Source organism: Flexithrix dorotheae DSM 6795 (genome assembly GCF_000379765.1).
Taxonomy (GTDB): domain Bacteria; phylum Bacteroidota; class Bacteroidia; order Cytophagales; family Flammeovirgaceae; genus Flexithrix; species Flexithrix dorotheae.
In genome coordinates, this window is the sequence record NZ_KB903457.1 from 1 (window position 1) to 57289 (window position 57289).

The 57289-nt window shown below is 35.1% G+C and carries 58 protein-coding genes, 1 pseudogene and 1 CRISPR repeat array; of the genes and pseudogenes, 23 read left to right on the forward strand and 36 right to left on the reverse strand.

The annotated features are described in order from the left end of the window. The first annotated feature begins 5 nt into the window (after window positions 1–5). Window positions 6–298: direct repeats of the CRISPR family, unit length 30 nt; unit sequence ATTTCAATTCCACTATGGTGCGATTAAGAG. Between the two features lie 205 nt (window positions 299–503). The 10 genes from cas2 to A3EM_RS0125045 form a co-directional block, all read right to left on the reverse strand. Next, window positions 504–767 (reverse strand): CRISPR-associated endonuclease Cas2, encoded by a 264-nt coding sequence (gene cas2 / locus A3EM_RS0125000; RefSeq protein ID WP_020530985.1) that lies wholly within the window; start codon window positions 765–767, stop codon window positions 504–506. A gap of 29 nt (window positions 768–796) precedes the next feature. Beyond that, window positions 797–1801, reverse strand: coding sequence for a type I-B CRISPR-associated endonuclease Cas1b (gene cas1b, locus A3EM_RS0125005; RefSeq protein WP_020530986.1), 1005 nt, complete (start codon window positions 1799–1801; stop codon window positions 797–799). 17 nt (window positions 1802–1818) lie between these two features. Continuing rightward, complete coding sequence (gene cas4 / locus A3EM_RS0125010) at window positions 1819–2319, reverse strand: CRISPR-associated protein Cas4 (protein ID WP_020530987.1); 501 nt, start codon at window positions 2317–2319, stop codon at window positions 1819–1821. A 21-nt stretch (window positions 2320–2340) separates the two neighbouring features. Next, on the reverse strand, window positions 2341–3054 hold the full coding sequence (locus tag A3EM_RS0125015; protein WP_020530988.1) for a hypothetical protein: 714 nt from the start codon (window positions 3052–3054) through the stop codon (window positions 2341–2343). Then, window positions 3029–4015, reverse strand: a complete 987-nt coding sequence (locus tag A3EM_RS0125020) for a DevR family CRISPR-associated autoregulator (RefSeq protein ID WP_020530989.1) — start codon at window positions 4013–4015, stop codon at window positions 3029–3031. Before A3EM_RS0125020 ends, A3EM_RS0125015 begins: the two co-directional genes overlap by 26 nt. A gap of 14 nt (window positions 4016–4029) precedes the next feature. Continuing rightward, the gene (locus tag A3EM_RS0125025; protein ID WP_020530990.1) at window positions 4030–5775 is read right to left on the reverse strand and encodes a hypothetical protein; all 1746 of its coding nucleotides are present in this window, start codon (window positions 5773–5775) and stop codon (window positions 4030–4032) included. Then, on the reverse strand, window positions 5768–8314 hold the full coding sequence (locus A3EM_RS0125030; RefSeq protein WP_020530991.1) for a CRISPR-associated helicase/endonuclease Cas3: 2547 nt from the start codon (window positions 8312–8314) through the stop codon (window positions 5768–5770). Before A3EM_RS0125030 ends, A3EM_RS0125025 begins: the two co-directional genes overlap by 8 nt. Continuing rightward, on the reverse strand, window positions 8314–9126 hold the full coding sequence (cas6, locus tag A3EM_RS0125035; RefSeq protein WP_020530992.1) for a CRISPR-associated endoribonuclease Cas6: 813 nt from the start codon (window positions 9124–9126) through the stop codon (window positions 8314–8316). Before cas6 ends, A3EM_RS0125030 begins: the two co-directional genes overlap by 1 nt. Window positions 9127–9356: 230 nt before the next feature. Beyond that, on the reverse strand, window positions 9357–9860 hold the full coding sequence (locus tag A3EM_RS0125040) for a hypothetical protein (protein ID WP_020530993.1): 504 nt from the start codon (window positions 9858–9860) through the stop codon (window positions 9357–9359). 172 nt (window positions 9861–10032) lie between these two features. Next, window positions 10033–10266, reverse strand: coding sequence for a hypothetical protein (locus A3EM_RS0125045; protein WP_020530994.1), 234 nt, complete (start codon window positions 10264–10266; stop codon window positions 10033–10035). A gap of 86 nt (window positions 10267–10352) precedes the next feature. On the opposite strand from A3EM_RS0125045, the gene A3EM_RS0125050 reads away from it, so the two are divergent. The 3 genes from A3EM_RS0125050 to A3EM_RS0125065 all read left to right on the forward strand — a co-directional run bounded on the left by A3EM_RS0125050 (window position 10353) and on the right by A3EM_RS0125065 (window position 12076). Further along, window positions 10353–11231, forward strand: a complete 879-nt coding sequence (locus A3EM_RS0125050) for an ArdC family protein (protein ID WP_020530995.1) — start codon at window positions 10353–10355, stop codon at window positions 11229–11231. Between the two features lie 123 nt (window positions 11232–11354). Next, the gene (locus A3EM_RS0125055) at window positions 11355–11555 is read left to right on the forward strand and encodes a hypothetical protein (protein ID WP_020530996.1); all 201 of its coding nucleotides are present in this window, start codon (window positions 11355–11357) and stop codon (window positions 11553–11555) included. 155 nt (window positions 11556–11710) lie between these two features. Continuing rightward, entirely contained in the window at window positions 11711–12076 is a 366-nt protein-coding gene (locus tag A3EM_RS0125065; protein ID WP_020530998.1) for a hypothetical protein, read from the forward strand. Window positions 12077–12336: 260 nt separating this feature from the next. Here A3EM_RS0125065 and A3EM_RS0125075 read toward each other — a convergent pair whose 3' ends face one another. Both A3EM_RS0125075 and A3EM_RS48380 read right to left on the reverse strand, forming a co-directional pair. Beyond that, on the reverse strand, window positions 12337–12564 hold the full coding sequence (locus A3EM_RS0125075; RefSeq protein WP_020531000.1) for a hypothetical protein: 228 nt from the start codon (window positions 12562–12564) through the stop codon (window positions 12337–12339). Between the two features lie 223 nt (window positions 12565–12787). After that, entirely contained in the window at window positions 12788–12910 is a 123-nt protein-coding gene (locus A3EM_RS48380; protein ID WP_281169837.1) for a hypothetical protein, read from the reverse strand. A 67-nt stretch (window positions 12911–12977) separates the two neighbouring features. Between A3EM_RS48380 and A3EM_RS0125080 the strand changes: the two genes are divergently transcribed. Continuing rightward, complete coding sequence (locus A3EM_RS0125080; protein ID WP_020531001.1) at window positions 12978–13430, forward strand: JAB domain-containing protein; 453 nt, start codon at window positions 12978–12980, stop codon at window positions 13428–13430. Between the two features lie 30 nt (window positions 13431–13460). Here A3EM_RS0125080 and A3EM_RS0125085 read toward each other — a convergent pair whose 3' ends face one another. The 16 genes from A3EM_RS0125085 to A3EM_RS0125165 all read right to left on the reverse strand — a co-directional run bounded on the left by A3EM_RS0125085 (window position 13461) and on the right by A3EM_RS0125165 (window position 32896). Beyond that, window positions 13461–14402, reverse strand: a complete 942-nt coding sequence (locus tag A3EM_RS0125085) for a toprim domain-containing protein (RefSeq protein ID WP_020531002.1) — start codon at window positions 14400–14402, stop codon at window positions 13461–13463. Then, window positions 14399–15298 (reverse strand): DUF4138 domain-containing protein, encoded by a 900-nt coding sequence (locus tag A3EM_RS0125090; RefSeq protein ID WP_020531003.1) that lies wholly within the window; start codon window positions 15296–15298, stop codon window positions 14399–14401. Before A3EM_RS0125090 ends, A3EM_RS0125085 begins: the two co-directional genes overlap by 4 nt. 11 nt (window positions 15299–15309) lie before the next feature. After that, entirely contained in the window at window positions 15310–16362 is a 1053-nt protein-coding gene (gene traM, locus A3EM_RS0125095; RefSeq protein WP_020531004.1) for a conjugative transposon protein TraM, read from the reverse strand. Then, window positions 16359–17006 (reverse strand): hypothetical protein, encoded by a 648-nt coding sequence (locus A3EM_RS0125100; protein ID WP_020531005.1) that lies wholly within the window; start codon window positions 17004–17006, stop codon window positions 16359–16361. The genes traM and A3EM_RS0125100 overlap by 4 nt, the downstream gene beginning before the upstream one ends. 27 nt (window positions 17007–17033) lie before the next feature. After that, entirely contained in the window at window positions 17034–18224 is a 1191-nt protein-coding gene (locus A3EM_RS0125105; RefSeq protein WP_020531006.1) for a hypothetical protein, read from the reverse strand. Next, entirely contained in the window at window positions 18217–20733 is a 2517-nt protein-coding gene (locus tag A3EM_RS0125110; protein ID WP_020531007.1) for a VirB4 family type IV secretion system protein, read from the reverse strand. Before A3EM_RS0125110 ends, A3EM_RS0125105 begins: the two co-directional genes overlap by 8 nt. Beyond that, entirely contained in the window at window positions 20711–21064 is a 354-nt protein-coding gene (locus tag A3EM_RS0125115) for a hypothetical protein (protein WP_020531008.1), read from the reverse strand. Before A3EM_RS0125115 ends, A3EM_RS0125110 begins: the two co-directional genes overlap by 23 nt. Before the next feature lie 9 nt (window positions 21065–21073). Further along, window positions 21074–22009, reverse strand: a complete 936-nt coding sequence (locus A3EM_RS0125120; protein ID WP_020531009.1) for a coiled-coil domain-containing protein — start codon at window positions 22007–22009, stop codon at window positions 21074–21076. A gap of 13 nt (window positions 22010–22022) precedes the next feature. Then, entirely contained in the window at window positions 22023–22364 is a 342-nt protein-coding gene (locus A3EM_RS0125125; RefSeq protein ID WP_157638074.1) for a hypothetical protein, read from the reverse strand. 52 nt (window positions 22365–22416) lie between these two features. Further along, complete coding sequence (locus A3EM_RS0125130; RefSeq protein WP_157638075.1) at window positions 22417–23016, reverse strand: hypothetical protein; 600 nt, start codon at window positions 23014–23016, stop codon at window positions 22417–22419. A gap of 16 nt (window positions 23017–23032) precedes the next feature. Beyond that, window positions 23033–23734, reverse strand: a complete 702-nt coding sequence (locus tag A3EM_RS0125135; protein ID WP_020531012.1) for a PKD domain-containing protein — start codon at window positions 23732–23734, stop codon at window positions 23033–23035. After that, entirely contained in the window at window positions 23731–28146 is a 4416-nt protein-coding gene (locus A3EM_RS0125140) for an Ig-like domain-containing protein (protein WP_020531013.1), read from the reverse strand. Before A3EM_RS0125140 ends, A3EM_RS0125135 begins: the two co-directional genes overlap by 4 nt. A gap of 83 nt (window positions 28147–28229) precedes the next feature. Further along, the gene (locus A3EM_RS0125145) at window positions 28230–29285 is read right to left on the reverse strand and encodes a hypothetical protein (RefSeq protein WP_157638076.1); all 1056 of its coding nucleotides are present in this window, start codon (window positions 29283–29285) and stop codon (window positions 28230–28232) included. Window positions 29286–29516: 231 nt separating this feature from the next. Further along, entirely contained in the window at window positions 29517–31682 is a 2166-nt protein-coding gene (locus A3EM_RS0125150) for an ATP-binding protein (protein WP_020531015.1), read from the reverse strand. A gap of 43 nt (window positions 31683–31725) precedes the next feature. Continuing rightward, window positions 31726–32352: a GNAT family N-acetyltransferase gene (locus tag A3EM_RS43630; RefSeq protein WP_020531016.1), complete on the reverse strand. Its 627-nt coding sequence runs from the start codon at window positions 32350–32352 to the stop codon at window positions 31726–31728. Window positions 32353–32692: 340 nt separating this feature from the next. Then, on the reverse strand, window positions 32693–32896 hold the full coding sequence (locus A3EM_RS0125165; RefSeq protein WP_157638079.1) for a hypothetical protein: 204 nt from the start codon (window positions 32894–32896) through the stop codon (window positions 32693–32695). A gap of 143 nt (window positions 32897–33039) precedes the next feature. On the opposite strand from A3EM_RS0125165, the gene A3EM_RS0125170 reads away from it, so the two are divergent. Then, the gene (locus A3EM_RS0125170; RefSeq protein ID WP_020531019.1) at window positions 33040–34035 is read left to right on the forward strand and encodes a virulence RhuM family protein; all 996 of its coding nucleotides are present in this window, start codon (window positions 33040–33042) and stop codon (window positions 34033–34035) included. A gap of 122 nt (window positions 34036–34157) precedes the next feature. Here A3EM_RS0125170 and A3EM_RS0125175 read toward each other — a convergent pair whose 3' ends face one another. The 6 genes from A3EM_RS0125175 to A3EM_RS0125215 all read right to left on the reverse strand — a co-directional run bounded on the left by A3EM_RS0125175 (window position 34158) and on the right by A3EM_RS0125215 (window position 38151). Then, complete coding sequence (locus A3EM_RS0125175; RefSeq protein WP_020531020.1) at window positions 34158–34796, reverse strand: antA/AntB antirepressor family protein; 639 nt, start codon at window positions 34794–34796, stop codon at window positions 34158–34160. Window positions 34797–34800: 4 nt separating this feature from the next. Beyond that, a complete protein-coding gene (locus A3EM_RS0125180) occupies window positions 34801–35694 on the reverse strand; it encodes a hypothetical protein (RefSeq protein WP_020531021.1) in 894 nt (297 codons plus the stop codon). A 26-nt stretch (window positions 35695–35720) separates the two neighbouring features. Beyond that, a complete protein-coding gene (locus tag A3EM_RS47705) occupies window positions 35721–35864 on the reverse strand; it encodes a hypothetical protein (RefSeq protein WP_020531022.1) in 144 nt (47 codons plus the stop codon). A gap of 829 nt (window positions 35865–36693) precedes the next feature. Then, the gene (locus A3EM_RS0125205; protein ID WP_020531026.1) at window positions 36694–36993 is read right to left on the reverse strand and encodes a hypothetical protein; all 300 of its coding nucleotides are present in this window, start codon (window positions 36991–36993) and stop codon (window positions 36694–36696) included. Then, window positions 36993–37421, reverse strand: a complete 429-nt coding sequence (locus tag A3EM_RS0125210; RefSeq protein WP_020531027.1) for a hypothetical protein — start codon at window positions 37419–37421, stop codon at window positions 36993–36995. Before A3EM_RS0125210 ends, A3EM_RS0125205 begins: the two co-directional genes overlap by 1 nt. Before the next feature lie 34 nt (window positions 37422–37455). Beyond that, entirely contained in the window at window positions 37456–38151 is a 696-nt protein-coding gene (locus A3EM_RS0125215; RefSeq protein WP_020531028.1) for a ParA family protein, read from the reverse strand. 763 nt (window positions 38152–38914) lie between these two features. Here A3EM_RS0125215 and mobC point away from each other — a divergent pair. Both mobC and A3EM_RS46240 read left to right on the forward strand, forming a co-directional pair. After that, window positions 38915–39310, forward strand: a complete 396-nt coding sequence (mobC, locus tag A3EM_RS0125220; RefSeq protein WP_020531029.1) for a plasmid mobilization relaxosome protein MobC — start codon at window positions 38915–38917, stop codon at window positions 39308–39310. Further along, on the forward strand, window positions 39291–41123 hold the full coding sequence (locus tag A3EM_RS46240) for a relaxase/mobilization nuclease domain-containing protein (RefSeq protein WP_020531030.1): 1833 nt from the start codon (window positions 39291–39293) through the stop codon (window positions 41121–41123). The genes mobC and A3EM_RS46240 overlap by 20 nt, the downstream gene beginning before the upstream one ends. 178 nt (window positions 41124–41301) lie before the next feature. Here A3EM_RS46240 and A3EM_RS0125235 read toward each other — a convergent pair whose 3' ends face one another. Then, a complete protein-coding gene (locus A3EM_RS0125235) occupies window positions 41302–41814 on the reverse strand; it encodes a hypothetical protein (RefSeq protein WP_157638077.1) in 513 nt (170 codons plus the stop codon). Window positions 41815–42157: 343 nt separating this feature from the next. Here A3EM_RS0125235 and A3EM_RS0125240 point away from each other — a divergent pair, with 343 nt between their 5' ends. Together A3EM_RS0125240 and A3EM_RS0125245 are read left to right on the forward strand one after the other, a co-directional pair. Beyond that, on the forward strand, window positions 42158–42505 hold the full coding sequence (locus tag A3EM_RS0125240; protein WP_020531032.1) for a VOC family protein: 348 nt from the start codon (window positions 42158–42160) through the stop codon (window positions 42503–42505). 138 nt (window positions 42506–42643) lie between these two features. Continuing rightward, complete coding sequence (locus tag A3EM_RS0125245; protein ID WP_157638078.1) at window positions 42644–44710, forward strand: type IV secretory system conjugative DNA transfer family protein; 2067 nt, start codon at window positions 42644–42646, stop codon at window positions 44708–44710. A gap of 182 nt (window positions 44711–44892) precedes the next feature. Here A3EM_RS0125245 and A3EM_RS0125250 read toward each other — a convergent pair whose 3' ends face one another. After that, entirely contained in the window at window positions 44893–45384 is a 492-nt protein-coding gene (locus tag A3EM_RS0125250; RefSeq protein ID WP_020531034.1) for a hypothetical protein, read from the reverse strand. A 571-nt stretch (window positions 45385–45955) separates the two neighbouring features. Between A3EM_RS0125250 and A3EM_RS0125255 the strand changes: the two genes are divergently transcribed. From A3EM_RS0125255 to A3EM_RS0125330, 14 genes and pseudogenes are all read left to right on the forward strand, one after another. Further along, window positions 45956–46420 carry a hypothetical protein gene (locus A3EM_RS0125255; protein ID WP_020531035.1) on the forward strand — a complete coding sequence of 155 codons (465 nt, stop codon included), beginning with the start codon at window positions 45956–45958 and terminating at the stop codon, window positions 46418–46420. 186 nt (window positions 46421–46606) lie between these two features. Further along, window positions 46607–46831 (forward strand): tyrosine-type recombinase/integrase, encoded by a 225-nt coding sequence (locus A3EM_RS43640; RefSeq protein WP_020531036.1) that lies wholly within the window; start codon window positions 46607–46609, stop codon window positions 46829–46831. Between the two features lie 107 nt (window positions 46832–46938). After that, window positions 46939–47946 (forward strand): hypothetical protein, encoded by a 1008-nt coding sequence (locus tag A3EM_RS0125265; RefSeq protein WP_020531037.1) that lies wholly within the window; start codon window positions 46939–46941, stop codon window positions 47944–47946. 62 nt (window positions 47947–48008) lie between these two features. Next, window positions 48009–48392 carry a hypothetical protein gene (locus A3EM_RS0125270; protein ID WP_020531038.1) on the forward strand — a complete coding sequence of 128 codons (384 nt, stop codon included), beginning with the start codon at window positions 48009–48011 and terminating at the stop codon, window positions 48390–48392. A 189-nt stretch (window positions 48393–48581) separates the two neighbouring features. Next, the gene (locus A3EM_RS48385; protein WP_020531039.1) at window positions 48582–48767 is read left to right on the forward strand and encodes a tyrosine-type recombinase/integrase; all 186 of its coding nucleotides are present in this window, start codon (window positions 48582–48584) and stop codon (window positions 48765–48767) included. Between the two features lie 94 nt (window positions 48768–48861). Then, window positions 48862–49788, forward strand: a complete 927-nt coding sequence (locus A3EM_RS0125285) for a toxin-antitoxin system YwqK family antitoxin (protein WP_020531040.1) — start codon at window positions 48862–48864, stop codon at window positions 49786–49788. Between the two features lie 164 nt (window positions 49789–49952). Next, a pseudogene (locus tag A3EM_RS48525) lies at window positions 49953–51080 on the forward strand (IS91 family transposase). A gap of 396 nt (window positions 51081–51476) precedes the next feature. After that, window positions 51477–52376: a hypothetical protein gene (locus A3EM_RS43650; RefSeq protein WP_020531042.1), complete on the forward strand. Its 900-nt coding sequence runs from the start codon at window positions 51477–51479 to the stop codon at window positions 52374–52376. A 529-nt stretch (window positions 52377–52905) separates the two neighbouring features. Continuing rightward, window positions 52906–53571 (forward strand): hypothetical protein, encoded by a 666-nt coding sequence (locus tag A3EM_RS0125300; RefSeq protein ID WP_020531043.1) that lies wholly within the window; start codon window positions 52906–52908, stop codon window positions 53569–53571. 202 nt (window positions 53572–53773) lie between these two features. Further along, window positions 53774–54007, forward strand: a complete 234-nt coding sequence (locus A3EM_RS0125310; protein ID WP_020531045.1) for a tyrosine-type recombinase/integrase — start codon at window positions 53774–53776, stop codon at window positions 54005–54007. Between the two features lie 81 nt (window positions 54008–54088). Continuing rightward, the gene (locus A3EM_RS0125315; RefSeq protein WP_020531046.1) at window positions 54089–55261 is read left to right on the forward strand and encodes a hypothetical protein; all 1173 of its coding nucleotides are present in this window, start codon (window positions 54089–54091) and stop codon (window positions 55259–55261) included. Between the two features lie 127 nt (window positions 55262–55388). Next, entirely contained in the window at window positions 55389–55877 is a 489-nt protein-coding gene (locus A3EM_RS0125320) for a hypothetical protein (protein ID WP_020531047.1), read from the forward strand. Window positions 55878–56055: 178 nt separating this feature from the next. Beyond that, window positions 56056–56280, forward strand: a complete 225-nt coding sequence (locus A3EM_RS43655) for a tyrosine-type recombinase/integrase (protein WP_020531048.1) — start codon at window positions 56056–56058, stop codon at window positions 56278–56280. A gap of 62 nt (window positions 56281–56342) precedes the next feature. Continuing rightward, on the forward strand, window positions 56343–56729 hold the full coding sequence (locus A3EM_RS0125330; RefSeq protein ID WP_020531049.1) for a hypothetical protein: 387 nt from the start codon (window positions 56343–56345) through the stop codon (window positions 56727–56729). The last annotated feature ends 560 nt before the right edge of the window (window positions 56730–57289 follow it).

The following is a 57289-nucleotide window of genomic DNA, read 5'->3' on the forward strand; positions in this document are numbered from 1 at the left end:
GGAGAATTTCAATTCCACTATGGTGCGATTAAGAGAATTTTTGTCTTGCTGCTTAAGCAGGTTCTTAAGTGATTTCAATTCCACTATGGTGCGATTAAGAGGGTAGCTACGACAGAAAATACACAGTTCAAATTAAATTTCAATTCCACTATGGTGCGATTAAGAGGGTTTTTTCAACCAAACAAGCAACAAGCAATTAAAAATTTCAATTCCACTATGGTGCGATTAAGAGAACAGCCATTTCAGCAACATACTTCACCTTTCTGGAATTTCAATTCCACTATGGTGCGATTAAGAGCCGTTTTTGGCTGCCTAAAAATCGGCTTTTATGGGCCATTATACAACTTTCTTTTTAAAAATTTCCAGCATTTAGTTGTCGATCCCTAATCATAAGATTTTACCCCAGTTACGACAACCTCTCTGGTGATTCAGAAATGGCTTTTTTTGCTTTTCCTTTCAAAATATCCAATTTTAAAAACCAGAATTTCCGGACATCGACAACTTTAAAGAAAATTATCCAGGCTATTACGCTCCTGACCCACAATTTCCTTATCCAGCCACCGCTTGTCTTTATTCTTAAAAATAATCAGACTGTCTTCCTCTTCGCTCATAATATCTTTTGCCCTGGATCGCATTTCTTTCCATTTTACTTCGGTAATTTCCCCTTCAAATACCGAATTTTGAATCCAGTTCAGATACTTCCGACAAAGCTTCAACATCTTCCCTACCCTTTTCTCGCCTATATCATATACCAATATTACATACATCTTTATAAAGTTAAAATTTCAATTAATCTTCACCACCACATTTTAAATGGTTGATATGCTTCAATTCCCAAAATATGCTTGGCTAATTTATAACATTCCAGTTTTACCAAATGCTTGTAGGATACACTTCTCCCCAGTGAACGATGCCTGATAGTTTCATTTAGCCTGGAGTCCCACTCTTTTAAAAAAGCTTTCTTTCCCTTCTCTTTTAAAATGACCTTATTGGTATTTTGCTCAAAATCAGTACTTTTAAGTATTTTTTTATTCAAAACTTTAAAAATGATCCGGTCAACCAGTAGGGGCTTGAAAATCTCTGCTAAATCCAATGCAAGGGAATATCTTCTGGTTCCTGGTTCATGCAAAAAACTGATCGTTGGATTTAGTTGTGTATGATAAATCTGATCCAGGCACAAGGTATAACACAGCATATTTCCAAAAGAAATCAGGGTATTAATTTCATTCTTAGGAGGTTGTTTGCTTCTTCCCCTCATCTCAAAATCCGGTACAATCTGATCAAAAGTTTCATAATAAACCTGCCGGATATTCCCTTCTATTCCCATTAATTCTGAAATATTGAAGGTGGTGGTAATCTTTTCAGTATATCCCTCAATAACTGCGATATGAGTGGTAATTTCCCGTCCTCTTTTTTCGTAATACCTGATATTTTTCACCATGTTATGCGCCCCTCCTTCCACAAATTTTTGTGCCAGTACTATTCTTTTTCGTCCATCCAGATAATGATTGGTTTGTCCAATTTGAGCCTTTCCGGCAAGCAAATAATCTTTGGCCATAAATGAACCCGTATAATGTTCATAGAAATCGAAAAAGTGAACATTTACCTGATTTTTGCCCAGAAAATTATACATGGCACTATTGGCATCCAGACTACCAAACACGAATAAATTATTTACTCCCTCGATAGGCAAATATTTAGGCTGCCCTTCATTGCCCTCTTCATCTACAGGAATAAATTTCAAAGTATTGTCCTTTCTGCTCAGGCGACCAGGATTAAAAAGATAGTAAGATTTCTTCATACAAATCTCTGTTGGGTTTAATCAGACCAGCAAAAATCAAAATAACTACAATTCCGGCAAAAAGTCTTTTTCTTTAATCTGGGTGGACATTCTTCTTTATTAAGCAGGTTTTTTGTGGCTTTGATTGCTGCTTCCAGGTCTTTGATATCATCCTCATTCAGAAATACCTGTTCTGTTTTCCTTAACTTAGGGTATTCCAGTACACCAGTAGCATCTTCAATTCCGGATTCCAATAAAAGGTACAAGTAATATTTCACCTGCCAGCGATGAGCCTCCTCCATTTTGTCAGATTTTTTCACCTCATGCACCACTTTGTTTTTAGCATCATAAAAATCAATTTTTGCTCCCGCCAGTTCCAGCTCCGTATATTTCCCCGGCCGTTGCGGATAGCTGGTCTCATGAATCAACTTCCCTTCATACACTGTATCGGAAGTATGTTCCATATTGATGCCGTTGGCAAACAACCAAAGTTTCCGGTGGCAAATGAAATAATAGGCTATATGGGTGGCGGTGAGCATTTTTTGGTCCTTTGGAGGTTATTAACTTCGGAAACAAGAAAATGATTTAGATGACCCGACTGATTGTAATGGAAGAACCAATACACTCTTCTTTCGTTTTGCAGATTTTGAAGAATAATTACTTACATTTTCAAAGGTGGCTTTATCATCAAAATCATCGTATTCTTGTAAAACCCCGAACAAACCACTTTCTGCCTTAAAGGGTTTTACATTTGCTTCTTTTGGTGTATCAGGATATTCTAAAAACTGAAAAAAACAACCTCGTTTCCCAAAGTAATTGATATTATGTAAGTACCTTTTTAAATATTCAACGGCATCTTCATTGTCTGCTTTAAAAATAATTTCAAGAGGTTTAGATAAAAAAAGGTATTCCCTAAAAGAAACAGTTCTTCCAAAACCAGTTCCACTACGTGAAGGCTTTAAAATTTTAACGAAAGAATTATTGACCACAAAAAAACTACCCTCCTCAATGTAAAAATTAATTTCAGCATCTCTAATCCATTGGAAAGCTTTGCTTTTTCTTTTTTGTAAATCTTCTAGTTCCCCCCCCATGGTAATCGCCTGATTTAAAACAGCCATTTTAATTGCATAAGGAGAGGGCAAAAACAGTGCTTTTGCCCCTGAATTTGTAGAGTTGCTGTCTTTTAATGAAAAAAGTGTTGTCGGTAAATACTTTACTGAAAAAATATCCATAGCATATTTAGTTTTCTTAGGTTTCACTAGTTGGGATTTCATAAGGGGTGTATTGTATTAGCTCTGCTAAAACCCCTGATAACTCTCCTAAACCATTAAATGGTTTAAGTGAAATTGCCCCATTTTCAATTTTGTTAATATTCTCCGTAATTTTTTTAATTTCTTCTGCAAAATTTTTATTAAGTGCACTAATGGTAGGTGCAGGAGTAGCCCTACTTGATACTGCAACGACTCCATTAAAATTTGTGATATGGGGTTTTTGAGTGCTAGTCATTGCTCCTTGGGGGTTTACAAATGCATTTAATAAGCTCTGTACCAATGCCTTATAACGATTTTCCCTTTCTATTTCTGACAAATTATACTTTCTTGAAATATCATTAAATCCTATTCGGTAAATATCAACGTTGCATACAAAAGCATAGATCCCATAATTAGCAGGGCGGTGGAAAATATTTTGCCCTTCATTACTCCCTTCTCCTCTCACTCCTGTAGAATCTGCTACAAGTTTAGTGTGTACATATGATTCAGTATTATTTTTATTTGGAATGCCTACTGTCCATCCAAATTCAACAACAGATTTGCGAGGTACATTTTTGTTTTTCCCTCCAATTTTAGTTACTAAAACACCATGCGTATCATCTACCACACATAACTCAATTAAAGCACCTACAACTTGGCTATCAGTATAATTTTCGTTATCTTGAAAATACGTTCCTAAATCTTCCCCACTAGATAACCTATTTGGGTTAAAAACCTTACAATTAGAACACAATGGCAATTCTTTTTCTTTTGCCAAGTTAATTAAATGTCCCACATGGATGTGTTTAAACATATCCCCAGAAATAGCATTAACAGTGTGGGTTTCACCATTTTCATCTACAATAGTTACCTGGCGGGTAATTACTTGGTTACCTTCTCCACCTTCATTGTTAAGGGAATGCAAATTCAAAGTAATCTCCCCACTAATCGAGAGGGAAGCAATTACATTATTATTAGTTGACATATAATTTTATTTTTTTAGTTATCAATTTCTTCAGCAGTTAATACTTCCTCTTTTTGACTTTCCTTTTTATTCAATGCAAATCCGTAGGAGGCCAATAATGCTCCAATTAAACGAGGTGAGGATTTATCTAATAGGGAAAAAAATTGCAACAATTCTTCGTCTTTAACATTTGTCCTAAAAGCTTTTCCGTTGTTCTTTTCAGCATTTCGACCTGTTTCAGCATTATATGTTCCAATAAATTCGCCTATAAATGTGGCTAAGCTTTCTTTCGATTTGGACTTGTTTTGAAGTTGTTGAGCCAATCCATACCTAATTTCAAACTTCCTGTTTTCCTTAGGGGTGTACTGTAAACTAACCGTGCTTTTCCGAATAGCCTGGGCTATTGCCTTAAAACCTTCATTCTGGATTATCTCACTCAGGTTTATTTCTTGTGTTGTCATGTTTTTATAAAAAATATTTAGGGTTTCTATATGAAATGGTTTTACATAAAATTTTTCATTATCTAAAGCCTGCATTAGATAGGAGGCATACCAAAAACTAAAATTTGAAAAATAATTTAGTGCATTTCTTCCTTTGGCTCCTAAGAAACTTCGGTATAACTGCAAACCTTTTATTGAATCACCAACTTCTTCAATTCCCGAAATTACATTCCTTTGCTCTTTTAGTAGCCTGATCCAATCTTTACTTTCTTTTTTATCAGTGTATTCAACAAAATCGGGAGTAGTCATAAAGGAAATATTAGCTACCGCCTTATTCTGCCCTAAATCCTTCTGATATACAGTGTGGAATCCCTGAATTGTATTTTTTACTTTTCCTTTATTGTACTCTGGGGTAAGTTCGATAAAATAGATAGTTATATCCAATAAGTTTAGGATATCTAATTTGATAGGGGCTGCACTTTTTAGATATTTTTTAAAAACAAATAAAAGCTCTTTCGCTTTATGATGAAGTATTTGTCTAAATTCAGGAACATATATTTTTAAATCATATCCTGAACCAACTTTTACATACTGTACGCTCATCATTGATAAAGCACCAGAAATCTTCATAGTTTCTGCTACCCAAAAGGATTTTTGGTTTCCCATTGAGGCATTGTTTGCCTTTGCCTTATTAAGCCCTTTACCTTGATTTGGGTTAAATAGCTGCTGAGATGTAGGTTTTTCATCAGCCAATTTATAGTCTCCATTAAGAATAATAGACTTACTATAATATGATAAAATTTCTTTGATTAATTCTGGAAAATATTGCTGGTTTTCATGAAAATTATCGAAAAGCTTTACGAAAGAAGAGTACGGGTTTTTAATTAGCTCTCTATAAACATCATATTCCTTATCAAGCTTTTTACCAAACTCAGATAGCTTTCTTTGAGCTAATTCCTGTTTTGCAGCTTTTTTTTGTTCACTGCTTTTTTTCTTGTCTTTATCAATATTCTCATACTCTTTTTTGTACAGGTCTTGTTCTGCCTTTTGTTCTGGGTAATTAAAACAATTTTCTATTGATATTCCTTCAGGCGGAAAAGTATCGGATTTATTGATAAGAAATTTTACTACGGGAAAATAGGTAAGTCCTTCCAGCATTTTATTTGTGATTTCTTTATCACTTGATACTATATAATATAAGCCCATATCTTCAAATGTAATTTTCCTTTCCCCAATATCAAGTCGAGTTAATACTTCATCTATTAAATTACCCAGTCCAAATACTTCTAGCATTTCGGAATAAGTACCTGATTTTTTTGGTATTAAAAATTCTTTATACATGAGTTTGGCTGTTTAAATATTTTTGAAAGTCCTCTGTTGCTTTTTGGTCACAAAGCCTTAAAACCCTTACTAAAAACAAATAAAGAATTTGTTCCTTTTCCCAATCACCGTATTGGAAACCTTCAAGTATTCCGTCATCTTCTTCTGTTTCTAAATCGAGGTCAAAGCTTAACTCTTTCATTAGTTGTTTAGCAGCATTAAAGTTTTTTGGAGATATAACAAACTCAGGAAACTTGGAATTTGAGGGTGAATGATGTCTGGCAATTGCTAATGAAATACTGCTTGTAACGCGTTCATCTTCATCTAACTCTAGCAAAAGTTCCTGAGCTAAATAAGCCCCTACCCCAGCATGAGGTGGACGTTTATTCAATTTAGCTTTTTGGGCAAATTGTTTATCCTCTTCACTTTCAGGGTCAAAGTCTGTATGTCCTAATATTTCTTTAAACTCGTTAGGTGGAACCCCTTCTTTTAAAGCCTGGTAGTACTGCATAGGGCTTTGCCAACTATCATTTAGTTTTCCATAATCGTGTAAAACAATCATTAACTTAATTAGTCGTATAAATTCAGGTTTAGTTACAGCTCCATTTCCTGAAAATTCTGCTAACTCATGGAAAACAAAATCTAATTTATCGCCATTTTCTCCCAAAAACTCTTTTTCAAAAGCCACTAACAAGGCTTTGTTATGTTGATAAAATGTATCTTTTTGAAAATCCCCAAAGCCTTTTTTACTTTCAACTTTTTCCCTAGTTGGAGATAGATTATTAAAAGACTCTTGGTATTGCCAGTTAAAACCAAATAGTTTGTCATAGCCAAAATATTTAGCATTGACATAAACTTTTGTGGGTAAATTGTTAAACCCGTCTGGTGCTATTTCTTTTAATTCATATTTTATCCCTTCATCATTTTCTAAAAAGACATCCTCTGCATCAACTAGCTTTTTGATTAGCCAATCATCCTCAAATGGAATTGGTGGTGGGTTACTTACATCTCCTTTCACAATTTTATTAAGCCACCCAACTAAGGAGTATTTGTACATACTCAAAGACTGATATTGAAACGGAAACATCTCTACTCTTTTGAGTTGGTCCTCACTAATAATCATAATTTCTACACTCTGTATATCCCGAATGGTATTTCTATAATGGTTTTTAGCCCCATTTTTATCGGTAGAAGCAGTAAACCATGCATCTTTTATTTTATCTTGGTTGAACCCTCCACTATGCCCCATTTTCATTTTACCAATTATGTCTTTTTCCCCTGCCCCTAAAATAGTTTCAATGAGCTTTTTGGGAACAGGGTTATCTAGTGTTGAATATTTTTTGAGTTCGGCTAATGTAGTTATACAAACATCTGGCTGATAAGGCAGGTATTTATTATTCAACCGTTGTATTTCTGCTTTATCTTCCTTGCTTTCAGGTTCGAAGCTTATTTTTTCCGCTTCTTGAATATCGAGTACATCATAAATAAATATTTTACCCGTTTCATTGGCAAACCTTGCACAACGCCCTGCCCTTTGCAAAAAAGAATTAATAGGGGAAATTTCAGTGTGCATTACCTTACACGAAATATCCATTCCTGCTTCAATTACTTGTGTAGCAATTAATATGGCATGTTCTTCTTTATTTGCATTCTTCCCAAAAAGCCTCTTTAGGTTTTTCTCTTTTACTTTTCTGTCTTCATCATAGAACCTAGAATGTAGACAAATTATATTCTCCGTTTCCAAACCTCGAAGGTTTTCAAAACTTTCGAGGTTTAATGCAATGAGGTCTTTGTAGATTTGTTGGGCAGTTTCCACCCGGTTACAAATTACAATGGTTTTATTTTCATGCTTCCTAGCAATTAGTTCCGCTGAAATTTTCTGGTTTAAAACAGATAATTTTTTCTTATTAGCTTTTGGTAATAAAGAAGTTATTTTACTTTGATCCTCTGGGAAATCATCTAAAGTAATAATTTCGTAATTAGGAAGGTTTTGGCGCAGTTCCTCCATAAACCCTTGGCTTAGGGTGGCTGTCATAATACAACACCTGCATAAATTGCCAAGCATTTTTAAGCTACCCAAAGTAGTTGCCATTGAAAGATTTTTATCAAGTAAATGAAATTCATCAAATACTAAATAGCTACCTACCAATGCCCCTGCATTAATATTTGCCAACCTTGGAGAAAGGGGAAGCGGAAAACAAAGGAAATTGCTTAGTGTTTGGTCAATAGTTGAGAAAATAATATCATTTTCAAAATAAATATCTTCCGAAAATTCACCTGTTTGTATGCTTGCATCTACAATATAAGTTACGTCTTCATATATAGAGTTTGCCAAAGCTCTTAGTGGTAAACTGTATATCATTTTTTTGGGGAAATGAATGTCGGAGTTTTCTCTGGCGTATAAAAAGGGGATAATAGAAGCCCATGTTTTACCCGCTCCAGTGGGAACGGACAAAATTACGTTTTTCCCCGATAAGAGTGCCTCTGCAACTTTAATTTGATAAGTGTAAGGCTGGAATGGGAATAAATTATTGTAGTATTCAAGAATATTAGATTTCATCACTTTCCATTTTTACTAAATCCCACCACCTCACAACAACCAAAGCCCTGAGAATTCCCTTTGCCAAAACCAGCCTGCAATCCGAACTCTATCAGCTCTATGGGTGCCGTTAATTCAAAATTGAAGAGGTAACCGATCACTTTGTTTTGGGCTTTCGTTTGGGCTTTTATCATCACTCCTTTCTTGCGTGGTGGCCTGCCTGTGAGCCTAATGGCATAATCCTGATATTGAATAATTTCCGAGGCCAACTCTTTTTCCTGACTTAGCATCGCAGCTGAATATTTCTCTGTCAGATTACTGAAAAAATAGGACTGATAGTCTGAAGTATCAGGAGATAAATATTCCGTACTCCCATCCACTCTTTTTTTGGAAATCACCAGCGGAGATTTAGTTGTTAATTGTACTGTGTTACTGGGTACAATAATTGGCTGGGCTTCTATCCTTTTCACACTCATCTTTGCCTGATTGAGCTGGTCACCTAAACTCAGGTACTGGTCTTTAAAAAGTCCCATGATGAACTTTTCTGCCCCTTCATCAACAAAAAAGGAGATGGTACAGGAAATTTCTCTACAATATAACTTTATCCTATCCCCTATCCGTTTCCAATGATTTTTAGGAAAATGAAAATTGGAAAAGGTAAATAGCCGGAAACTTTTGTTTTCTCCCAACTTATAGCCTTGAGAATGTAAAAAATCAGCAAAAGATTCATCTCCATGGTGGAGTATCCGATAAATCCAACTGGAAAGCTCATATTGGTAATTAATAGGCAATACTTGCCCCTTTTCCAGTTCAAATACTAACTGAAATCGCATTAATTATAGATTAAGGTAAAAGAAAGTATAATGTTACAGAATAAAATTCTGAATCAAAAATATTTTTTTGTGAATTTTTTATTTATTTCAGACCGTAAATCCTTTACGGTTTGATCGCTTTTTTTTGTACTTTTTTTCCCTTCAATATTGCAAGGAATGAAAGCAGAAACGTTTCAGAATTACCTCCAATATTAGATTTCAACCAGTTTTATGATAGGATCTTTCTCCTCTTAAAGATTTTCAAAACATTCAATAAAACTTTTGATGCCAATTAGAATAATAACTTTCGATTCCTTTTCCATTTTTAATAGCGCTTCCCGATCTTCAAACTTAAGAAGAACAGCAGTCCACAAACCCTTAGATTGGAGGTTCTCTAAATCATTGGAAAACACTTTTTTCCTTGCGCTTTCATTGGGTTCCCCCTCACTATATTTTAGCATATCAATATGCTTTTTTTCAGCTCTCTCAAAAAAGGCCTCCGTTATTTTTTTTGTTTTCACATAGGGTTTGGATTTAAAATATTCCCAAATCATAAAATAAACCCTCATCAATTCATCCAATTCTTCTGGCTTGGTATCTAACCGATATCCTAATAACACTGATAAAAAAAATGGCTGGTATTTATAAATTTCATCAGAAACTCTATTAGCATATTCAGCATCTATATTATCAACTGCTTTAATTAAGGCTGATAATTGAGGAATGTCTTTAAAATCATTTTTTGTCAATTTCATGGTTACCCACCTTTTGTTTATTTCCAGTTTTCTGGCTAAATATAATCACTTTCTCTAAACCGGGTACGATTCCTTACTTACTTCCCCCCTCCTATTTTCCTTAAAGAAAAATCTAAAATACTTCCAAGAGCAACTATTTCCCCACGATCAACCAATCAATAACAAGGCGTTTTCAGTGATCAATTTCCCGGTTATCACCAGCCAATTCGATCACTGAAAACATCATCATCAAATCTAGACATTTCGGATAAAGTTCCGTTTTTTTCCCGGAATGAGCCGCTACAGCTGTACTGCATACCTGCCCAATTCCACCCTGCAATCCTGCAAAAGACTGCCTGATTTTATCCAAACACCAGTGTGCCCACTGTCCCAGCACCTGAGTTGCACTCCCCCAAGATAAAATCACGCTTCCTGTTTGCTGAGAATCCGGGATAAAAAACGAGGGGTGATCCTACACACTAAATTTTTTGTTTCATTTAAACCCTTCTAATCATGAAAAATGATGTGTATCAAATCGTGACCGCTCAGTTAATCGAACAACTTGAAAAAGGTACTGTCCCCTGGAAACAACCCTGGAATCAGTTTGGCCCTGCTGCCAATTATCTTACCAGGAAGCCTTACAGGGGAATTAATGCCCTTATCCTCAACTCCCTTCATTTTACTTATCCATTTTTTCTCACTTTCAAACAAATCAAAAAGCTCGGTGGGAAAGTGCAAAAAGGAGCCAAATCCATTCCGGTGGTTTATTGGAATTTTGTGTTTAAAAATAAGGATACCGGAGAGCTTATTCCCGAAAACAAGCTGGCTAAATATCCCGCGGACCAAATCGATAAAAAGGCTTTTCTGAAATACTACAGGGTATTCAATATCTCCTGTGTAGAAGATGTACAATTCGATATCCCCGAACTGACTATCAAAGCTGATAACCACCTGATCTGGGAAGGTGAGCAGGTCCTGCGAAATATGCAGAATCCGCCTGCACTCAAACACGAAAAAGCTCAGGCCTTCTACAATCCCAAAGAGGATTTCATCAACATGCCAGCCATGGAATTATTTCCAGACTACACTTTATATTTAAGTATTTTATATCACGAACTCACCCACGCATCGGGCCATGCTTCCCGGCTGGATAGAAAAGCAATTTCGGGAGGTAATGTCACTTTTGCAAATACTGTTTATAGTAAAGAGGAACTTTTGGCGGAGATGGGAGCATGTTTCCTTTGTGGGCATGTTGGCATTCAAAATCAGCAGACTCTGGAAGATTCAGCAGCCTACATTCAGGGTTGGTTGGATGTGCTTAAAAGTGACCACAAGTTGCTCATTGAAGCAGCGGCTCAGGCACAAAAGGCTGTAGATTACATCCTGGCTTAAGTTTTTGGAAGGGGAAACCCTTCCTTTTTTTTATTTGAGGATTATAGCCTAATTTTGTTGTACCACTCACACAAAGGCTCCATAATCTACTACCTTTTTTTTTAAACTAAAAATTAAATGATTATGTCACAGCCGGAAAATTTTAATCAAGATGCTTTTTCATTTAGGGACGTGGAAAAACGATGGCAGAAGGACAGGAACCTGATTGCCACTGAGTATGATAATCGCCAGATTACTTATGATGAATTCATCGAAAAATTGCTGAATCTCAGGAAGGAATATATGCCTTACTTCCAGCAAAAACTGGATAGAGGTAAAAAGTAGCATCATTCAGATTTCAACCAGCAAGGCACATAATTGGCTTTTTGTTTAACCAATTATGGAGAATATCATTTTAGTGTGGAAAAAACCAGATGGTTTGTTGCTGATGAAGCAAATATCCTCTGACGTTTCTTCGTAATAACAAATAGTGGTTCACTATGAGAACATTAGCAAGCTTACTGAAAGCAGGATACTCGCCCAGAAATGGCTCCTATTTTTACCGAAAAAATGATGAGGATCCCTACATTTATTTTTGCAGATTTGATTACGGTTATAAAAGAAAACCCATCACCAAACCCTATGACAGAGTTTTTGATCCCAAAGTTTTGTACATCCACCCCTACTTTCCCGATCAGCCCATACAATTAGTAGAGATTATAAAATCCTTTCCTTATGGAAAGAGATACCATAAACACGCCTTAGTAGATGGAGTATTGAAACTGGCTGAAAATATATGGTTCACCGAAGAACAAATTTACCTTTACCCCACTTTTTTCAGACCGATTTATTGGGGGTATACTTAATATTAAATCTTGGGGAGAAAGCATCCATCATTTTTATCACACAGGTTTTTCTTTTCCCACAATAAAGTAAAAGCCCTAACCATGCAGGGCTTTACCATTCAAAAATACTTGTCATACCCATCATAAACTCCCCTCCTTCTACAAAGACCATGGTCTCTTCCAAATATTTTTTGATTGCTTCATTCATCTTACTCAATGATACAAAATATTTGCTTTTTGAGCAATGGGGCTGGTTTTCTTCCTTGGTCTTAAAAAAACTGCTAATCCTCCGGCTCAGCTAAAAAGAATTTCCCTTTTTTGGGACTGGCTCTGCCGGTTTCCCATTTGAAACCGTATTTTTCAGCCATCCTTTTCCAAAAGTTCACTAATATTCCATTGGGAATTTCTCCCTTATTGTTGCCTTCACTCAAATCACAGATTTCCTCATATTCCATGTCGCTCAATTCGTATTCTTTGTATATCAATGAAGTGTGATCTTTTTTTCCCATATTCTTTTCTTTACAGACTACAATGCAAATTTCTTTAAATAATTATTCTTCCGCAAAAGCAAACTGACATTAATTGTTTTCCATTTAGTGCTCAATCCATTGCCCAACCTTTTTTAAAGTGCCTTCTAATAACTTCCCTGCTTAACTGGACGGGGGAACTCACATTATAGTTTTGAATAAAGTTCGGTCGGTTTTTCGATACATCCCCTACAGCTGAACCTCATTATCTCCCCTTTTCTACCCGCATGGCTGCAAAAGACTGCCTGTTTGATTCCGACACAAGTGTGGCCACTTTCCCAGCTCCTGAGTTGCACTCCCCGAAGATAAAACACGCTTCCTTTGGCATTTAATCTCAAAATCAACCGGGGGGAAATCCAAAACTAAATTTTTTATTCACTTAAATTTTTGATGCTATGGATTATTCTCATCAGGTTGCCGAGGTTAAAGTTTCTTATTCTTCTAAAATTCCAGCGGCTAAAAGGCTGAAAATCGCTTGTTCAAAGGATGCCTACCATATCTTCAAACAACACTGGGATATGGATAGAATTGGCTTTGTAGAAGATTTTAAAATTCTATTGCTCAACCGGGCCAACAAGGTCCTGGGTATTTCTCATGCTTTTAGCGGAGGAATGTCAGGAGTGGTTGCCGATCCCAAAATCATTTTTGCTACTGCCCTGAAATGTGGCGCTGCAGGCCTTATCTGTTGTCATAACCACCCATCAATGAACCTAAATCCCAGCCAGCCAGATATTCAACTGACCAATAAGCTCAAAGAAGCGGGAAAGTTTTTAGACCTTCCATTACTCGATCACCTCATTTTAACGGAGGAGTCGTATTATTCATTTGCGGACGAAGGGCTACTTTAGGCCTTTTTCTTTTTAAAGCCTTGATTTAGTTCAGGGCTTTAATTTATTTTGAGATGAGTTAGTTATCATATTGGCCTTCTCATTTTCCAGTTTCCTGACTAAAAAGTCATTCAAATCTTTCGATTGTTCATACAAATGATTCCAGGTTTTAATGACTAATTTATCTTTTTTTTCTTCTTCTAATATCGCTTTTATGGATGCTGTTGCTTTCTTACCTGCAGCATCATTATCCAAAAACAGATGTACCTGCTGGTATGGTACTTTTTCTATTTTTTCTAGCAATTGCTGTTGACTGCTCAACGAATTCATTACAATATATTCATCTCCCTCATGGTAAGATTTTTTCATGGTCTGATAACTTAAAAAATCCATGAAGCCTTCAAAAACCAAAACCCTGTTTTTCTTGGCTAATTTGCCACAAATCGTGGTAATACTCTTTTTTCCAAAACAGCCTTTGTAAAAACTGTTTCTTACCTCAATTCCACCTTCATCATTTTCAAAACCAAGTCCGCTAAAAGCTTTTTCAGCATTACCAAAACTCACCTGTTTCAGATAGGATTTTCCCAGTTCCCTGGTGATTCCTCTTGTCCTTAAATATTTAAATAAAGTCGGCTTCCGTAAAGTACTGACTTCTATCAATTTAAAATAAATTTCCTTGTGGATTTTCACTTTCTTTAGGTTGGCTCTTTTTGGAGCAACCGGGCTTAAAGTATTACCTCCCAGCCACTCAAGGGCTGTTTTAAAGTCTTCAGTTCTCAGGTAGTATTTAGCAAAATCTATTGTTCCACCACCAGCTCCTTCTCCGAAATCATACCACATGTTAGTATGAATATCTAATTTAAAACTTGCTGTACGCTCCTGTCTGAAAGGTGATTTATACCAGTAGTTTTTTCCCCTGATCCGGTCGGGTTCATAGCCCATTCTGGACAATAGATCAGTTAATTGTATTTCATTGGCTTCCTGGTAGGTCATTGTAATGTAGAGATGTTTTTGAAAAATTCTTTTTCCGAAATAATGTGTTCAATTATCCTTCTTCCTTTTTCTCCCTCATCCATAATGACCTGTAAATAATTTCCTTTGGATAAGGAAAAACTCTCATTGAATTTAACGATAAACAGATTTATGCTACCTGGTTTTATTTCAGATGGAAATGCAAATCGTTCGAAGGTTAAAATCTCCTTTTCTGGAGCTACACTGGCCATTTGTTTTTTAGATTTTGCAATCAGAAAAAACTGTAAATATTCGCAATAATAAGTTAAGTTGGAGTAGTTTTTCATTTTAAAGGACAGGTAAATATCTTCTTCAATAGCTACAATATTATTGACATAAAAACCAATTTTTCCAGTCATCCCTCCCAGCACACACCGGTCCTTTTCAAACTCATTTTTAGCTACCGGTAAATTTAAGTTTGTTTTTTTATTATTGTTTTCGATATTGGGAGGCAAAACCACATTTGGTTGATTAGTTTCCATTTCTGAGGTTTTCTTGATGGGAGGATTCGGACTTCCGAAATAAATCGCTTCTTGTTCCTTAAATTCATAGAAATATTGAGTGGTACTATGCTCCACAATAATATTAGCCTGAAACAAAACATTCTCACAGATGATGCTAATATTTGAAGGAGGCAGTTCCTGATTAGTATTTGCCTGGACAGCAAATAAATTATCCTTTACAATTTTAGCCGAAAAATATTGTTCCTCCATTCCCAACTGTATATCTTCAATTTTATAAGTGGCAGGTATTTTCACATAAATCACTTTAAAGGCAGAAATCACAATGTTTTTATGTTGATTTTCATCTTTTAAAACTTGTCCATGACTGGCGCTGATTCCGGAAGTGAGCAAGAGTAATAAAACTATCCTTTTCATGTATAAAGATTTTAAAATTTAATGAGAAGCTTAATTTTAGTAGCACTGTCAAAAAATATTTCCTTTTTATGATCACTCCTGATTTTGCTGGGAAGTGATATACTTCCTACCATGGGTACACTGACATTGATATTATCAAGACTTCCTTCCACAATATCATCCAATTCTGATTGAACCTCTTTAAAGGTTTCATTCATATCAGAATAGGTGATTCCCTCTACCCCAAGATGATCGCAAACCATAATGTTGATGGCAATTGTTCTTCCTGCTATTTCTATGCTGCTTATGGTGATATATACTTTATCCGTTACCACAACTTTCCCTAGCATGATGGTACCTTTAGGAACCATCACACTTTCAGTTTTTAATTCAAAACTTTCCGTGTTTCTTAGGTAAATGAATTGATCTTTGCCCACTGTAAATCTTTTATTTCCCACAAACTGGCCGTTTACAACTTGCTTTTCTAAGGTCAATTTTGGTTTTGTAGCACTTGATTTTTCTTTATGCAGTAAACTTCCAGACCTTTCCAAATGAAAACCTGCATAGGGATCTGGCTTTTTAGTTAATGAAGAAGCATTCGTGTTTTGATTCTGCAGATGAAAAACCATTTCCTGTTTTAAATTTTGTTGTACTTGGAGATGTTCCTTTGGTTTTTGAATTTCGGGGGTGGATGCTTTTTGGGGTTTGGGAATTTTTAAGATACTATCTTTAGTGGGTGCTAATTCAACCTTTTCTTCTGGTTGATTGATATCATGAAATGCCATTACTTTTTCGCTAAGGCTGACCGCTTTTTTGTAATTTTCCTTTTGCTCAATAGTTTCTTGTACAAATTCCTTCCGGGTGTCCTCTTCCTCCCGAATGATATCTGCTCCAACAGGACTCTCCTCCGACTGGATATTGATCGGAGTCACCATTTTTGGTGGGAGATTTTTATCTGGGTGAATTGAAAAAATCTGAGGACCGGTAAGTATATACCCATGCAAATAAATAAAAATGGGAATAGCAGCTATTATTCCCAATATAACCGGATCGAAACTCCTTAACTTTTGAAGTATTAACCTCATGGCTCAACCGGTTTACTTTCCACCACAAAATTCCGGATGATTAATCCCATTTTATTTTTATCCGACCGGAAACTTAGAGGACTGACTACCGCAGCGGCATTAAAAATAGTTACAGTTTGCCTGCTATAATCAAATGATTTTTTAAAAATCTGCTTTCCGTAAAACTGAACTACAATTTCATTTTCCTCATTAAAATGACTTTTTATACTGTCCATTTCAACATCTACTAACACATTGTTTTCTACCCAGGTATAGTAAAGGGGGACATTGGTTTCTGGCTGTTTGTCCTGGTAATAAAAATTATAGTACTGCTCATAAATATGAGGTTCCGCCCAATTTTGGGCTTTATTCAAATTGCTTTCATAAGTAGCCGGTTCGAAGGTAAACATGGCTTTAATAAATGCTTCGGTGTGCATTTCTGCATTGTAGTCCAGATAGGGATTTGAAAATGATTTCTCTACCTCAATTACCTGCCCCGGAAGGGAAACCCATGAAGTAGCCTGGGAGAGGTATAAACTGCCAATGTTGGTGAGTACCAAAACAATTACCAGAATAACTAAAAGAGCATTTTGAGCTTTCAATATTTGAACAGCTCTGTAATAGCTATTCAATCCATGATTTTGGTTTGATTCTTTAACCTTCATAAGAAATTTTTTTAGTAAAAAAGTGGGTTATTCTGTCAATGTTTTCCTTAAAATGGCGATGTCATCAGCCATCCTTTCCATTGCTGTTGGTTTCTTTTGGGGTTTAAAAAAATCCACTGCATTTTTTGCCCCTTTAAATATTTTTGAGGTGGTTTGGGCTGTAGCAGGCATCCATTTCCCAAATTTATCCTTTAGTTTTCCACTGGCTTGTGAAGTAGTTAAAATCCCAAAAGCACCACCCACAAAAGCTCCAACAGCAGGTATGGCACTTAAAGCGGTTTTGCTGGCAGTCTGCAACATCCCTACTCCACTGGCTTCTCTTCCTATAATTTTCCCTGCAAATGAACCAATGGCGCCATACGTAATAATGGAAAGCAGCGGGATGACCCAATCCGCTACTGAAGCGTCAGCACTCAGACTGGCTCTGAAAGAAATATATCCTAAAATCCAATCCACTATAAGGAAAACAATGGCCCATAAGCAAAGCGAAATATTCTCTTGCACCCATCTTAAAATATTGCTGCGGAACATGGGTAGGATGGCAAACATGGCTACAAACTGCCCAATAATAATGTCCAGATAAAGTAACATTTTGAAAATCAACCCAAACAAATATTCTATCCCCTGACGGAGCATATTAATTAAAAATACCAGTCCGTGATGAATGAATTCTGAAAGGCTTAATCCTCCCATGAGGGAAAAAGTGCTGTTGTCCTTTTCTATACCTAAAGCAATATCCACCTCCTCATGGAGATTAGGAGATAATTTTTCGATAATCTCAGCTTCATTTTTAACTATTCTGATCACCGACATTTTTGTCTGGAAGGAAGCTTCATTCCAATGGGCTTCATTTTTTTCATTCAGGTAATTGTTGTCTTTCAAAAGCCTTTCCCATTGGTTCAATTCTCCTGTATACATTTGCTGGACTACATCCACTTCTCTGAGGCGTGTTTCAATTTCTGAAATGAAGAATATGGGAACAAGGCACAATGTATCGAAAGTGAAAAATACGAGTATGGGGAATACCAGCTTTCTTAGGATGCCAAAGAAAATATCACTACCGGAATAACTCATCTCCTGGTTTTCTTTTTCCACCAATTCATTGTAGGCATGCAAAGCCACCGCAATTAAAATAAAAATAAGGGCGTAAGGCATTAAATAGGATTTCAGAATCCCAGTAATTTCCGCAAATGCCATGATGTCATCAGGTTCAAACATTTTCTTCTTCTTTTATTTGTTCAATAGCATATTCCATATTTTCAGTTTCTTCGAAGTAAGCCATCAATTTTTGATTAATCCGAGCCATTTTATGGTCATAGTCTGTATTCAGTGCCAGAAAAAATTCTTTGGAAAGTTGTAAGCGAAAGTTGAATACAAAATCATTGATTTTAAGCACCCCTTCCCGCCATGCCCCTGAGTTATCAATGGCTTTTACTTTTCTGATGGTCTGGTTGGTGAATCCAAGGTAGCTTTTCAGATGTCGTGTAGTTTCTTCAGTAAATTGCTGTTCCAGTAAAATGAGGGTGTCTGTATTTCCGGCAATTCTATTAGCTACACCAGTAGCATGGAGTTTATCAAATGTCTGGTCGGCAAAGCATATCCCCGCATGGTGTTTCCGGGCTGTTTGAAATAATCCGGCTGTGACCTCCACCATGAAATCCTTCAAAATGAAAGTCCCTTCATCCACTATAAAATATTTGAGTACGCCTTTTAGTTTGGGAGATTTGAATTTGGCATTCACCAGTTTGGAAATACAAATGGCTACTATTCGGAATAAAAAAGGATCTTCCTGAATTTTATCCAATTCAAAAACAGTAAACCGCTCACCGGAAATATCAAAATTGTCCGCTGCATTAAATAAGCCTTCATAAATTCCTCCCTTGTAAAATTTCTTAAAAGCGATCATCACTTTCTCAAAGGGAAATTGCTGCCGGATGCCATCATAATTTTTGTTCTGCTGTTCATTTGCAAATACCTTTTCCTGAAATTCCTGAAGAAACTCATAGAAGGAATTGAAATTAACCTGTTGGATTTTACCTACATTGATTTGGGTATAATATTCCTTTAGGATTTCATCCACAAGAATATCTTTGATGGTATTAATTTCTTCCTTTCCGAATCGGTCATAGATGGCAGAAATAAGTAGCGGAACAAGGAAATCCAATTCTTCCTTGGAGTAGATAAATGCTCCCTTATCATCTTTGCTGAGTAAAAATGGATTAAAAGCAAGTGGCGCTTCCGGGGTATAGATATATAATTTCCCCTTGAGAAATTTTACCAGTTTCCCAAAGCTATTGCCTTTATCCAGCAAAACAATGTGCCCTTGAGTATTCCATACATGGCGAATAAAATAGCCCATGAAGTTGGATTTTCCAGAACCAGTTTTCCCAAAAATCAACATATTGAGATTGGTCTTTTTCACTTCTACTCCTCCAAACTCAGCTGTTTTATTGAGTAAATCCATGTAAGTGGGTTTACCGGTTTTAGTAGATACCAATAACCCTTTAGGACTGAAAATCCCATTGGTTTCAAATGGGAAAAGGCAGCAAACCTGCCCAAGTTTACCCAACAATTGCCTTGGTAATTCGTAACCATTTCCCGCCATGTTTCCGGTAAAAGTTTCCAGATTATTAAAATTCTCGGCAATCACTGAAAAATTCATTCGATCAAACCCCCTAATGGCTAAATCCTTATTTTTAACCAGTTCAGCTTCGGTATTCCCCATCACCATTACATTCAGGGCATAGGTTACATACCTTTCATTTGGATCATTTTCCACACTTTCCATGAAACCATTCAGGAAAAGGGCTTTTTCCCGATTGCGATCAAAATGTGCCCCAAGACTATTCAGACTATGACTGTGTTTTTTGAGTTTTTTCCCAAAGGCTGCCTGGTCATGGACAATAATGGAAAGATTGGTTATATGAGGGCAATTTAAACCAAGGGTAATGGGAGTAACAAATGAAGCTGGCAAATTGAATTGTTTCCCTGAATTTTGGGTAAAATCAATGGTAAAATTTGGATAAACCACTTCTTGTAAATCCACATCCGGATTTTGAAACAGGGATAAAAATGAAAAGTGTTTTTGTCCAACCCTCAGGCTTCCCCCAGTATCATGGATATTTCCCCATTTCGGTTTTCCAAAGAAATCTGTAGTAACATAGGCTCGGGTATAATCCAGCCAATCGTTTTCAGATAAGGACCTGGCTTTAACAGCTCCTCCCTCAGTCAATGATTTTCCAAATTGCTTTACTAATTTTTGGTATTCTTCAATGTTGGGCAAATTTATCCGGGTGCTTTTCTTTCGGTGCTCTAATCTCCTGAACCCTTCATCATGATAAAGCACAAAATCGCTAACGGAATAACTTTGGGGAAATGCAATAAAAAGGAAACTACGATGGGCTGTTTCTTCATTTTGTTCATGCATTTTTAGGGCTGATTGATCCAAATAGTCTTCTCCTTCTGCATTCAAGGTGGTTTTCTGAGGGATATAAATATTTTGGAATTGTACACAGGTACCTGGGGGCAATCCTTTTAAAAAAAACTTTATAGGATGGTGGATTTTGGAAAGTATTACCTCCTCTTCCAGATAGAAAATTCCTGGAAAAATCAATTCCATCCCTAAGGTGATGTAGCCACTTTTCAGCATACAAAAGCCATCACCAATGATGTCAATGGGTTGTACTTTTTCAAAATTGATGGTTTTATTTTTCTTCCAGAAAATCATAATTCAGTCGCTTTTGCTCAAAAAGTTGTGGCATAATTTCGTAGTTTCTACAATTCCCCTTTCCCTGAAAGATCTTCCTGTAAAAGGCTGCCAGTATCACCGGGTCTTGTTCATAAGCTTTTACTGCGAGAAAAAAGAGCAGAAAGGGAATTCCGGTGAGAAACAACACATGCCCTATGATGGAAAAAAAATCTGTCCAGTCAGTAAGTAAAATGGTGATGATGATCAAAATTCCTGAGGCATAAAAAAGTCCCCAGCATTTCCGAATAGGTACACCCTGAATGGTGCCATGTAGGCTCAAATAAGAAGTGGATCGATAAACATTTATCATATACTGAATCTAAATCATGCTTGCGATAATTACTTTTAATAAGGTATAGCCCACCAATAGCTCGAATACTGTTTTAATTAATCCAAATGTATTTCCCCACCCTTTTGATCTTTGGATGTAAACCGAAACAGAAGCCACAATCATGATGAAGAGGATATCAATGTAATTGATGATCAGTTTGAAAAAGGCTTTGTATGGAGAGTTGGAAATGGCTTTCTCTATTCCTTTTCCTATTGATGAAAAATATTGTTTTTTCTGTTTAGCAGTAAGTTGGGGTTGAGGGGAAAGAAAACTTTTAGCCGGGTTCGGATTAAAAGGAGGAAGACCCATATTCACCAATTCATAGCGGAAAGCAATCCCCTTTTTCAATGCGTTAATTTTCTCCTGCAATGCCTGTAATTCTTTGATTGCCTCCTCCATTTTCTGATCGCTTTCCTGTAATTTTTCCAATCGCAAAAGTCTGCTGATTTCATCTTCCGTATCCGTAGCAGCCCTAAAAATGTCATTTGAAGCATCAGTTAATTTTCTCACTTTGCTTAAGGAATAATTCAGGCTTGCTACAGTTTCTTTGGGTAATTTTTCCTCCTGAAATAATTCATCCATAGCCGATTTTGTACCTTCAAATAACTTTTTGGTCACCTTTAGTCGATTTTCCCATTCATGGTAAACCTTGCTTGCCTTAACAATATCACCAAGCGTACTTCTCAACTCTTTTGAATTTTTCAGAATTTCATTCTGAGCGTTAAGCGCTTCCAGGCTTCCGGTAATGTCTCCGGACATAGCAGTAAGCACGACCTTGGTAGCTACTGAGGTTTGTTTTTCAATGGCCTGCATTTTTACAGACATAGTACTCAGCTTATTACCCACCACATCCACCACCGCCATTTGGGAAAATGATTCGGTAAAGAAGGTCCACAAGAGCAATATAAAAATCAACCTTTTCATGAGGGAATATTTTCTAACTTACCAATTGTAAAGCCACTACCCGAATCAAAATGTAACCACCAATGGCACCAAGTTTTGTCATAGCGAAGGAGAGTAAATTGAAACTTTCTCCATCTTCAGAATCTGATCTTTTCGAAGCTCTCCAGGAAATTACGGCCCAGCCTCCTATCACCATGGCCAGGGCAATATCCATATAGCCAAAGAAAATTTCCAGACCTTCTTTTGTGGTGGATTTGGCCTCCTTTTGAGATTGGGAAAGTTTGTCCAAAATGTCCTGGGCCTGTAGGGTATTTGAAATTAATATAGCCATTAGTAGAAAGAACAAACGAGTGAGGTTTTCAATAATCTTTTTCATGAATCAATTAGTTTATAGTCAATATTTACCTTCAATTTTTTTATAAAAATGCTTAGAACATGATATAGCGCAATCCTAAACCCCAAAACCATCGGCCATATCCGAGGATGTATTTTTGCTCGAAGCTGGTCAGCAAAAGCAATCGCTCACTGACCATAAATTCCGCTTCGGCTCCCAGCGTGGCCCCATAATTCAATTTATTATTCAATTCTTCCAGACCGGGGTAATCATCATGCACCATGGAAAACCCTCCCATTAGATTGAGGAATAGCTTCTCCCGAAATTTTACCAGATTATAAATGGGTTGAACCTGGAAATAATATCCTTCATAAGGTATGGAATATGGAGCGCCATATTCGTATCCTAAACCCACCTTTAGTCCGATATTCTTTTTGAAAAAGTATTGGTAATCGGTGGTAAACATTTTTGTTTCTTCCCCAATCAGGAAATTCACATCAAACCCCTTTGTGCCTGTAGAATGTGCCAAATCAAGGTTAAATCCCGATTGGTGATCATATGATTTTACCCTTTTCTTAATTTTATTTTCCTTAAACCTCACCACCTTTCTTTTGGGCGGCTTGTATCCCTGAGCATAGCTCAGGCTATAACTTAGGGTCATTAAAGCGATTAATAAAAAGTAGATTTGTCTCATAATTTTAGCTTTTTGATCAAAATTCAATTGTCACTACCTCCTTAATCTCCTCACCCCATTCCCCGTCATTATCCTGTACCTTTAGTTTGATTTCATATGGACCTTCCTTTTGGAAAATATATTCCACTGAAGCATTAGGAGTGTTAATTACATTGCCATCAATTTCAAATTGGTATCTGGTGATTTGCCCTCCATATTTTTCGTCCTGATCAAAGGAATTTATGGCACTTACCTCAAAATGACCTGGCCTGATAATGCCTTTTTTAGCATAAGTGAAATTGGCTATGGGAGGCAGGTTTTCATAAGCCCATAATTTTAGAATAATGCTTGATTTTGCTACAAAATGATCCATGGCTGTAATCGTGACTTTATGCTGTCCGAGCTTTTTAGGATTATAAATCACCTGATAATTTCCCAAAGCATTTTCCTTTTCTGTAAAGGAGACCACTTCCCCGTCAGGAGTATCGAAATAGAAATTACTCAAGTTGTCATCTTCAGCTTTAAAATCAAAAGTGTAGGTTTTGATGTTTGATTTTACCCCGATCTTTACACTGTCCTCAAGCGATTCATATTTCTGATTCGTAATTGGATCAATGGTTTCCCCATTAATCAGAAAGGCTATTTTTGGGGAAGTATTCAGGTCAGCTGATTTTTCCCATCGGACTTCACAGCTGGAAAAGGACAAACCAATGATGAGGATATAAAGCGAGTTTTTCATGATTTGGTCAGTTTGAAAATTTTAGAATAAACCTTGATGAAATAGATTCCTGATGGAAATTTTTCTGTGTTTAGGTAAATGGATTTTTCTTCTCTCAGGAAATCGGAAGTCTTAGAATAACTTCGACCCATCAAATCAAATACCTGAATGTCTTTCATTTCAATTGGTCGGCTCTGGTGGAGAGAACTTCCTTCAATTCTTATCCAATTGGAAAAAGGGTTGGGGAATACCTTAATTTTTTCCAATTCCAAACCATCATCAAAACCTGTAATCAAATCGGTGCTATCTGTTCTTCCCTCTACCAGAATGCTGTAAGACAGCGTATCACTGCATCCATTTTTATGGTGAGCAATAATGAGCCTGATAGGAAATTCCCCTTCATCATAAAAAAATACTGCAGGAGATTTTAAAGTAGATTCTTGTCCGTTCCCAAAATCCCAGTTATAAAAATGTTCCTGCGCCTCTTGATCCACCACATCAAATTCAATGGATTCCTCCACCTTAATTTTTCTGGAATTGCTGGTGATACTGTCAGGAAAATGGTAAACATTTAGGGTAACTATTGATGGATCAGATTCACAACCCTGAGCATCAACTCCCTTACAGGAAAGAATTTGATTTTCTTTTGCCACCAATGAAAAAGTAGGGCCTTCTCCCAATAATTCATTGTTTTCACTATACCAGTGATAGTTTTTGTTGTTGTCATTCAGGCTGGCTGATACGGTTACCTTTTCATGTTCACAAGCGGTAATATTATTGGCTGAAAGTCGGGGTTTCACGCCATAGCTTTTCACGATTTCAATTTCCTGGGTAGTAGTATAGGTACAACCATTTTCGGTTAAGGTATAGGTTAATTCATGAATCCCTGGTGGCAATAAATTGGGTTCAAGGATATTTCCAATCACCCCCTCACCTTCCCACTGACTGTTTTCTACCTTTTCATTAAAAACATAATCATCAAGTGAAACGGGATTAGCATTTTCACAAAATTGTAAAGTACCATGGTTCAGGTGTAATTCCTTTTCTCCAATGCCATCGGTAATGGTAATTTTTCTCTTCCCAAAGGCTTTGCAGTCGCCCTTGTTGTACGTGTACTGAATTTCATAATTTCCCGCTTCCAAAACTGATGGCATAAAAACAGAATCCTGGAAAACACCTGAACCAGTAAAAAGTCCTCCTTTTAAATTTTCATTAACATCCTGACTCAAATTATAATTTTCCTCCCATTTGCATAGGGAAATATCTTCTCCAATATCAATCGGTTCATCACTGATCACCACAGCCCGTACTTCGGTAAAACTACTTTCACAATTTTCTTTGGAAATGGCTTTTACTTTGTATGCTGTGGTAGCCGAAATTTCAGGGGTTTGGAAAAGTGAAGTATTGGAAAGTAATTGACCGTTTAAGCTATACCATTCATAATTATAATCTGAGCTTGGATTTTCAATATTCAAAATAGTATGACCAAATCCACCACAAACATAACCTTCCTTCACTTCTGGTGGCTCAGGAACTTCGTAGATAAAGGCAGTTGCTTTTACTCTATCACTTTCACAGCCTTGTTTGGAAGTGACAGACACAAAGTAGGAAGTCGTTATTGCTAAATCATTTTGAATAAATCGACTACCAATAGCCAATGGAGTTTCATCTGTTTCATTGGAAAACCATTTATATTCACTTCCTGTTGAACCACCAGTAGCTGTCAGGGTGATGGTGTTTTGACCACAATAAGCCACATCCTCTACTTTGGGAGCATCTGGAATAGCATAAAAATCTACTTCTATTGATTGTTGAAATCCTTCGCAATTGTCAATTACCTGACTCACAAAAAAACTTGTTTGACCCTGAATATATGGGCTATATTTTGTCCCCTCACCCACATAACTATCTCTGTCATTCGCTTTATAAAATCTGAAAATTGCGCCTTCTTCTCCTTCCGGAATGATTTCAATTTCACCTTCTCCACATTTTTCGAGATTAGTTACTTTGGGAAGTCCGGGAGTTGGTTTGAAAGTAATTTCCACCTTGGCTTTTTCACTTTCACAGGCTTCTGCTGAAATGGTAGTATAGAAATACGATTCACTTCTATTGACCTGACCAACTTTAAAAATAGACCCCTCTCCTACTTTTGAACCATTGGAATTGTACCAATGATAATTGTTGCCAATTCCTCCTTTGCCCTCCAATTCCACATATTGGATGCCACAGGTGGTGAAATATAAGCCCTCGGGAGGGTTGGGAATTTGATGGATAATCCCAGTGACTTTAGCCCTTTCTCCTTCACAATCAATGGTACCAATTCCCGGAATATTTCTTTGTTTTACCGCAGCCACATAAAAATCAGTGGTTTGAGTTAAAAATGGGGTATATGATTTTCCTTCCTTAAGGATTTCATCTCCTGTTTGGCTTTTATACCATCTGTATAAATCACCTTCTAAACTGGAGACGGTTAAATCTATCTCTCCTTCACCACAAATGCTTCCACCTTTTGTTTCGGGGATTTTAGGAGGATTAACTTTGTAAACATGAAGGATCTGTTTTTCTCCTTCGCAACCACCAATTATGGCACTTACATAAAAAGTAGCATCCTGAGTAATCGGTGTTAAAGTAGTATAGGAATCTCCAAGCCCACTGTCCCCATTCAACCGGTTTCCTGATTGATCATACCAGTTAAAATGAGTTACAGCTCCCGAATGGCTGGCTTTTAGCGTTACGTTTTCTGATTCACAAATAACCAAATCAGTGACATTTGGTTTAGCAGGCAAAGGTGTAACTTTCACCTCTTTGCTGGAAATTTCCTGGCAATTGGTACTTATAGGGTTGATCACCACTACCTTGTAAATAGTGTTCTTATGAAGAATATCTGTAGTATAGGTTTTACCATTAGCCCCAACTATTTTCTGGTTATCTCTATACCAGTCATACCGGAATTTGGCATTGTCGTTTTCAATGGTTAAGGTACTTTGCCCCTGAGCACAAATTTGAGTGTAGGAGATTTCAGGCTCGGCTGGTTTGTCATAAAGAATCAATGCTTTGGAAGCAGAAGCATTACAACCATTTTCATTTTTATAAGTGTAGGTTAATTCAAAACGCTTGGACAAATTCCCCTCAAAGTCTACTTCACCTGTTAAAAGGAAATTTTCATTTATGGTAACCTGATTGGAATTGGCAGTCCAAATCCCTCCTGTGGGAAATCCTCCGTCCAGACTGATTTGTCCTTCTCCACACCATGTAATATCCTCTCCGGCACTAACTTCTGGCAAAGGGAGTACTGTAATTTGTTTTTCACTTTCGCCTTCGCATACTCCATTTTTGTAAGTATAGGTCACGTTATATGTGCCTGGTTGAATATCTACAGTCCCAATCCTGTTTTGTTCCGTGATCTCTAAATCCGCAGAGGACCATGTTCCTCCAATTGGAGAGTTCCCGGTAAGTGTCAATGTTTCCCCTAAACAAACCTGCTGATTTGCACCACTTCTGATATCCGGTAATGGATTTTTGATAAAATTCAGGTGAAGAATTTTTACTCCATTTACAAATCCGCTGGCTGCAATATCAATTTTATTAAGCCCTTCTGGCAATTGCGATAAATCTAAAAAATGCTCGTTTACAATTCCATTTCCCCTGTATTGAATATTTGCATTGGGATGATCAATGGCCGAATAATAATCCCGTAAGTCAATCAAATCATTATCCAGACTACAAATTTCAAATTGATCTCCCTGAGTTAATTCAAATTGGACAATATTGATATTGAGGGAAATTTCCTTATTTCCATTATCAAAAATTCCTGCTATGGTTACGACATGTTCTCCCGGATTCACCGGATTGAAATTCCCCCCAGAAACATTTGAAGAAAAGGATAATCTCCCTACTTCAGAAGCATCAGAAAAAGTATAAAAATCTGAAATTGTTAAGGCATTTCCATCCTGTAAAGCTAAGATCTCATCCTCAGAATTTCTTTTAAAATCAATGACATTAATTTCAAAAACCCCTATTTCATTTTCCTCTACATCATCACAATTATGGGAAATATTATCATTAATACATTCATCTTTGCAGGTTACTAAATCATAAGTTTCTTTAAACTGGTAAAGACCTTCAATGGTTGGCTGAATTATAAAAGCTTCTCCTATTTTATTGCCTGATTGATTTTTTACAATAGTAGGGTTTATCAGATAAAAATATCGGGCATACTCTCTTTGGTACATGGTAGAACCTCCACCCATAGGATTGTCCTCACACCCCCCAATGACTTGTTCAGAGATTAACTCTTCAACACCCGGACTGATGATGGAAACTTCGCTTCCTCCTTTGAGCAATACCATATTTTGGTTTATGGGTTCATTTCTCTGGCTATATACCAGGATGGCTTTCAGCATAAAAAACAATATGTAAATGAATTTTTTCATTCAATTTGATATTAAAAACAACTGGTTTAGAGTCCCTGAAAAATATGCGGTGTATGTTGGTGGATTAATGGATCTCCAACACCTTATTCAATACTGAATGCTTCACTTAAAATGGATACATGAGGACTATCAATACTTGTGACTTTGAATTGATAGTTTTGACCCTTATACTTTCGGGGAACTTCCCAAATGGTAGAATTACCGGATACTTCCTGATAAACCTCTTCCAGCAAGTTATTATATTGGAATATTTCCAACCTCACCGGACCAAAATAATCCCATTGAATGCCATATGTTTTCCCAGCTTTATAGGAATGTTGAAGCTGATTAAAATCCCTTTTTGAACTTGGTATTTCTGAAGGTTCTGCCTCTCTGTAAAATACCTGAATACTATTCTGATAGGGTAAATTGACTACTATAGAAGTATCAGGAGTAGTAGTAATTAACTTTCCGTCATTGTAAATTTCATACATTATATCTCCTTCCTGAGCTGCCTTTGGCCAATTTATAGTGATTTCATTAATAGGTTTTCTTTTGTCAAATAAAGCTTGCTGATGTTTTTTAGAATCAAAAAAGACCAGACTTACTATTTTCAAATCCCATGAGGTTCCGGAAAGTCTTTGGGCTTCAATTGTAGCCACTCTCCTGGTCATTTGGTAGGGAAGATTATAATTTAAATGCCTCCCTTTAAAGATGGATTCATAATAGATTTCCAGATAAATATAGTCCTCCTGCCTGATGGGAGTAGTTTTTATATTTTGAAAAATTACAGAATTTTGATCGCTCTTACTGTAAAACAAATTGAATTTATTCAGGTAATCGGCCACAGATAAATCCTTTATCTTATCCTCTTTAGCCCATGACGGATTTAGATTGTTTTCTACCACCACTTCTCCGGATTTAAATAATTGCTGTCCAAACCCATCCAGATAGCTACTCTTTATGATTTCCCCCTGCTTGGCATAACCTACATCACTGTTGGAAATCAGATTAAGTAATTGTTCATACTCTTTAATCAATTGCTGTCCTGAAAACTTAATTTCCCTAATATCTTCCTGATTGATATTTTGGGAGAAACAGGTGGTTTGAATGCAAAATTGCATGATACAAAAAATACTGCCTGGTAAAAATTTTAGCATATCTACCTTTGGTTTTTATTAGAACTGAAAAAGGATTTTAGCACTCAAAAAGACAGACTATACTTTGTTATAAGGCATAGATTTCCACCTTTTCAATTCTATTCTTTGAAAAAATTTTAATGGTAGTTATTCAGAAACCATCTGATTGTTGGTTAAAGATTGGCTAAAATCCTGAATTTTGTGTAAGTAATTTACGGTATTTTTGTACCGAAAAATACTGAAAAAGCCATTTTAGCCCACCGAACCCATTTTAAAACCTAATTCATTCAACAATCCCAGCTTATTATTTACACAAACCTTATCAAAAATCTTTTTCGCATGAGATTGAACCGTTCTTTCAGACCTGCTCAGCTCGTCCGCTATTTCTTTATAGGAAAGTCCTTTTGAAATTAACGTGCATATCTCAATCTCCTTAGCGGTAAGATTAAACTTCTTACAATTCCTTATAAATTCAGATTGCTGGTTACCAATGTGGTTACCCGAAGATAAGGGCCGCACCTGCAGCCCTATTTCTTTTTGGGTATTACGAATCAGGGATTCTCCAAAAGCTGTCAACTGCTTTTGCTGATTATTAAGAATGGATTCAATCTTATATTTTAATTCTTTGATATTGAAAGGCTTTTGAATATAATCAATAGCTCCTAAAGAAAGCGCCTCTGTTTTACTTTTTTCAGTGGTATTGGCCGTCAGGAATATAAATGAGATATAACTGAATCTGTTGTCGTTTGAAATTTCCCTCAAAAAATCAATACCATTCATCTCATCCATCATCAAGTCTGAAATGATCAAATCAACCTTTCCCAGCGAATTTAACTTTTGAAGAGCCATTGCCCCTCCGGTCGCAGCATAAACATTGTAATTTACCCCCAGTTTACTAATCAGGTAATTCAACATTTCCAGATTGTCCTCCACTACCAAAATATGAAACTCACTTTCCGGATTGATGACATCTTCTATTTGTATTGAGTCATCTGGTTGATATATTTCCTCATAGGCAGGTAAAGGAATATGTTGTTCTATCTCGTGTTCAGAATAGGATTTGAAAGGAAGAATAACCTGGAACAATGATCCTTTTGATTCAATGCTTTCCAATTTAATCTCCCAATTGAGCATTTCAATGAGTTTCCGGACAATTGGCAGACCCAGTCCCATTCCATCCGTATTTCTTTTTTGGGTCTTGATCTGGTAATAAGGTTGGAAGATGGATTCTTGTGTAGCTTCGGAGATACCAATTCCATTATCTTTTACAGAAAAGACTATGGTTTCCCCTACCCTATTCAGGCAAACCTCTATCTTTCCCCCCTTGTCGGTATACTTCATGGCATTATCAATCAGGTTTTTGATGATACTGTTGAGTGCCACAGGGCTAACTTTGGCATACAATTCATTTTCAATATTGGCTGCAAAGTTGATTTTCTTTTTATGAGCTGTTGGTTGGAAAAGGGTGATATTAGAAGAAAGGAATTCACTAAAATTTATAATCTGGTTATTATTATAATTGGCAAAACCCTTATTCAGTTTTTCTAAATCAAAAAAATTAAGAATATCTCTTGTAAGCTTGTGGAGGTGTAAATTAATGACCTCCATGTCTTCATTTCTCCCAAATTTGCTGTTGTATTCATCAAGATAGTTATTGATTAATGTCAGGGGAGTTTTAATTTCATGTGCAAAATTGATAAAAGTATTTAATTGCTGTTCAGTTAATTTTGATTTCAAAAGCTGCTCATGTTCTTTTCTGGAGTTGAGGATAATACTTCGTACATAAACCAGACTGATAACTAAAAAGCCGGAATTGGTTAAGGAGTGCTCTAAAAGTTGATTACCTTCAAACAATACAATTAGTGGCATGGCACACCATAAAAAGGCACTGATATACATGCCAATAATCAATTCTTTACTGGTTTTTTCTTTTTCAGTCTTCAGCTTTGCCTGAATCGACTTTTTCAATGCGATAAAAAATGCTATGGAAAATACAAAAGGAATAATTACCAGTAGTTGCCTTGATAAATCTAAATTCCCAATAAAGAAAAAGGGTATCACAAAAGTCACTATAAAGGGAAGTAAAATAAAGTATAGGACGCCTTTTAAAGCATATTTCTTTAGTTCTTTTAATTCGAACGCTTTATAGAAATAAAATGGAAAATACATGGGTGTGATGACCCCACCGGTGTAAGCAAGAATAATTTGAAGTCTTTCAGAGATAGGAAAACTCTCGTCTGGCAGAAGTCCACCAAGCAAATTATATTGAATCAACAAGAAAAGAAGTATGAGATACCACTTGGTACTTTTTTCTTTTGGTCTTGATAAGAAAAATATCAAGGCCACTATAAAGGCAATTACTTCAATTAAAATGAAGCAAAAGACTATTATATGCATCTCTGTTCCTGGAAATAGCATACCTCAAATTTTTATAGTGAAAAATGATTTAGAAACTGATATCCTAATTCAACTCAAGGTGTTTGTTATTGATTTTATTGGAATCGTGGTCTAATTGTCTGCACTTTCTGGTCATGAGGAATAATTCAAAACCGAACCCCAGTTTATGAATAGTTTCAAATCCAAGTTTTTTATACCATGGAATGTTTCTCACAGTTGAAGTTTCCAGGTAAATGGGTTTTTGCAATCGCTCACTTAATTGAAAAATATCTTCCATCAACTTGCTTCCAGAACCATTCCCCTGATTATCCGGGTGAACTCCTATGAACCATAAATAAATCATTTCCTCCTTTGGGTGGTATTTTTTTATCTTCGATTCTCTTTTTAAAACCTTATAAATATTGGATAGCCCAAGAGAAATGAAGGCAAGTTGGATATCCAGCCAAATAGCTTTTAAATTGGTTTTCTTTTTTTCAGGATATAAAATTAGAGCAGCAGCTTTACGATCATCGGATAAAAATACATCCCCAAACATATAGCACAGCTCAAAAGAATAATTTACCAGATTTTGGATTCGTGCTTCTCGCTTATGATCTTGTTTGACGGCAAAATTTACACTTTTATTTGTATCAAATGCCTTAGATAGTAGCTCTACAATTGACTTTTTATCCTGAGGAGTTGCCTTTACCATGGTTTATTAAAGTTTAAATTTTCAAAAAATGGAAAGTGAGTATTTGAACAAAGGCAGTTGAATCCAAAAGCTTTTATCCTATCCAAATGGAGAAGATACTTTTTTACAAACAGGGGAAAAGGTATAAGCGGACCTGTTAACATTTTGATCTAATTTTCTGGTTAAAAAAATAGTTGCCCCTACTTTTCTAGTTTAGAAAAGCCAAATTAGTAAGATGTTAAAATAGGTGAGTGCTAGTAAAAAGGATCTGGCTGAAACACATGGTCTGGAGATCCTCTTATTCTTAATAATCAGGAATTTTTTGAATAATTACAAATAATCTTCTGATATTTTGATTTTTCTATCGGTTGATTACAGCGCAAATGGCTTTCATTTCCTCTCCTGTAAAACCCTGACTTTTCATTTTTCGATGAAATGAAGAAACTGAAATTCCACTTTGCAATGCCACAAATCGGGCTGACAGACCATAAAACTTCAAAGTCTCCGGCAAGTCCTGTTGTATCTTAATGAAATCATTTACAACTGCTTCATCAATCCTGCTCATATAGCAATAAATCAAATATAAAAAATTATTTCCCAAATATGAAACATTCATATTCTTTTTTTCCTGATTTTTAAAAATCAGGTTTAAATTTCATTTTTGGAAAATTTAGTGGGAATATTTACAGATAAAATTTGGGTAATATTATGGCACACGAATCAGAAATAATTTTTTATCAGGGAAATGATGGAGATATAAAAATCGAGGTTTTATATCAAGATGAGACATTCTGGATGCCTCAAAAAAAGATAGCTGAATTATTTGGAGTTCAAAGACCCGCGATTACAAAACATCTAAAAAATATTTTTACATCTAATGAGCTCGAAGAAGAATCAGTTAGTTCCATTTTGGAACATACTGCGAAGGATGGAAAAAATTATAAAACAACATTCTATAACCTGGATGTGATTATTGCTGTTGGGTATCGTGTTAATTCAAACAAAGCAACAAAGTTTAGGATTTGGGCAACAAAAGTTTTAAAAGAATTTATAACAAAAGGATTTGTTTTAGATGATGAGCGTTTGAAGCAGGGTAAGCATTTTGGTAAAGATTACTTTGAGGAACTACTTGAACGAATTCGTGAAATTAGAGCAAGTGAGAGAAGATTTTATCAAAAGGTTACCGACATTTATGCCTTATCAATTGATTATGATAATAAGGACACCCTAACAAAAACTTTTTTTGCAACCGTGCAAAATAAGCTACACTGGGCAATAGTCGGGAAAACTGCTGCAGAGATTATTTATTCATCAGCTGATGCTACAAAGCTTTACATGGGGTTAACAAATTGGAAACATGCACCAGACGGAAAGATTTTAAAATCAGATGTGGTAATCGCCAAAAATTACCTGAGTGAGCAGCATATAAAAGAACTAAACAGGATGGTTTCAGCCTATTTAGACCTGGCGGAAAATAGAGCAGAAAGGCAAATACCTACTACTATGCAAGATTGGGTAAATTTTTTGAACCAGTTTTTAGAACTATCCAGCTATCCAATTTTGAAGGATAAGGGAAAAATAAGTGCGTTGGAGGCAAAACTCAAAGCTGAGCAAGAGTATGGTCAGTATCGAAAAATTCAGGATAAAAACTATACTTCTGATTTTGATAAACAAATAAAACGACTAAAAGGGAAGAAGAAATAGGATACGAAATATCAAGGATGGAAAACTCAATTTAATTAATATTTCCATCCAAATCTTAAAAAGTACCCTAATAAACCATTTTCATGTTTTCTACTGACATTCACAAATCAAAATCCCTGTTTTTACTCTATCCCTTTCTTTAAATCAATTTTCTTTAATTGAAATAATGGCAACTCTTCTGGAGTAATATTGGAGTTTTTGATGATCATCTCCCTAATTTCCAAATGCGTTTTTCGATTCTCCTCAATATATTCCTCCAGAGTTAATTTCTTTCCAAAAATATTATGTTTTGTCAGTTCCTGGGCAAATGTTCTACCAGTGATGGAAATCATGTGAGCATTTTTATCTTTTACAACTTTCCCTTCATATAATGTTTCTAATCCCGCATTATCGAGTTTCTTAAAACTTTCAAGATTCAACTTTGTTTCTTCTTTTAAAGACTCAGATGTTTCTTTAAGCTTATTTAGTTTATTTACCCTGTCTTCCACCCTGATAAAATACTCTCTTACCATTTCCCCTACATCGGTTTTTGCTAACATGGCAAGTTGTTTTGCCATATTTACTGTAAGAAAAAACTGCTTTGCTGGTCTTCCAGAGGGTTTCGCCCAATTTTGGGCGAAACTCCAATAATCCCTTCCTTCCTCGAAGGAATCAAATTGTCTTTCTACCCAGGCTCTATGTCTTGTTTTTATCTTAAGGAATTCGTGTAACTCGATAGAATCAATCAAATATCCCTCATAAATGCTTATTAACTGTTTCATGAGCCTATTTAAATGTAATGATATATTTTACCTCACTAAATCGGGTCCTTCCCTCTTTGAAAGAGGCTATTAAATTAAATTTTTTTGCAGTGAGAAAAGCTTTATCAATAGTTTTCCTTATTCTTGAATGATTTCGCTTTTTGAGATGGTTTTCTAACCTCATTATCTCAATTAATCTTCCATAACTGTATTCCACAGTATTATCTTTAGAGCAATGTTTGGCTTGGTACAAACACTTAATAAAAAGCTCAACTCCCACATTTGGTCTTCCGGTTGAAATTTCTCTTAGCTTTTTATTGATATTAGAAGGCAATTCAAAGTAAGTACTTTCTTTATCCTGGAGTACAATAAAACTTTCATCTACCGTAACTGTAATCTTTTTATTATTAACATTCGTCTTATCGATATTCACAAGTCTTGGAAAACGAATATCCCCATTTCTGCAGGGTACAATAAACTTTTTCTTATCAAGCTCGATAAGGGCATCAAAAACTATTTTTCTATGCTTTGAGGAGGCTGTTTTCGAATCAAGTCCCATGAGTGCATTAAACCTCAACCGATCGAAAGAGAAAGTGACAGAATTATTTTTTTTGTTATGAACTATATCATTGTCAGACTCGGCAATTTGGCAAAGCACCAGAATTGAAGTTAAAACTCTTACCTCAATTCCAGTTAAATGTGAAACAACCTGATTTCTAATACTAGGATCAATCTTATTTTCGATTGTCTCCGGAAATTCCATAAAACTTCCGGTTTCGTCTCTTAAAATTTTATCAATAGCATCATTAATCTTATTATTTAATCTTTCACTGTCTTCAATTGATAGCTGTTTCAATTGATCCCTAACCTCAATTTTTAATAGTTTATTCGGATAATTTACAGTTTCATTATAACTCATAGGAATAAGATTTGGTGGCAAAACCGTCACTTTTGTGGCAATATTTGACCTGTTATTTTCATTAATTCGGTGGCAAATACCGTCACTTTTGTGGCATTTGCCGTCACTTTGGTGGCAATAACCGTCACTTCCGTGGCAATTACCGTCACTTCTGGGGCGTTTACCGTCACTTTCGTGGCAAATCCGTCACTTCTGTGGCACTAACCGTCACTTCCGTGGCATTCCCGTCACTATTGTGGCGATTACCGTCACTTATGGGGGTATTGCAGTCACTTCTGTGGCATCCACCGTCACTTATGTGGTAAAAACCGTCACTTTTGAAAATATGAAAATTATAAAACATTGATTTATAGTAATTTACATAAGAAAAATCCTCTTGTATAACTTTTAAAATACATAAAATTTTTAAAAGTTATACTAATGAGCCCAAATTTTTATTTGTACTCATTAATTCAAAGAAAAATAAAAGAATTATAAAACTCTAATGCAAATTCATTTTAAAAAAGAAGAGACTAAAAAAGTTCATTACCCCTCAATATTTTTCCCACAATGATATTGATTTTTGTTGTATAATTCTTTTCGCAAGTTTTCTGTTTTGCCAGGGAAAAGCTTTTCACCTGTTGAAGAAAATTCCCCATTTTTTCTTATTAGGGATTGATCCAAAGATGGAGCAGAAGAAACCGTATCTTTTTGTAAAAGGGACTAAAAATTTCTTTTGATTTAAATGTTTTTGATCATAAGTACCAGAGCTCCACTCGGGGCCATTTTTTATATTGAGCAACTAAATCTCATTATCAATCAATTGCCGCAAAATATTAAGTCTGTTATTTCTGCCCAACCACTTAAATAGACCATGAAAAATGTAAATAGCAAAACCAATATTTAAGCACCAGTGCTCCATACCGGGTACTATTATTTCTGAGCAATAAAAATCTCTCTATCAGTATTTTACGGCAAAATAATACACAGTTAATTTTGAATGACTACTTAATTTCCACGCTACAAATCAAAATCCTTGTATTTATTTTTCCTGAAAAAATTGTTTTCCACATCATACTCTTCCTTCATTTCGGGGAATGGCTTTTTTCCCCTCCCCTCACCTTTTGTTTCCTTGTTTTCATTGGAAGAATTAAATAGCCGTTGGATATCGGAATTTTTCACTTCAGCCTGCTGATTTTTGTGCCCTTTATTTTTCCCGACTATTTTCACAATAACCACAAGTGCTAGAAAACCGAAAATGGCCAGAGAGCCGTAAAAGAGTATGGTTTTAAAAGTTGGATTGGTATACAACTCTTCCATTACAGTAAATCAATTTTATTTTTCGATTTTCTATCAATCATTTCGGCAATATCTTCTTTCATTCTACTCAATCCCATCTGGATAAGTGCAGTAGCAATGTGAAATGAAATTTTGTCGGTTTCATTGGAAATAGCTTTGATAATTTCCACAAATTCTGCCGGAACCTTTACCGTAGACATTTTTGATTTAAAGGTGGATGGCGGAAGGCTATTCATATAATCAACCAGTTCTTCAAAGGTCAATGGAGCATCCTTTCTTTTAGAAGCCTTTTTCCGGGGTTTTGCGGGCTCTTCTTTCTCTTCCTCTACAATTTCCTTCTCGGGAGCTTTTTCTTCCTTAGGTTCGATATTTTTTTCTTCTGCAAAAGGATCATCAATTGCAGTGTTCAGGTCCAGCATGGATTTTTCGAATTGGTTTTTTTTAGCCATGATTGCAAAGTTTTGGTGCCAGTATTATTTTAAGTTAACTAATCAGGAATTTTATTAAATGATAGACATTCTGTTCTTCATCATCAAAAGGAATAATGGTAGATCTGTTTTTTCGGTAAGTCTCTGGTCTGTCCCGAATAGACAGCAAATCTCCATTATGCCCTATTATTTTTTCAAGGTTAGGGTTTTGGTGAAGGAAATAGTCTTCATGAGCACTTTCTTTCACTTGCTTGTTGTAAGTGGTTCTACTTTCCTTATTGAGGAACCAGCCACATTTCACATCCAGTGAATGGCACATTTTCATGTAGGACATTCCAGATTCTATATCAAGCTCATCCGCCACCATGGGAATCGCCACTTTATCGATCGTTTTGATAATATCTTTTTGTGGGCTTTCTATCCTACCTGGGAAATCCAGGAACACATAGTCAAAGTAATCTTTTAAAGTATCATATTTTTCAAGGTATTCTTTGTAGGTGAATGTATACACCGGGAATAACTTTTTGAGTCTTTCATCATAATCTTCAAACATATCCCCAAGGATAGAAAGCACCTCTTCATTTTTCAGTTCCTTTGCTCTTTTGTTGGCCAGTGATCTTTGTTCATCAAAATCGATAAGGGCTACTTTTTTTTTCCCGAAGACAATGTGGAAAAGCGTGGTAGTACAATAGACTGTCCAGGTTGATTTACCGGCTCCTCCTTTTCTGGTTGCAATTGATAAAACTTTCATGTTTGTATATATAAGTATTTTATATTTTTTGTATGTATATAGAAAGTATAATAATTATATAATCTCAAAAAATATATCAAGTGTATTTATATAAAAAATATCCAAAGAATATAAATACAAAAAATATATTAATTATATGTATACTTTTAATTTATATATATAAAGCAAAAATACAATTAATATTTATATAAAAAATATTTAAATCGTATTTATACAAAAAAAATAAATATGATTATTATAAAAATTGTATTTATATGAATTTTATAACAATCTTATACACACAAAAAGTATAAATACATGAAATATCTTTTAAGATCGTATACATAACAATCGTATATTTTCAATAAATATACAAAAAGTATATGCCATTCAAATATATTTCATGTGAATATATGAATTAGTAATTATATTATTAAATCGTATATTATTAAATCGTATATTATTAAATCGTATATTATTAAATCGTATNTATATTATTAAATCGTATATTATTAAATCGTATATTATTAAATCGTATATTATTAAATCGTATGCTTTTCTCTTGATTTAAGTTCGAATAAGCGCATTTTAAGCCGATTTAAGCGATTTAAATTGATGAGTGTAAGATTATGGTGTAGGTGCGAAATAATTAGCTCATATAAGAGGAAAATATCCAAATAATAATTGGAAATCTCAAACAGTATTTTTACCTTGAGAAAAGGGTAAGTGGGGAGGAGAAGCAAGAAGGACTTTTGTGTCACAAATGTCAAAAATTTTCAATTTTATGAGAGCTGAAAATATAGCCAATACCAAACAAAATTATCCCTATACCGTGGGCAGATTTCGCCTGAGTGAAAGTGAGAAATTACAGTTTGAAACTGTACGAAAAAAGATAGGGAAGGCAAAAGTGAGCGATACTGAAGTATTTCGGTATTTATTGGAAGGCTCTAAGCAAAATGTGATCAAAGTTCCAGTCACACCCAACCAATTAAAAGTCTGGAAACAGTTTATAGCAGTGGGAAATAACATTAATCAGATTGCCAAAGCTTTGAACTTTATTAAAAAATCTCAACAGTCAGGAGACCACAAAGCTTTAAAAAACTTACCTAAAGAGCTGGAAAAACTTGAAAATATAGTATTAGATTTCTCCCGAATTACCCATGATCGCAAAGATAAATAATGGAGAAAGCTTCAAAGGAGTACTCCAATATGTATTGGATAAAGAGAAAGAATATGAGATTTTAGACTCAAATGAAGTACTAAATACAGATCATATTGGCCTACTTTCCAACCAGTTTATTGCCCAAAGTACCCTTAATTCAAGGGTGAAAAAACCAGTTTGGCATGCACAAATTGCCTTTGCAAAAGAAGATGATTCCCTTATTAATGATGAAATGATTACTGAGATTGGTCAAAAATACCTTAAAAAAATGGGCATTTCTGACAATCAATACCTCATTGTTAAGCATGCAGATACGGCTCATACCCATATTCATATTGTCATCAACCGGGTAGATAATGAAGGAAAACCGCTGAAAGATAACATGATGAAACGCAGAAGTATGGAGGTAGCAAAGGGGCTGGAAGTGGAGTATAACCTTACTATTGCAAGACTAAAAGGACGAACTTTTTCGATTAAAAATGCAAATACAAATTACGTATATGGCTTCAGACCAGACAAACAAATCCTGACTTTAAGGTTAAAAGGTATTCTTTCGGAAGCCTTTTCAAGAAAGTTTACCAGCTTCAAAAGCCTTGATCAATTCCTGCTCAAGCATGGTATAAAAATATTTCAGCAGCAGGGTAGGGGAGGGGAATTCGCAGCAGCAGATTATACTTATTCGTATTTCGATAACCAGAAGGATTTAAAACTGGAATCAAAAAGCACTATAAAACTTTCGAGGGTGGGGAAAGGATTTAGCCTGGAGGAAATTTTAGCCGATTTAAAGGCCAATAAGGCAAAAGAGCCACATCGGATAAGAGAAATGGTGAAAAGGCTGGAAAAAGCCTTTAAACAACAAAAAAACAGCTATGATATTAGTAATAGCAATCCGGCAGGGTTATTTGCTTACCTACATTTTGAAGGCATCAATTTAAAATTTGAATTCTTCAGGAAAGCGGTAGACCAGGCCAATATTCCAAAGGGGGTTAAAAAAGTATTGCTTCTGCTGGAAGAGGAAAAAGAGAAATACAGTGTTGGGCAATCCGATTTGAAGAAAAGTATTTACAGCAATCAAATTGAAGAAATCGACTTTACTCCTAAAATGCAGTTTTTTTTCACCAAATCGGAAGTGGAAATTATTGGTAAGGAAAAAGTTTCCAGATTTTATAAGACTTATTTTGAGAGGGTAGGAGGGGAGTTACCGATAGGTGTAACAAATATTTTAATCAATAAAAGAGCGGATCAGAATACGGTAAATTATGTGATCTCTCAACTTACAGGAAAGGTTTTGCCCTACCACAAAAATGCAGTGAAGGTTGACTTGGCGACTATTTGTTTCAATCTGGCCCAGCAAAAAGAGTTGAAAAATGATAAGGCTCATAAGGAAGTAATGACTAACAGGATAGTTCTTAATGCTTACCAAAATTTCAAAAATTATTCTGATGATCCCGCCAAATTAATGACTTATATGGCGAAAAGGGGAATTGGTTTTAGGCGGGTAGGAGGGAACATGCATCTCATTCATGAGGAACAAGACCTTGGTTTGGCGACTGCATTCAATATCAAAGAGTTTGGAAAATTTGCACCAAATCGGGAAACTGTTTTCAATGATGACAGGATAGCTGAAATTTTTAAGCGCAATTATGAACCGGAAAAGGCAAATTACTATCAACTGCTGGATAAACGTTTGGTGAAAAACATTACCATAGAACTGAAAAAAGGAAAAGCATTCCAGTTGGATGAATTTGATATTTCCTTCATGGAAAAGGACTTCGCTGAAAGCCTGAACAGGCAATTTGCAAAAGCTACCCATAGAGGCAGGTTGGTTTAGATGGGTACTAAACCTTGTATTTGCGGCATGCAACTGCCTTATTTAGCACTTGGTTTTACTTTCCCCTGCTTTCTTTTAGTTTTAAAATATTCCAAGATTTCAAATTTTGTCATCATCATTCAATACAATATGTTTAAAGTTCCAGCTAGTTAACAAATCTTCTGGGGATTAACTGATATCAATTTTTAATTTTCATCACCTTACTTCCCAATAGTTTTTCGGGGAGATTTGTCATTTTTTTATTTGCTTTTTTAAGTTCAGGTATTGCAAAGACCTCATCAGACAATTGAAGTTCCTCAATAGAGATTAAAGTCATCCTGATTGCTATCATATCATTAAAAGATTTAATTATCTCCAGAGGGTAAGCACCAGTTGATTTAATTATTTCATTAAAGTATTCGTAGGAATGGTGTTTATAAAGGCTAGGATTGATTATAGCAGTTTCTTCATTATAGAAATACCATTCCTCCCCCATATTATTCCACCTAAGTTTTAAAGTTTTACAAGGAATTCCAGATACTTTTTTAACAGAATCAATTTCTAAAATTTCAGGTTCAGGAATATCAGGAAATGTTGGACTAATATTTTTTGCATCAATTATGGATACATATTCGAAATCCTCCTGCAGGATATAAATATTATTGATTTCTGGAGAATAAATTATTGATGAAGGTTTTTCTTTGTTATCCACTTTTTTATATTCACCTCCCCTAATGTACACTCTAACAGTATCAAAATACTCATTATCATCCTTTAGTTTTTCAAAAATTTGATCTTTTAAAGGAATTAAATCCCCTTTTACTTCAAATTCAATGGAGTAGGTAATAATGCCCTCAAAAGATTGAGTAAATCCTTGTTGAAATGATAAAAACAGAAGTAGGGTAATTAAAATTTTACACATATTATCAATCTAAAATATTTCTCCATTATTTAATCCCTAAATCTTGTTCTTTATTCTAGTAGAAAGACCAGCTAATCTAAGAATTTTAACTTAAATTGAGTCGCTAAATGTATTTTTTGAAAAAAAGAGAAGTATGGAAATTAAAGATAATCATATCAATTATGTGGAATTTATAGCAAATGATCTTGAAAAAGTAAAGAAATTTTACTCGGCTTGTTTTGATTGGAATTTTACAGATTATGGTCCATCATATACAGCTTTTTCTGAAAGTGGGATGCTAGGAGGTTTTGAAAAATCTGATGCCGAAATAGTAAATGGGGCATTGATTGTTTTGTACCACAAAAATCTTGAATTTATCAGAAATAAAATCCTTGAAGCTGGTGGAAAAATCGCTAAGGACATATTTTCTTTTCCTGGTGGCAAAAGATTCCATTTTGTTGATCCTTGTGGAAATGAACTAGCTGTTTGGTCGGATCAGTAAATATGAGAAAATGGGATAAATTCCAATGAGTAGGATTTATCTAAAACTTTATTTGCTATTCCAAATAAATAATTGCTAATTTATATTGTCTCTATTTTTTTACCTGATTTCTATTGGGCAATATCAAAAGGCAATGATATGGCTAAAAAATCCAAAATAAATTACCAGATTATAGTATGGGCTGCCATGCTTTATATTTTGATCAGCAGGGGTTTGAAGTTGGAAATTGTAAAAGCTAGAATTCTGGCTGCAGATGGATCGGGATCAGTCATTGACCTCTTGGAGAAAATATTCAATCCTGATTTTGTCATTTATGTAGAAGTGTTATTTCTGATTTTACTTTTTGTGGCATTATCGGAAGAAGCCATCATTTACAAAAAAGTATATATTAAAAAAGTAGAAGGTAGAAGTAGAAATAGTGCATTATTTTTTGTCATAATTCTCCCCCTTTTCTTTTTGGTATTATTTGTATTATCCCACTACTCAGCTCCGAAGTTGTTTTATGGAGAATTGGGAATCGTTCTTTTTAGTTATTTGTATTTCCCGGAGTTTATCTTCTCCATTCCAAAGGTTTTTCCAAAGCTTGAGAACACCATTCACAAAGTCATGATAACCAGGCATTCTAGTGAGCAATTGAATAGCTTTGGTTACGATACCCTGCAAAAAAGGGAGCAGGTTTTAAATGCCAGAACAATAGGGCATTCCAATGACCCGATTTACTTCACTACCAAACTGGATAATGGTACGGTCGTTTACAATGGCAATCCCAGACGAAGTAATTTGATTGTGGGTTCGGCTGGTGCTGGAAAATCCGTTTCCATTCTCAATCCGTGGATTTGGCAAAGCATGGATATGCAAATTCCTATGTTTTTGTATGATTTTAAGTTCCCGGTCCAAACCAGAGTGGCTTTATACCATTATTTGCAATTGAAAAAAAACAATCCGAATTATCCCCTGCAATTTCACATGAATACTTTTAATGGGGATTATCTGCATAATGTCTGGCGATTGTCCCCCATCAATGACAAAACCATTGAAACCGATTTGCACAGTGATGTTTATATTCAAACACTCTTTTCCTGCATGAATAAAAGATGGATAAAGCATCCGGATTTTTGGGCGGAAAGTACAATTGCTTACGGATCGGCAGTTACACTGGCATTTAAAAAGTATATGGGAAGCAAATTTACTTTACCCCATATTATCCATTTCCTGAGCCAGGATTATATGAAACAAGTACAGGTTTTAATTAACCTGGATGATGATCAGATCAATGCAAAAATTGAGAATATCAGAAAGCCAGTGATGGAAAATAAAGGAGCAGACCAGCTTTCCGGAATTTTTTCTACCATGCAGAATTTCATGTCCAAAATGCACAATGCGAATATCTTTTTTGCCATCAGTAAGGAAGAAACAAGTCTGGACCTGAACAATCCTCAATCGCCCACTTTTTTATGTGTAGGCAATGATAACTTTTACCGGAAAGTGTTTTCCCCACTGATTTCACTTTATACCTCCATTGTGTTTTCAGTTTGCAACAAGCAGGGGAAATTACCACTGCATTTTATGGCTGATGAAGCCCCAACATTATACCTGCCAGGCGTAGAAGATTTTATCAATACGGGGAGGAGCAATGGCATGATCACTACCCTGGGTATGCAGAGTATGGCACAAACGGCTTTTGAATATGGTCAGGAATTGGCAAGAGTAATTGAAGGAAGTTTGTCTAATATTTATTTTGGGCAAACCAATGATAATCATACCCAGCAATTTTTCTCCAAAATGATGGGCAACTATAAAAAAAGAGTTACCCATAACACTTTCCAAAGCAACAGTAACAATGTGTCACTAGGGGAGACCACCCATACCGAGAATTTCCTACGGCAAGATGAAATCAGTGAATTACGGAAAGGCTATTTTGCCGGAAAAGTGGCAGAAGGGGAGCGCTCAAGGTTTATGGGAAAAGTAGATGTAGAAGAATACCTGAGTCACTTCGATAAATCAGAAGAATTATCCCTACCGCTGTCTCCAACTGTAGCTATGCTTGAACAGGACGGTAAACTCAAAAAGGATGACATCAACCAATACTATCAAAAAAAGGAAAAAGCCAACCAAAAAATAAATCAGGAAACCCTCAAATATGCAGACAAAGTCTATCAGGACATCATCTCAGAAACCGAGCAGTTTATCCGGACTTTGGTTTGAATGGGGTAGGAGAGGGATGCCTAAAGGAATAAAAAATCCTGATCAATATACTCGATCAGGTTTTAAATATTTAATTTACGATTGATAATTGGTTAAAATTTTATTATTCCTGAAAAATTATAATCAGTTTTTTGATCTCAAAATCATAGACTAATTAATACTATTACCAGCTATTTTTTTCATCAACTGTCATATTTCACATCATTTGGTAACCAACCATTGTTGATTTTATTAACCAACTTTATTAGATGTTGTTTAACTTTTTTTTTAGTAAAGTCTAAACAGATTACTCTATTAATATTAAAATCATTTTTATGAGCTAAAGTTGTTGCAAACCAAAATCCTTCTTCGAAATTTTCATGAGCCGTAGTCACGGGTGAAATATTAAAATCAAACTCCTTTTTGTTTTGCATTTCAAATTCAACTATTCGCCAGGATATTTCCTCATCAAAATAATTTTCAGTCCAATTTGCTAAAGTTCCAGCACTACAAACATATGAGACATTTTTATCCATACAAATTTTTACCGCTGGTGGCACTAATTCTTCATCTTCTATATCAGCTATCGAAAAAGCAACCCAATCATTTTTTGGTAAAGAATGTTTCCACTCTGGATTATTTCTAATCTGAACATAATAAATTTTTCTTCTATTTATTCTGCCAATGATTTCCATTTAATTCGAATACAGTTCTTTGGATTTCTTCAAAGAGTTCATCCTCTGATATGGGTGTCCATTTATTCATTTCTAATAAATACAAAAGAAGTTCTAAATGTAATAGAATTTTCAGACAATATAAAATAAAATTATGATATATTATTTGCTATTCTTTTGTTCTCAATCAATTAAATTTCAAGAAGTAGTCATTTCTATTCCTTCGTGACTTAAAACCATTGATTCCACTGCGACTTTACTTTTTTAAAAAAAAATATAGAGGAAAAATTCAAAACAGATGAAACCACAAACAGCATATTTAAAAATTATCCTTCAAAATTTATCGATAAACAAAAATCAAAGCAAAAGAAATACCCATAGGAAACAGCCTGCTAAGGCATAGTCCAACGATAGTTTTATAACATATTTGCTGAANCCGAATTTTCAGTATCATTCTACCATTAAATCACATCTTTTCATTAGATTTATACCGAAGGTTTTAAGCAAACATGCTATAAAACACTAAATGTTGTAGGCAACTAGAAATAATCTAAGTTAAGAGGGTAAATAATTGAAGATTAAAAAATAAGATATGCCAATTGATATTGAAGGATGGGTAGAATTTAGCCCTTACGAAGAAAAGGAGGAACAAAATAAAGAATATGGTTGGTTATCATGGATGGATATTAGTTCTATAATCGAATTTAATGATGAAGTAAATTGGGTTTTAATTGGGAATCCGAGAAACTTCAAATCAAACGCCCCTAAGTATAATCCTATTGCGAAGGATAGAGGTTTTCCAGAAAATCCAAGTTCACATCTAAAATATGATATAAATTGGATTGTCGAACATGAGACTAAATATGGAAAAGGAGAATTATTTGGGTTTACGAATTTCAACTATTCGGAGGTTGAGAATATTAATTGGAAAAAGGACTATAACATAAAAATAGATGAAAGTGATTGGTTGAAATTATTTGAATTAATAGATAATTTTAAAGATTTAAAGAAAATAAAATCAGAGCAAATCAGAATAGTTGCTTGGTACAATTGGTAGAAATAAGGCAGTCTACAATAATAAGGGACCAAATTCATGTGGGTCCTGGGGATCCCACTGAATTTTTTCTAGTGTTGAACAAACCTAATGGGGGTTAGGTCCGGAAAAAGTGCTGTGTAATTTCAATTTTTTTCTTGCTTGTAGGAGAGCTTTTTTGGTGGGGGGTAATTAGCTGTTGTATAGGGGATGCCAAGTAGATTTTATGCCAAAAAAGCCAGGATTACCCAAAGGGTGATACCACATATGTTCCTACACAGCTTTGCCACTCATTTATTGGAGCGAGGAACAGATTTGAGGTATATTCAAAATCTTTTAGGAGATGGTTCACCAAAAACAACAGAAATTTACACGCATATCACCACAAAAGGAATAGAAAAAATTGTGAGTCCACTAGAACATTTAGATATTTGAGTTCAGCTACATGGGAAATAAACTCCATGTGGTTTACATAATCGTTAGCTGTAAAGTAAAGCGTGCTTATGAATGTTTTTGTTAGGCTTCAATCGTATTAGATATAGATGAAAGTAGTATTCGATATTGAAAATATTGATGAATTAGAAAGTTATTTGCTCAAGCATAGCAACCGGGACTCTCTAAGAGAAAGTCTTATTGCAGAGTTTCTCAGAGATGCTTATTATAAGAATGTTAGGCAATGGAATAGAGCTGTAAGAATATGTGAGTGCTTAGCAATAATTGGATGGGGGGAATATGAGCCTTTAGAAGCATTGAGAGGAAAGTGGTTTAATGGAAATCCGCAAACCTGTTTTTTGAATAAATTTGGTGATCTTCGTTTTGTTGAGGCAATTTGGTCAAAAAGGAAAAGCGGTTTTACGATGGAGCAAGGGAGAACTAGTTTCCATTACAGCCCTGATGATATAAATAACATTCAAACAATCCTTTCCGAATATCCAACAAAAGAAGATATTCAAAGCCTTAGCTTGAATAGTCAAAGGAACTGGATTCCTAAAAATCCGATATGGATAACCAGAGGTGTCAGCAACTGCTATGAAAATTCAAAAGAATTAATAGACTCTCTTAGCAAAGAACTTCAGGTTGAACTAAACGAAAGGATGAGGCCTGAAAAGTATGGGAGAAAAGTTAATAGGCTAATCTTAAGCTGTGCCTTTAGCTTTTTCGATAATGATCATTGCAAAACCAACTATATAATCAGCGAAAGCAATAAACCCCTCACAAATAGTAAGGCTTGGGAGGAAATCCGTAAAACTTTCTCTGAAAAGGAAATAGAAGATAATGGCTACTATTTGCGAAATAGATATAAGTTTGGGCCTTTTAGAAAAGATACTGGTAATGTTCAAATAACTATCCATTTTGAAAAGGAGTTTAGCGATTTAAGCCACCTTGAACAGAAGAAGGTGCTATCTGAGTATTTTAAGCAAGCAATAATACAAACTGCTGAAAAGCTCAAAAAGAAGGATTTAGGCTATGACTTTGATGCAATGATAGGGGACTTTACTCGGGTATTATCCAGTTGGAGCGTGGGAAATACAGCTAACACAAGTCTATAAGTCCATATCCTCCCTACGGTTCGGCTACGGCTTATAGGCGCATCGTTAGCATTAATAAAAGAATGAAATCAAAGCTTAGAACCATTGTTGTTCAAAACATTGAATTTAAATATCTCATTAGAGAACAATTCATAGGATATGAAGGAGCTAAGCTTGGTTATTGGATTACAAAATTGAGAGTGTTTAGATCAGGCTGGAAAAACACTCCAATAGAAGTAACTTTTAAAAGTCAAGATGGATATGGCGTTGGAAACCTATTAACAACGGATACTATTTTGAATGATAATAATGGCAGTTTCAACCTTTACAAACCAAGTATTATTCGCAAGGTCATAGAAAAAGTGATGCAACATTGGAATTGGGAGGAAGAAAAATTCGAAATCAAAGATGGGATGGACTTTTTAAAACAAATCGGATTTGATTTTGAAGGTGTAAAAGAAGAATAAAAAAATGCCAATAATAAGGGACCAAATTCATGTGGGTCCCGGGGATCCCACTGAATTTTTTCTTGTGTTGAACAAACCAAATGGGGGTTAGGTCCGGAAAAAGCGCTGTGTAAATTCAATTTTTTTCTTGCTTGTAGGAGTGCTTTTTTGGTGGGGATAATTTTGTTTGGAGTAGCTGTTGTATAGGGGATGCCAAGTAGATTTTATGCCAAAAAAGCCAGGATTACCCAAAGGGTGATACCACATATGTTCCTACACAGCTTTGCCACTCATTTATTGGAGCGAGGAACAGATTTGAGGTATATTCAAAATCTTTTAGGAGATGGTTCACCAAAAACAACAGAAATTTACACGCATATCACCACAAAGGAATAGAAAAAATTGTGAGTCCACTAGAACATTTAGATATTTGAGTTCAGCTACATGGGAAATAAACTCCATGTGGTTTATATAATCGTTGTGCATAATTATGAAAAACACATTCTGCATATTAATATTATGGATTTCATGTTCAGCTTTTGGACAAGAAAAGCCAATTGATACTGACTCGTTATTCAATAAAATTCTAAGCAACCCGAAAACTAAGTTTGACAGAAAAACCTATTCCAAATCGATTGTAAAAGAGTTTTACGAGTTACAACTTAATGAAAATGATTGGACGGCATTTAGAGAGTATTATCCAAATAACAACATAAAAGAAAAAGGAATATTTCTAAATGGAGATTATTTTGGTATTTGGAAAACCTATGACAAAAACGGAAACCTGATTTTGGAAATAAACTATTTCTTTTCAAAGAAAATAAAAGGGAGTGATTTAGGGTTTGAGAAAATATTTGACCAATGCAAATCAAAAGCTGACCAATTAATCCAATCTCATTTCGGAGCACAAAATAATTTTAAATTAAACGCTTCAAGAAGCTATTGGTACAGCGACAATAATTCGGGAACTTGGTTTGGAAAGCGGTCTGAAAAGCCAAAAGAATTTCTTTTAAGATATTCATACAATGCCTCAGACACCTTGAAATTCGGAGTTATCGAATTGCACTTTAACTCGGATTTAGAGTTAATACGAGATAAAGCGAAAGGACTTCCAAATACTAAACCATACGAATTCAAAATAGACTACTTTAAAGCAAAAGAAATTGCTACATCATTAATGTATGGGATAACTAATCATCAAAACGCTTTTAAGGAAAGTGAATATCTGAATTTAATTTTTGACGAAAGTGATGATTGCTATAAGTGGATTATTTCTAACGTGCCTGACACGAAATGGAAAGCATACAAAGACACAAATAGTGGAACGATAACTGGAATTGGAAAAACGCTTTCAATTAATTGTTCAACTGGAGATATAGATGAAAGTGATTTCGAAGGAACAATAATTGTAAATTAACTATGCACAATAATAAGGGATCAAATTCATGTGGGTCCGGGGGATCCCACTGAATTTTTCCTGGTGTTGAACAAACCTAATGGGGGTTAGGTCCGGAAAAAGCGTTGTGTAATTTCATTTTTTTTTCTTGCTTGTAGGAGAGCTTTTTTGGTGGGAGTGATTTTTTGAGGGAGCATGGAGAAGCATTTTTAGCACACCACAAGTTATGCAGTGACCAATTGAAGGCTTATCAGGCTATTTATAACTGTAGAACAGCTGAACTGGGAGGTCTTTTGATCACTGTGATCATTGCGGGTATCAACGGGTAGCCTACAATTCATGTCGCAACAGGAATTGTAACAAGTGCCAGTATACCAAACAGCTCCAATGGATAGATAAATTGCAAAGTAATTTATTAGTTTGTCCCTACTTTCATGTGGTATTTACCATTCCGGAAGGTCTTCATGGTTTATTTTACATCAATCAGCGGGTATGTTATAATTTATTGTTTCAGGCAGCCTGGCAATCTTTACAAAAACTAGTTCGGAATCCACAATTTCTTTCCGCCCAGCCAGGAGCAGTGGCAGTGTTGCACACGTGGGGTCAGACTTTAACTTATCATCCTCATATCCATATCAGTTCCACTGCGGGCTCGTGCCTGCAGGAGGGCTTTCGGAAGATGGTACAGAATGGATTAGAGCGCACAAGAAGTTTTTGGTTCCAGTGAAAGTTTTGTCCAGGGTTTTCAGAGGGGTATTTTGGAGTTTGCTAGAAAAGCAGTTGTTAAAGCAAAAAGTGAAACTACCAGATGATATACCCAATCTTTCTGTATTAAAGGATTTGGTCTATAAAAAGGCCTGGAATGTGTATGCCAAAAAGCCATTGGGAAGTTCAAAGTCAGCAGTGGAATATTTGGGAAAATACACCCATAGGGTGGCTATATCTAATAGTAGATTGATCAAAATGGAGGATGGGAAAATTAACTTTAAGTGGAAAGATTATCGCACTACTGGCAACAGGAAACTCATGACCTTATCCACAGAAGAATTTATCAGAAGGTTTATGCAGCATATATTGCCTTCTGGTTTTTATAAGATCCGGTATTATGGTTTACTAGCATCAGCCAATGGAGCAGTCAGGCAGCATTGTGCCATGCTTATTGGAAGGGTTCAGCCAGTTTACTGCAAGGACTACCTGCCAGACTGGTATTTAAAATCGTTTCAGGCAAAGATCCGGTCTGGAGGGACCCGGATTGCTGCCCAAAATGTAAGCAGGGTAAAATGATTGCTAAAACCATTCTTGATCCTGTTTGACCTGGAATAAAGAGTAAATGTTCTTTGGAAGATGGGTAAATCTAATTGAAGTAACAGCTAAATTTATTTTGGCAGGCCCAACTATGTCTTTTTAAAAAAAAATACAGAGGAAAAATTCAAAACAGATGAAACCACAAACAGCATATTTAAAAATTATCCTTCAAAATTTATCGATAAACAAAAATCAAAGCAAAAGAAATACCCATAGGAAACAGCCTGCTAAGGCATAGTCCAACGATAGTTTTATAACATATTTGCTGAAGCCGAATTTTCAGTATCATTCTACCATTAAATCACATCTTTTCATTAGATTTATACCGAAGGTTTTAAGCAAACATGCTATAAAACACTAAATGTTGTGCAACATTTGACTAACAAACAGAAAGAAATTTAATTTTGGGAAAAAGTACAGTAGAATTTGATAGATGGGTTTCAATTAGAGACAATAGTTGGCCCTATCAAGTATTTAGAAAACATACCCAAGAACTAAATAGAATGATGTGGGCTAATGAACCTGCAACAAAGCTGGTATATGAACAACTAAAAACCAACGGTGCAATTTGGAAAGATAAAGCATCTAAACACTTCGATTTCCCTGTACAAGAAGGAAGAGAGGTTTTTGATGACTTAAAAGATTGGTCGGATTCGTTTAATCAATTTCAAAATTGGACAAATCTTAACGGACTTATGGCAATAACTTCAAATTTTGAAACTTATTTGAGTTCTGTACTATCTTTAGCGTTAGAATCTGACCCTGGTTTAATATATAAGTCTTCCAAATCTGTAGATGGCATGGCACTAATTAAAAGTGGCGCCCATAAATTTCCATTTGAAAATGAAATCATAATTGCGATTACAAAAGGAGATTGGAATTCTAGAATAAGTGCTTTGAACAAGTATTTCGATTATGTTCCTACATCAATGTCATCAAATATTGGTCGATTAGAAAAAATTAGAGTTTTAAGGAATAAGGTAGGTCACGCCTTCGGTAGAGATATTGAAAATTCTAGAATTAACGAGGTTAAGGAAACTTTGCCAATTGAAAAGCTTACAACACCGAATTTTATTAAAATCAGGAAGCTAATTTGGCAATGTGTAACTGAATTAGATAGACATTTGTTGGATAATCACATTGGTGAATTTCAAATAATAAAATATTTCCATTCAATTGAACCACAATTGAAAGGTACTCAAGATAATAAAGCTATGGTTTTTAAAAAGAAAATAGGTGCATTTGGAGATTTATCCGGGGAAAAATATTGCAGAGGACTAATAGACTATTATTATTCTTTATAAATTAAAAACGCACCACAATAATAAGGGACCAAATTCATGTGGGTCCTGGGGATCCCACTGAATTTTTTCTTGTGTTGAACAAACCTAATGGGGCTAGGTCCGGAAAAAGCGCTGTGTAATTTCAATATTTTTCTTGTTTTAGGAGTGCTTTTTTGGTGGGGGTGATTTTGTTTGGAGTAGCTGTATTATAGGGGATACCAAGTAGATTTTATGCCAAAAAAGCCAGGATTGCCCAAAGGGTGATACCACATATGTTCCTATACAGCTTTCTACTCACCTGCTAGAAGATGACTGCAGTGGCGTTCCATTCCACACAGATTTAAGGTATGTTCAGGTTCTATTAGGGCACAATAGTACCAGAACGACAGAAAATTATACTCATGTAGCGGTAAAAAGCATCAAGAAAATTAAAAATTTATTAGATTATGGAAAATAAAAAAATAGTGAGAGTAAAGTGCTGATTACAAATGTGCTGGTGGGCTTTACTCAATTGTTGTAGTGCATTTGAAAAAAAAGAAATAGACAGTAAATGAGACTAACTGAAATATTTAAGAAAAAAAGTCAAATGGAATTTTTCCAAGATGAAAATGGCTTACATAAATTTGGCGGAGAAATACCAAATGATTTTTATATACCTCAGAATGAGTTTTTGGCGGGTTTCCAGTACTTGGGAAAAATTTCAAAGGCAGATAAGAATTTTGATTGGCTACCATTTGACCTGAATTTAATCTGCCCAATATTTACTGACTTTGATTCTCTCTATTTAGACTACTCCAATCCAACTGAACCAAAACTTCTTCACCCAGAAAATTCAGGTGAAATCACTTCAGCATATGATGCATTGACACAGGATTCTAAAGTAGTATACAAGCAACAAAATTTTTCATTACGAGAATTTGAAGGAATAAATGACGACAATGAATTTGAAATTTTTGGAATTATAGGCAAGCCTCAACCAAACTTTGAAGATGAACCTGTAAAAGTACCGCGTTGCCCAAAAACGAATAACAAAATGAAATTTGTTGCCCAGTTATTTAGCAACGACCACATAAAATATGAAAATAAGAACTTTAGTAGCGATGATGAATACTATGAGAATCTATTCCAAACATTGAATTTTTGGTGTGATGGAAGTCTTTTAATATTTATGGAGCCTTCATCAAAGGTTGTTTATTATTCTATTTCAACCACTTAAAAAGGAAAAAAGCACACTACAATAATAAGGGACCAAATTCATGTGGGTGGTCTGGGGGATCCCACTGAATTTTTTCTTGTGTTGAACAAACCTAATGGGGTTAGGTCCGGAAAAAACGCTGTGTAATTTCAATATTTTTCTTGCTTGTTGGAGTGCTTTTTTGGTGGGGGTGATTTTGNTTGGAGTAGCTGTTGTATAGGGGATGCCAAGTAGATTTTATGCCAAAAAAGCCAGGATTACCCAAAGGGTGATACCACATATGTTCCTACACAGCTTTGCTACTCACCTGCTAGAAGATGACGGCAGTGGCGTTCCATTCCACACAGATTTAAGGTATGTTCAGGTTCTATTAGGGCACAATAGTACCAGAACGACAGAAATTTATACATATGTAGCGGTAAAAAGCATCAAAAAAATTAAAAATTTATTAGATTAGGGAAAATTAAAATATAGTGAGAGTAAAGTGCACTGGTGGGCTTTACTCCATTGTTAGCGGGCATTAAAAAGCAAACTGGCATTGAAAGAATATAAAATAGCGAAAGGTTGGGCGATATTTATTTATCTGTTTGCTCCATTATTGATTGGATTATTTGGGTGGGTTCTAATTCTTCCGTTTCAAAATGGCGACTTCTTACCAAATTTTACTTGGATTTTAATTCCAATTTCTGTTGCAATGATAGCCGTAATGGTTTTCGGAGTAATGGAAGCATATAAAGGCAAATTCATAATATCTTCTGAGTCCATTAAATCCATAGGTTCATTTTCAAACAAGGTTTTAAAGTTTGATGAGATAAAAGGATTTACTGTCAATGAACAATATATTTTCATTGAACCTAAAAATAGACTCAAAAAAAGAATAAAAGTAAGCACGTATACAGGCGGATTTAATGAGATATTAAAGTGGCTGTACGAGAACTACCCAGACCTTGACCAACAAAATGCAATAAAAGAAGAACAAGAAATCTTGAGTGATGACTCAGTTGGTTGGACTAAGGAAATCAGGGAAGAAAAGCTTAAAAGGGCAAGAAAGACCACCAAAATCATTAATTGGGCTGCAGGATTAGTAGCAGCTTGGATTTTTTTTTATCCCACTCCATATCAGTACTCGATTTTTATAGCAGCAGTAATTCCAATTATTGCATTAATAGTTACTAAGACCTCAAATGGTTTAATAAGAATAGATGAAAAGAAAGGAAGTGCTTACCCTTCCGTTATTCATGCTTTTATCTATCCTTCCCTTGGTATTATGCTACGAGCACTTTTAGACTATGAGATTTTCGATTATGAAAACCTCTGGTTTACTGTATTAGCAATAACAATACTTTTCCTAGTAACACTTATTATTAAGCAAAGAGAAATAACATTTAAAAAGAAGATGGACTTTTTTACTGTTGGTAGTTTGAGCTTATTTCTTTTTGCCTATAGTTATGGAATAGTCATTCATTACAATTGTTTTTATGATTATTCCGAACCAACGTTTTATACGGCTAAAGTTTTGGATAAAAGAATTAGTTCAGGAAAGTCAACTACACGATATTTAGAACTTACTACTTGGGGTCCACAGACCGAAATCGATGAAGTAAGTGTGGGAAAAGAATTTTATAATCAAACTGAAATTGGAGACCAAGTGAACATTTATTTCCGAAAAGGAAACTTAGAAATACCTTGGTTTATAGTGACAGATAATTGAAAAACAAAAATAACGACCCGCTAATAATGGGTATAAAACATAGGGCGGACAGTTAAGTGCTTCGAAATACCCTACGTTTCATACCCGACACCGTTATGCTTAATCAACCAAATAGACAAGTAGTTTGATGACAAATAAAGATGTTGAATCTGATCAAGTCACAAGTTTTGTTCCTGAAAATAAGACTAATTACTTAACTTTTTACTTTATAATTCTAAAGAAATGGTTAATAGCTTTAGTGATAATTGAAGTAGTTTTTTTTCTAGGAGAATCTAGTTTGTTCAGTTATGATGTTCATTACATTCATATGCGATTTAGATTATTAGTGGTGTTTGGAATTTTACCAATTTTTAGGTCAAATAAAATCAATGGGATTTCAATATTTGACAACCATGGATGCCTTTCATTGAATTATTATCGGACTCCATTCCCAAATGAAAGTGTGACGATAAAATTTGATAATTTAGAATTCCAATTTAAGTCAGAATCTGAGTTACTTTTAAAAAGAATAAACGGGCAATCTTTTTTTCTTTCTAGACAAAAGGATGGTTTTTCAATACAACAATTGAAAGATATTGCATCATTAATTGAACACGAAATAAATAAAAAAGCATAATAATAAGGTTCCAAACTTAGATGGGTCCTGGGGATCCCATTGAATTTTTTCTAGTGTTGAACAAACCTAATGGGGGTTTGGTCCGGAAAAAGCGCTGTGTAATTTCAATATTTTTCTTGCTTGTAGGAGTGATTTTTTGGTGGGGGTGATTTTGTTTGGAGTAGCTGTATTATAGCGGATGCCAAGTAGATTTTATGCCAAAAAAGCCAGGATTGCCCAAAGGGTGATACCACATATGTTCCTATACAGCTTTGCCACTCATTTATTGGAGCGAGGAACAGATTTGAGGTATATTCAAAATCTTTTGGGACATGGTTCAGCAAGAACAACAGAAATTTACACGCATATTACAAAAATAGGAATAGAAAAAATTGTGAGTCCATTGGAACATTTAGATATTTGAGTTTAGCTATATGGAAAATAAACTCCATGTGGTTAACATAATCGTTGTAGCACATTAAAACAATGAAACCTGAATTAAAATATATCGAACTGAAAAGTGGATTTGGTGATTCTGGACCTGCTTGGATTGGAATGGCGGAATTCTCAAAATCTGGTCGAACTATTTATTTTAATGGAAAAGCTCTTAAAAATTTAAATGCACAAGGAATCGCTGGAAACTACTACGACATAGAAAGTGGAGATGAATATTGGATTTCTGGAATAAAGAAAAACGGAACTGACCGCCATTGGGCAGGAGGCGGAAAAATAATGATTGACCGAAATGTTGTAGACTTATATTTAAGTCTAGTTGACTTCAATGTATTGGATAAAAATCGATTTGAATTAGTAGACATTTTACCAACTGATAAACAAAAGTTTACACAATTGGAAAATCAAAAATTAAACTAAAGTATTGTGTTGAAAAAGAATACTAATGTTGTTTTAGGCTTAATTCAAATAGTATTGTCAGTATACTGGATATATGAAATGATATTTCTTTATTATAAATATCAATATACAGATATTCTTTTTGCTTTTATGTATCCTAATTGGGTTCTGTTTTTAAATTTTTTATTAAGTATTATAAACTTATATTTCGGTATAGAATTAATGAAAGGAAAGATATCCAACACGCGAAGTTATTTAACAATGATAACTTTAATAATCATTGGAGGATTGATAAATATTTTGAGTGTAGCATAAAAAAACGTGCTACAATAATAAGGGACCAAATTCATGTGGGTCCTGGGGATCCCACTGAATTTTTTCTTGTGTTGAACAAACCTAATGGGGGTTAGGTCCGGAAAAAGCGCTGTGTAATTTCAATTATTTTCTTGCTTGTAGGAGTGCTTTTTTGGTGGGGTTGATTTTGTTTGGAGTACCGATTTTTGTTGTTAATTTCCATTTCAGTTTTTATTTTTATTATTTGCAAAAGTCCAAATTAGCAGGTTAATACTGCCAAGGGCATA

What these genes read in the sequence shown, in the direction of transcription:
- cas2 (WP_020530985.1), bottom strand. Translation starts at nt 767, where the DNA reads ATGTATGTAATATTGGTATATGATATAGGCGAGAAAAGGGTAGGGAAG.
- cas1b (WP_020530986.1), bottom strand. Translation starts at nt 1,801, where the DNA reads ATGAAGAAATCTTACTATCTTTTTAATCCTGGTCGCCTGAGCAGAAAG.
- cas4 (WP_020530987.1), bottom strand. Translation starts at nt 2,319, where the DNA reads ATGCTCACCGCCACCCATATAGCCTATTATTTCATTTGCCACCGGAAA.
- A3EM_RS0125015 (WP_020530988.1), bottom strand. Translation starts at nt 3,054, where the DNA reads ATGAAATCCCAACTAGTGAAACCTAAGAAAACTAAATATGCTATGGAT.
- A3EM_RS0125020 (WP_020530989.1), bottom strand. Translation starts at nt 4,015, where the DNA reads ATGTCAACTAATAATAATGTAATTGCTTCCCTCTCGATTAGTGGGGAG.
- A3EM_RS0125025 (WP_020530990.1), bottom strand. Translation starts at nt 5,775, where the DNA reads ATGTATAAAGAATTTTTAATACCAAAAAAATCAGGTACTTATTCCGAA.
- A3EM_RS0125030 (WP_020530991.1), bottom strand. Translation starts at nt 8,314, where the DNA reads ATGAAATCTAATATTCTTGAATACTACAATAATTTATTCCCATTCCAG.
- cas6 (WP_020530992.1), bottom strand. Translation starts at nt 9,126, where the DNA reads ATGCGATTTCAGTTAGTATTTGAACTGGAAAAGGGGCAAGTATTGCCT.
- A3EM_RS0125040 (WP_020530993.1), bottom strand. Translation starts at nt 9,860, where the DNA reads ATGAAATTGACAAAAAATGATTTTAAAGACATTCCTCAATTATCAGCC.
- A3EM_RS0125050 (WP_020530995.1), top strand. Translation starts at nt 10,353, where the DNA reads ATGAAAAATGATGTGTATCAAATCGTGACCGCTCAGTTAATCGAACAA.
- A3EM_RS0125055 (WP_020530996.1), top strand. Translation starts at nt 11,355, where the DNA reads ATGTCACAGCCGGAAAATTTTAATCAAGATGCTTTTTCATTTAGGGAC.
- A3EM_RS0125065 (WP_020530998.1), top strand. Translation starts at nt 11,711, where the DNA reads ATGAGAACATTAGCAAGCTTACTGAAAGCAGGATACTCGCCCAGAAAT.
- A3EM_RS0125075 (WP_020531000.1), bottom strand. Translation starts at nt 12,564, where the DNA reads ATGGGAAAAAAAGATCACACTTCATTGATATACAAAGAATACGAATTG.
- A3EM_RS48380 (WP_281169837.1), bottom strand. Translation starts at nt 12,910, where the DNA reads ATGCCAAAGGAAGCGTGTTTTATCTTCGGGGAGTGCAACTCAGGAGCT.
- A3EM_RS0125080 (WP_020531001.1), top strand. Translation starts at nt 12,978, where the DNA reads ATGGATTATTCTCATCAGGTTGCCGAGGTTAAAGTTTCTTATTCTTCT.
- A3EM_RS0125085 (WP_020531002.1), bottom strand. Translation starts at nt 14,402, where the DNA reads ATGACCTACCAGGAAGCCAATGAAATACAATTAACTGATCTATTGTCC.
- A3EM_RS0125090 (WP_020531003.1), bottom strand. Translation starts at nt 15,298, where the DNA reads ATGAAAAGGATAGTTTTATTACTCTTGCTCACTTCCGGAATCAGCGCC.
- traM (WP_020531004.1), bottom strand. Translation starts at nt 16,362, where the DNA reads ATGAGGTTAATACTTCAAAAGTTAAGGAGTTTCGATCCGGTTATATTG.
- A3EM_RS0125100 (WP_020531005.1), bottom strand. Translation starts at nt 17,006, where the DNA reads ATGAAGGTTAAAGAATCAAACCAAAATCATGGATTGAATAGCTATTAC.
- A3EM_RS0125105 (WP_020531006.1), bottom strand. Translation starts at nt 18,224, where the DNA reads ATGTTTGAACCTGATGACATCATGGCATTTGCGGAAATTACTGGGATT.
- A3EM_RS0125110 (WP_020531007.1), bottom strand. Translation starts at nt 20,733, where the DNA reads ATGATTTTCTGGAAGAAAAATAAAACCATCAATTTTGAAAAAGTACAA.
- A3EM_RS0125115 (WP_020531008.1), bottom strand. Translation starts at nt 21,064, where the DNA reads ATGATAAATGTTTATCGATCCACTTCTTATTTGAGCCTACATGGCACC.
- A3EM_RS0125120 (WP_020531009.1), bottom strand. Translation starts at nt 22,009, where the DNA reads ATGAAAAGGTTGATTTTTATATTGCTCTTGTGGACCTTCTTTACCGAA.
- A3EM_RS0125125 (WP_157638074.1), bottom strand. Translation starts at nt 22,364, where the DNA reads ATGAAAAAGATTATTGAAAACCTCACTCGTTTGTTCTTTCTACTAATG.
- A3EM_RS0125130 (WP_157638075.1), bottom strand. Translation starts at nt 23,016, where the DNA reads ATGAGACAAATCTACTTTTTATTAATCGCTTTAATGACCCTAAGTTAT.
- A3EM_RS0125135 (WP_020531012.1), bottom strand. Translation starts at nt 23,734, where the DNA reads ATGAAAAACTCGCTTTATATCCTCATCATTGGTTTGTCCTTTTCCAGC.
- A3EM_RS0125140 (WP_020531013.1), bottom strand. Translation starts at nt 28,146, where the DNA reads ATGAAAAAATTCATTTACATATTGTTTTTTATGCTGAAAGCCATCCTG.
- A3EM_RS0125145 (WP_157638076.1), bottom strand. Translation starts at nt 29,285, where the DNA reads ATGCTAAAATTTTTACCAGGCAGTATTTTTTGTATCATGCAATTTTGC.
- A3EM_RS0125150 (WP_020531015.1), bottom strand. Translation starts at nt 31,682, where the DNA reads ATGCTATTTCCAGGAACAGAGATGCATATAATAGTCTTTTGCTTCATT.
- A3EM_RS43630 (WP_020531016.1), bottom strand. Translation starts at nt 32,352, where the DNA reads ATGGTAAAGGCAACTCCTCAGGATAAAAAGTCAATTGTAGAGCTACTA.
- A3EM_RS0125165 (WP_157638079.1), bottom strand. Translation starts at nt 32,896, where the DNA reads ATGAGCAGGATTGATGAAGCAGTTGTAAATGATTTCATTAAGATACAA.
- A3EM_RS0125170 (WP_020531019.1), top strand. Translation starts at nt 33,040, where the DNA reads ATGGCACACGAATCAGAAATAATTTTTTATCAGGGAAATGATGGAGAT.
- A3EM_RS0125175 (WP_020531020.1), bottom strand. Translation starts at nt 34,796, where the DNA reads ATGAAACAGTTAATAAGCATTTATGAGGGATATTTGATTGATTCTATC.
- A3EM_RS0125180 (WP_020531021.1), bottom strand. Translation starts at nt 35,694, where the DNA reads ATGAGTTATAATGAAACTGTAAATTATCCGAATAAACTATTAAAAATT.
- A3EM_RS0125205 (WP_020531026.1), bottom strand. Translation starts at nt 36,993, where the DNA reads ATGGAAGAGTTGTATACCAATCCAACTTTTAAAACCATACTCTTTTAC.
- A3EM_RS0125210 (WP_020531027.1), bottom strand. Translation starts at nt 37,421, where the DNA reads ATGGCTAAAAAAAACCAATTCGAAAAATCCATGCTGGACCTGAACACT.
- A3EM_RS0125215 (WP_020531028.1), bottom strand. Translation starts at nt 38,151, where the DNA reads ATGAAAGTTTTATCAATTGCAACCAGAAAAGGAGGAGCCGGTAAATCA.
- mobC (WP_020531029.1), top strand. Translation starts at nt 38,915, where the DNA reads ATGAGAGCTGAAAATATAGCCAATACCAAACAAAATTATCCCTATACC.
- A3EM_RS46240 (WP_020531030.1), top strand. Translation starts at nt 39,291, where the DNA reads ATGATCGCAAAGATAAATAATGGAGAAAGCTTCAAAGGAGTACTCCAA.
- A3EM_RS0125240 (WP_020531032.1), top strand. Translation starts at nt 42,158, where the DNA reads ATGGAAATTAAAGATAATCATATCAATTATGTGGAATTTATAGCAAAT.
- A3EM_RS0125245 (WP_157638078.1), top strand. Translation starts at nt 42,644, where the DNA reads ATGGCTAAAAAATCCAAAATAAATTACCAGATTATAGTATGGGCTGCC.
- A3EM_RS0125250 (WP_020531034.1), bottom strand. Translation starts at nt 45,384, where the DNA reads ATGGAAATCATTGGCAGAATAAATAGAAGAAAAATTTATTATGTTCAG.
- A3EM_RS0125255 (WP_020531035.1), top strand. Translation starts at nt 45,956, where the DNA reads ATGCCAATTGATATTGAAGGATGGGTAGAATTTAGCCCTTACGAAGAA.
- A3EM_RS43640 (WP_020531036.1), top strand. Translation starts at nt 46,607, where the DNA reads ATGCCAAGTAGATTTTATGCCAAAAAAGCCAGGATTACCCAAAGGGTG.
- A3EM_RS0125265 (WP_020531037.1), top strand. Translation starts at nt 46,939, where the DNA reads ATGAAAGTAGTATTCGATATTGAAAATATTGATGAATTAGAAAGTTAT.
- A3EM_RS0125270 (WP_020531038.1), top strand. Translation starts at nt 48,009, where the DNA reads ATGAAATCAAAGCTTAGAACCATTGTTGTTCAAAACATTGAATTTAAA.
- A3EM_RS48385 (WP_020531039.1), top strand. Translation starts at nt 48,582, where the DNA reads ATGCCAAGTAGATTTTATGCCAAAAAAGCCAGGATTACCCAAAGGGTG.
- A3EM_RS0125285 (WP_020531040.1), top strand. Translation starts at nt 48,862, where the DNA reads ATGAAAAACACATTCTGCATATTAATATTATGGATTTCATGTTCAGCT.
- A3EM_RS0125300 (WP_020531043.1), top strand. Translation starts at nt 52,906, where the DNA reads ATGAGACTAACTGAAATATTTAAGAAAAAAAGTCAAATGGAATTTTTC.
- A3EM_RS0125310 (WP_020531045.1), top strand. Translation starts at nt 53,774, where the DNA reads ATGCCAAGTAGATTTTATGCCAAAAAAGCCAGGATTACCCAAAGGGTG.
- A3EM_RS0125320 (WP_020531047.1), top strand. Translation starts at nt 55,389, where the DNA reads ATGACAAATAAAGATGTTGAATCTGATCAAGTCACAAGTTTTGTTCCT.
- A3EM_RS43655 (WP_020531048.1), top strand. Translation starts at nt 56,056, where the DNA reads ATGCCAAGTAGATTTTATGCCAAAAAAGCCAGGATTGCCCAAAGGGTG.
- A3EM_RS0125330 (WP_020531049.1), top strand. Translation starts at nt 56,343, where the DNA reads ATGAAACCTGAATTAAAATATATCGAACTGAAAAGTGGATTTGGTGAT.